This window comes from Thioclava pacifica DSM 10166, assembly GCF_000714535.1.
Classification (GTDB): Bacteria; Pseudomonadota; Alphaproteobacteria; order Rhodobacterales; family Rhodobacteraceae; genus Thioclava; species Thioclava pacifica.
Window position 1 is genome coordinate 172,048 of the sequence record NZ_AUND01000001.1, and the last position, 54,181, is coordinate 226,228.

Sequence of the window (54,181 nt, forward strand, 5' to 3'; positions counted from 1 at the left end):
CCCCACCGGTTATTAGACAACGCAGCGCTGTCCTTCTTTCACGTCTCGCGCGATTGCGCATGTCAAAACGCGACAGTTTCGTCATTGTCCTTCCCCCCACAGAAAGAACAGGGCCTCCCACGGAACATACACCGCTCCTGCTGGCAGCACAGGAGGGTAACGGCACTCCCGTCGGATCCCTGAGTTAACGATATTCAATAGCTTAGGTAACGTCTTTAACGCAGATCAAGGAAAACAGCGGGGAGGCTGGGTATTCTCACACGGGATTGTCTAAAAGTGGTATCTGAAAATATGAAAAAAACACGCGTAAGTTGTGTTTTGTGAATACCTGTCCCTTTCCTCTTTGCTTTCTCCTGCAGAGGAACGATTCGCCGCGGCGCGGCGCATTCAGGGCGTGGCGATCCTCTCTAGGCGCAGCAACAAACTGAAAATCGGGATTTTTCACAACCTTCCGGGTGGCTGTTTTCAGAGATCGGAGAGGTTTTCCGTCATGTCGTGAAGACGCTGGGTCAGGGCCAGAAGATGTTCGGCCTCACCATCGCTGAACGGTCCGGAACTGCGGGTGAAACCCGAGATCGACCGGGAGCTGTTCGGGCCGACGGAACAGGTCAGGCCATTGCGCAAGCCGAACGCCTCGGCCTCGGCGACGATGCCGGCAGGATCGGGCAGATCAGCCCAGCGGACCATCCCGGTCTCACGCAGACCCCAGAGCACGACAGGATCCTCGATCATCATCCCGCGATCACTGTAATAGTCGAGCCATTTCTGCGGATATGTGCGATAAAGGATGTTCGGGCGCGTGAACCGAATGTGCAAGGCAAGCGCGAAACCGGTGTCACAGATCGCGCGCAATTCGTCGAGCGTCGTAGCTATTTCTTGACGGTTTGCTGTTTTCATCGCCGGTGATCGTCTTTAGGTTGTTCCTGTCTGGCCCGACTGCGACCCCGAAACGGTAGGGCGAGTGGACTCGGAGCGCAAGTGGTTTGACCAACTGATGGATCTCAGGGACTGCGATACACGTCTCCAGGTACTAGCGCCAGCGGGCTTTTATGTCGCGCTGCGCGTGGGTTATGCCTTTCCCGAGTCCGAGCTTAACCGTCTCGATTGCGCCTGGGTCGATCGCTACACGCAAGAAGGGCTGGTGGTCCAGGATCCTTCCATGCGCTGGATTTACGGCAATCTCGGCTGGGTGCGCTGGGGTGACATGACGCTCGAAGATCCGCGCGGGGTGCAGCAGATGGCGCGCGAGATGGGGCTGCGCTTCGGTGCCACGGTCTCTTTCAGTGATCCCCGTGATGTCGGGCGGCGCAGCTATGCGGTTCTGTTCCGCGCGGATCGGGATTTCACCGACGCGGAGCTTGATGAGGTTTTCGCCACGCTGCGCGATATGCACCTCGATGCGTCGGGCCGCTCGCTCACCGCGGCCGAGCTGGAGGCGATCCGCTTCCGTGCGGACGGCCTGTTGATCAAGCAGATCGCGGCAGAGCTTGATATCAGTGAAAGCGGGGTTAAGGCGCGGCTGACTTCGGCCTCGCGCAAGCTCGGTGCGAAGAACGCCATCGAAATGCTGGCCATTGCAACCTCAAGGCGACTGATTTAAAATAGCTCAACCTAAAATGGTGAATTGTTCATAAATTGATGGTTTCGATTGGGTATCCAGAAGGAGAACCCAATGCAGAACTGCACTTTTGAATTTTCGGAACTTCACCGCTTCGGCGCCGCATTTTACGATTTTTTGCGGCTGCGCAAGCAAGTCTTCGTCGACGAACTGGGCTGGGATGTGCCCCATAACGACGAGGTCGAGATGGATCAATACGACACGCCGCTTGCCCATTACTCGCTCGTTCTGAGGGACGGGCGGGTCGTTGGCGGGGCCCGGGCAATGTCCACCGCGGCGATCTGGGGCGGCAGTACCTACATGTTGCGCGACGCCCATCTGGGCAAGCTGCCCCATATCCCGCCAGAGATCCTGCCTGACGAGATCGCCAGTCCCGAGGTCTGGGAATGCACTCGCCTCGTGATCTCGGAGACGCTCACCACCCATGCCGAGCGCGCCGCCTGTCTGCGGATGATCGTCGACGGTCTGGTGGAGCGGGCGATCGCACGCGGCGCGAGCGAGCTGATCTGTCTGTCCTCCCTCGCGCTGATGCGGGCGTTGCGCCAGCTCGGCTACGATGTGAGCCGCATGGGTCCGATCTATCGCAATGACGAGGATGGGCGGCGCTATGCGGCGCTGCGGATGCCTGCGGAGTATTCGACTGCCCGGCGCGCCGAGATCGCCGGGGCTTGCGTGCTTGCGGGGCGGGCCGCGGCCGCGAGCTATCGGCCCGCAGCCTAGTTCGCGCATCGATGGCTTCAAATGAGAACGAGGCGCGGCGTTTTGCACGCTGCGCCCCGCCCCAAGTGCCGTCTGTCCGGGTCTTAACGCACCACAAAGACCGAGCAGTTCGAGTGGCGCACCACCCGCGCGGCATTCGGGCCGAGCAGGTAGTCGCTGAGATCGGGGCGATGCGCGCCCAGCACGATCATATCCGCGCCATCCTTTTCGGCGACGCTGATGATCTCGTGATAGGCGGTGCCGACGCCCACGATATGGCGCACATTGGCGTTGGCCTCGGCGCCGATCACCTCGCCCACGAACTGAGCGAGCAGGTCATGGGCATGCTCCTTGGCCCTGGCGGTGTGATCGTCCGAGAAAAACGCCCCCACGACCGCCGAGCCGTAATCGGGCACCACCGTGATCACGTCTAGCTGGGCTCCTTCCATCCGAGCCAGCTTCGCCGCCCATTCAAGCACCTTGCGCTCGGTCTTGGGGCGGTTGATGTCGATCGCGCAGAGAATGGTCTTGGTCATGCGGGTTCTCCTTGGGCAAAGGCCGCGTCATCGTCTTCCTTGCGGCGATATTGCAGGAAGGCGATGAGGCCGAGCAACAGGAAGGCGGGAATGAACATCAGCTCTTTCGGGAGCTGGTCATTGGGCACCTTCACATTCGACAGCGTCACCGGGTTATCGCCGTAGAAGTCGAAGCCCTGCAGTTTCTGTTGCAGCTCCGTGCCGAACATCGGCTCGTCGGCGACCATCTTGCCGTCAGTATCGGTCACGCTCAGTCCCAGCTTGTCGAGCTTGTCCTGACCGGTCGCGCCCTCGGGAACCTTCACCAGAACCGTCATGTCCTTCTCGACGCCCGTGTCGTAATCGGGACCCGAGAAGACGAGACGCAGTTCGCGCCCGACCGGCGCCTTATCGAGACGCTGCACGATATTGGCGGCCGGGATCTCGGTATAAGGCGGCTCGATCATGTTCATGAAATAGCCCGGACGGAACAGCGTGAACGCCACCAGCAGCAGCGCCACCGTCTCCCAGAGCTTCGAGCGGGTGATGAACCAGTTCATCGTGCCCGCGGTGAAGACGAGGATGCCGATCGTCGCGATGATGAAGACGAAGATCGCCTGATACCAGGTCACGTCGATCAAGAGCAGGTCGGTGTTGAAGATGAACACGAAGGGCAGGGCGACGGTGCGAAGCGAGTAAAAGAAGGCGGTGAAGCCGGTCTTGATCGCATCGCCGCCTGAAACGGCCGCCGCCGCGAAGGAGGCAAGCCCCACAGGTGGCGTCACATCGGCCATGATCCCGAAGTAGAACACGAAGAGGTGCACCGCGATCAGTGGCACGATGAGGCCCGATTGCGCGCCAAGATGGACGACAACGCCGACCATCAGCGAGCTGACCACGATGTAGTTCGCCGTGGTCGGCAGGCCCATCCCGAGGATCAGCGACAGGATCGCCACGAAGATCAGCATCAGGATCAGGTTTCCGCCCGAGAGGAACTCGACGAAGTCGGCCATCACCTGTCCGATCCCGGTCAGCGAGACGGTGCCCACGATGATCCCGGCGGTGGCGGTGGCAAGGCCGATCCCGATCATATTGCGTGCGCCGTCGATCATGCCGCCGATCAGGTCGAACACGCCTTCCTTGAAGCGGCTCATCGGGGCGCTTTCACCACGGAACATCGCCTTGAGCGGCTTTTGCGTCAGCAGGATGAAGAACAGCAAGAACGAGGCCCAGAACGCCGAGAGGCCGGGCGATTTGCGCTCGATCATCAGGAAGTAGACCAGCACCACGATCGGCAGCAGGTAGTAGAGGCCTGCGGTGTAGATCTCCTTGATCTCCGGCAGCTTCACGATTTCCGAGTTCGGATCGTCGGGTTCCAGCTCGGGCGCCTTGGCCGCGATCCAGACGAGCCCGACATAGGCCACGGCGACCAGCAGCGCGAGGATCCAGCCTGCGCCTTCCGGCACGAGAGAGGTAATCAGCTGCACCGGGAACTGGGTTACATAGCACAGCGCGGCGAAACCCGCGAAGAAGGCGAACATGCCAAAGGCGGTGCGCCAGACCGAGACAACGCGGTCGCCGATCGTCGGCATGCGCTGTTTCACGGCCTCGAGATGGACGATGTAGAACAGCGCGATATAGGAGATGATCGCCGGGATGAAGGCGTGCTTGATGACCTCCAGATAGGAGATGCCGACATATTCCACCATCAGGAAGGCGGCAGCGCCCATCACCGGCGGCATGATCTGGCCATTGACCGAAGACGCCACTTCGACCGAGCCCGCCTTCTCGGCGGAGAAGCCCACGCGTTTCATCAGCGGAATGGTGAAGGTGCCGGTCGTGACCACGTTCGCGATCGAGGAACCCGAGATCAGGCCGGTTGCGGCCGAGCCAACGACGGCGGCTTTTGCCGGACCGCCGCGCAGGTGGCCCAGAGCGCCGAAAGCCATCTGGATGAAGTAATTGCCCGCGCCGGCCTTTTCGAGAAGAGCGCCAAACAGCACGAACAGGAAGACGAATTTGGTCGATACCCCGAGCGCGATGCCAAACACGCCCTCGGAGGTGATCCACATATGCGACATCGCCTTGCGCAAGCTCGCGCCGGCCCAGCGGATCTGCTCGGGGAAGAAATCGGACGAGCCGAAGAACACGTAGCACAGGAAGAAGATCGCGAGCCCGACCATCACCGGACCGAGGGTGCGATAGGCTGCGATGAACAGCAGCACCAGCCCGACCAGCGAGACATAGGCGTCGGTCGTATCGGCGAGCCCGCCATTGTCGACGATCTTCTGGTAGAAGAAATAGCCATACATCGCGAGCAGGGCGCCGCCGACCCCGAGGATCCAGTCATACCAGGGTACGTAGGTCTTGGGCGATCCCTTGAACAGCGGATAGGCCATCGCCGAGAGGAAGATTGCATAGGCCAGATGGATCTGGCGCGCGTTGTTGATCAGGTCGCCGGGCAGCACATAGGGCCCGATCGGCGAGGCCAGCATGACCTGAAAGACCGACCAGCTCAGCGCCACGATGGCGACCATGAGACCGACCCAACCCTTGGGGCTGCGCGCCCCGCTGTCGGAGGCCTGGACGAGCTCTTGCAGTTCCTGTTCGTTCAAGGCGCGATTTTCCGCCATCGTTCCCCCTTGCGGCCCCAGTAGGCCGTCCGCTTGGTGCGGGATGTTCTCAAATACGAAACGAAAAAGGGCGGGCACGCAAGCGCGCCCGCCCAAGTTATGAAGGGCTTATTTAATCCAACCCTTTTCTTTGTAGTATTTCAGCGCGCCCGGATGGATCGGAGCCGAGAGGCCCTGGGTCACCATCTCCTCGGGGGTGAGGTGCGCGAAGGCCGGGTGCAGCTTCTTGAACTCGTCGAAGTTGTCGAAGACCGATTTCACCAGTGCGTAGACGACATCATCGGGCTCGTCGGCCGAGGTCACGAGCGTCGCGCGCACGCCGAAGGTCTGCACGTCGTCGGGGTTGCCGCGATACATGCCGCCCGGGATGGTCGCGGTGGCGTAATAGGGGTTGTCTGCGACGAGCTTGTCGACCGCGTCGCCCGTCACGTTGACGAGGACCGCGTCACAGGAGGTGGTCGCTTCCTGGATCGAGCCGGAGGGGTGGCCCACGGTGTAGACCATCGCGTCGATCTGGTTGTCGCACAGCGCCTTCGACTGTTCCGAGGCCTTCAGCTCGGTCGCGAGTGCGAGGTCTGAGGTCGTCCAGCCCATCGCGTCCATCAGCACTTCCATCGTGCCGCGCTGGCCCGAGCCGGGGTTGCCGATGTTCACGCGCTTGCCCTTGAGATCGGCGAAGTTCTTGATGCCGCTATCGGCGCGGGCGACGACGGTGAAGGGCTCGGGGTGGATCGAGAACACCGCGCGCAGACCCTCGAACGGACCTTTGTCGGCGAATTTCGAGTCGCCCTTGTAGGCGTGGTACTGCCAGTCCGATTGGGCGATGCCGAAATCAAGCTCGCCGTCGCGGATGGTGTTGATGTTGTAGACCGAACCGCCGGTCGACTCGACCGAGCAGCGAACCCCGGTTTCCTTGTGGTTCTTGTTCATCAGGCGGCAGATCGCGCCGCCGGTCGGATAGTAGACGCCCGTGACGCCCCCGGTGCCGATCGTGATGAAGGTTTCATCCTTCGCCATCGCCATCGGTGCGCTCAACGCGCCCGCGACGGCGGCGGCGAGGCCGAGTTTGAAGAGTTTTTTCATTTTTTGACTCCCGTTGGTCGTTTGGGTCTTGGGTTACGGTCACGCCGCGGTCATCGGGCAAAGACTTCCTCAAGAAGCCTGTTGCGCCGTTCGACTTCGGCGATCCGTTCGGTTGCGCGGGGCCCCGCGCGTTTCGCCACCAGCGCCAGTATTGCTTCGAGCAAGAACAGCGTGGCGACGTAACTCGTGTAAAAATGCGGGCTGTCAGTGGGCACGATGAAGACTTCGTCGGCCGCGTGAAGCGCCGGACAGCTGCGGCTGTCGGTGATCAGCGTGACATGGGCGCCTTGCTCATGCGCGTGGATCGCGCCCCGGATCGAGGAGCGCGCGAAAGGGGGCTTGGTAATCACCAGAACGGCGTCGCGTTCGTCGAGCCCGGCGAGAGTCGCGCCAAGCGACGCTCCCGAACGCGCCGCGAGCTCCCAATTGTCGCCCAGAAAATTGGCGATATAGGCGGTGTATTCCGCGATGCCGGTGGAGCCGAGCGCGCCCAGCAGCACCACGCGCCGCGCCGAGGCGAGGCGATCGGCCACCGCTTCGATCTGGCCCGGTTCGATCGTGCCCACGAGGGCCGCGATATTGTCCTGCGTCGCCGCTGCGTAGCGGTTGAGGAAGTTTTCCTTGGGAACGCTTTCGTCCTTTTGCAGCCGGTCGGCCCGGTCCGCGAAGGGCAGAACGCGGCGGCCGATCTGGTCGCGCATCACTTCGCGCAGCTGCTCGAAATTCTCGTAGCCGAGCGCATGCGCAAGGCGGGTGAACGTGGCCGGGGCGAGCTTCGAATCAGCTGCGAGCGTGCGCAGCGAGCGAGTCGCGATATTGACCGGGTTGTCCGCGATATAGTCGCCCGCCTCACGCAGACGCGTGGACAGGCTGCCATATTGCGCGGCCAATCGCTGTTCGAAGCTTCCGGTCAACGTTCCTCCCCAGGTTCCATCACCAGTTATCTCGTTGGAGTGACCGTTTCATCTGTTTCAAATATTGTCAACTCGTAAAACATATGTTTCATGGGGTAATCAGCGATCCTCACGCTTTCTTGTCCCGAAGGAGGGACCGATATGAGCCACGTTTTCCCGCGTCACACGAAGTCCAACCCGCCCTTGGCCGTAAAGGGCGACGGCATCTACATCCTCGATTCGAACGGCAAGCGTTATCTCGATGGATCGGGCGGGGCGGCGGTCTCCTGTCTCGGTCACTCTGACGCTGACGTGATCGCGGCGATCAAGGAGCAAATCGACAATATCGCCTTTGCGCATACCGGATTCTTTACCTCCGAGCCTGCCGAACGGCTGGCCGATCGGCTCATCGCTCACGCGCCGGGGAGCCTTGATCGCGTCTATTTCACCTCCGGGGGATCGGAGGCGGTGGAGAGCGCGCTGAAGATGGCGCGGCAGTATTTCGTGGAGAAGGGCGAGTCGAGCCGGTCGCATTTCATCGCGCGCCGTCAGTCCTATCATGGCAACACGCTGGGCGCGCTGGCCGCAGGCGGAAACGAATGGCGCCGCGCGCAGTTCAACCCGCTGCTGATCGACGTCAGCCACATCGCGCCCGTGCATGAATACCGTTGGCGCGAAGAGGGGGAGACCTCGGAGGAGTACGGTCTGCGCGTCGCCAACGAGTTGGAGACGGAAATCCAGCGTCTCGGGGCCGAGAACGTGATCGGCTTCATCGCCGAGCCGGTCGTCGGCGCCACGATGGGCGCTGTGCCGCCGGTGCCGGGTTACTTCAAACGCATCCGCGAGATCTGCGATCAATACGGCATCCTGCTGATCCTCGACGAGGTGATGTGCGGCATGGGCCGGACCGGCACTCTGTTCGCTTGTGAGCAGGACGGGATCGCGCCCGATATCGTCACCATCGCGAAGGGGCTTGGCGCGGGGTATCAGCCGATTGGCGCGGCGCTCTGCACCTCTGAGATCTACGAGGCTTTCGTCAACGGTTCGGGCTTCTTCCAGCACGGCCACACCTATATCGGCCACCCGACCGCGACCGCCGCCGGCGATGCGGTGGTGAAGAAACTGACGGAAGGCGGCATGGTCACCCGCGCGGCCGAGCAGGGCGAAAAGCTCGACGCGGCGCTGCGCGAGGCCTTCGGCCAGCATCCCCATATCGGCGATATTCGCGGGCGCGGCATGTTCCGCGGGCTCGAGATCGTGGCCGACCGCGCCACGAAAGCGCCAATGGACCCGGCCAAGGCGGTGAACAAGAAGATCAAGGCGGCGGCCTTCGAGGCCGGGCTCGTCTGCTACCCGATGGGCGGCACGATCGACGGGCAGCGGGGCGATCACATCCTGCTCGCCCCGCCCTTCATCATCAGTGATGACCAGATCGGCGAGCTGGTGGACAAGCTCGGCACCGCGATCCGGGGCGTACTGGGATGAGCCTGCCGCGCATCATGGTCGCGCCGAACGGGGCGACGAAGACCAAGGCCGATCACCCTGCGTTGCCGATCACGCTCGACGAAATCACCGAGACCGCGCTGGCCTGCCGCGCGGCGGGCGCAGGTGCGCTGCATCTGCATCTGCGCGACGATGCCGAGGGGCATCTGCTCGACACCGGGGCTTACCGGGAGGCGCAGGCCCATCTGCGCCCGCGCTTGGGCGACATGGCGATCCAGATCACGACCGAGGCCTCGGGGCGCTACGAGCCTGGGCACCAGCGCTATGTGGCGCTGAACTCGGGGGCGAATATGGTCTCGGTCTCGACCCGCGAGATGCTGCGCGATCCCGAGCCGTTGGCGAGGAAGTTCTACGAGGAAGCGGCCGAGCGCGGTATTGCGATCCAGCATATCCTCTATTCGCGCGAGGATGCCGAGGCGCTAGCGCGTGTGCTGCCGGATCGGCTGCTGCAAGATCCTGGGCTGCAACTGATCTTCGTGATGGGCCGCTATGTCGAGGGGCAGGTCTCGACGCCTGCGATGCTAGACCCGTTCCTGAACTGGATGCAGGCCGAGGCGATCACCCCCGATTGGGCGATCTGCGCCTTCGGTCAGGGCGAGACGGCCTGCCTGCGAAATGCGCTGGAAAAAGGCGGCAAGGCGCGGGTCGGGTTCGAGAACTCGCTCGTGATGGAAGACGGCAGCACCGCGCGCGACAATGCCGCGCGCGTGGCCGCCATCGCCGCCCTTTAATCGAGCGCCGGATGCCCCGTCGCGGGGCAGTCGGCCAGATCCGAGCGCCCCGGATCGGGCAGCTCTTTCGCGATCTGGCGCAGCGCACCGCGCAGGCCCTCTTCCAAAACGGGGTGGTAGAAGGGCATCGCCAGCATGTCATGCACATCCATCCCGGCCTGGATCGCGAACCCGAAGAGATGGGCGAAATGCTCGCCCGCGGGCAGGGCCATCTCGGTCCCCAAGAGCTTGCCGCTCCCGGCCTCGGCATAGATGCGGATCATCCCGTGGGCGGTCTCGGCCATCCGCGCGCGCGGCTGTTTCGAAAAATCGGCGGCCCCGATCAGGATGTCCTGCCCCTCCAGCTCCTTGAAGGTCTTGCCCACGCGCACGGCGTTCGGCGCGCTGAAGGCAATCGCAAGCGGAGTGCGGCGGCAATAGGCGGTGTCGCTTGCGGCTAGCGCGTTGCGGCCCGCGATATGACCCTCATCGGCGGCCTCGTGCAGGATCGGGCGGATGCCGTTCGCATCGCCCGTCATGAAGACCGGCAGATCGCCGATGCGCATCGTGCAGGGGTCGACCTCGGGCATGCCGCGATCGCTGAGCGGGACGCCGAGGCTCTCAAGTCCCAGCCCCGCGATATTGGGCTTGCGCCCCATCGCGGCGAGCACCGCATCGGCCTCGAAACTCACCCCGTCGCCGCCCTTCACGATCAGACAGCTGTCGCCCTCGGAAATCTCGGCGCCCGCGCCGAGATGCAGCGGGAGTTCCGAGGCGATCCGCTCGCGCAGCACCGCGCCCACCTCCGGATCGGTCATGCCCGCGACCGTCTCAAGCGCGTCGAACCCATGCACTTCGATCCCGCACCGCGCCATCGCCTGCGCCAGCTCCACCCCGATCGCCCCCATGCCGATCACCGCGATCCGCTTCGGCAGGTCGGGCAGCTCGAAGATCGTGTCGGTGGTCAGGATGCGATTGCCGAAGGCCTCCCAAGGCTTGGGCAGAACGGGCGAGGACCCGGTCGCAATGATGATCGCGTCCGCCGTGACCTCGCCATGCCCCTCGATCTCGACCCGGTTCGGCCCGAGTAGCTTCGCGCGCGCCGAGATTGCCTTCTCGCCAAGGTTGTCCGGGATCGACCGGGGCGAGCGGGTGAAACCGTCGCGCATCCGGCGCACGCGCTCCATCAGGGCGGGGATGTCGATGCTCAGCCCGTCCGCCCCGCCGATCCCGAAGGCCTCGAAATCGTGACGGCGGTGATAGGCATTCGCGGCCTCGATCAGCACCTTGGAGGGCATGCAGCCGCGCGCGGCGCAGGTCGTGCCCCAATCGCCCGCATTCACGATCAGGAAATCCTCGGTCTCGCGGCGCACCTCGCGCAGGGCCGAGATCCCGGCCGAGCCGGAGCCGATGATGATGACGCGTTTATGTTGGGACATGGGGCCTCCGATTTGTCTTCCGGAGCGAACCCGTCAGTGTGGCATTCGTTCCGCTTGTGCCTGCAGGGAGGGCTGTACATCCGCCCGGACCCGCAAGCCTCTCATTGCCTGAATTTGGGCCAGCGCGCGATGCGGCGCAATGGTGCGGAAGATGTCGCGCATCATTCGGGCGTCGGCGGCGAGCCCCGCGCGCCAGTTGCCGAGCTTGGCCGATTTCATCGGGCTGTCCACGCCGGGCCAGTGAACCACGGCGATCCGGGCGCGCTCGGCGATCCAGAGCCGGTTCATGAACACCTCCAGCCCGAAGCGGGGCAGGGCGTTCAACTCATCAAGGCGCGCGGCCAGCATCTCGCGCGGGATCACCCGCTCGCCCGAGATGTAATCGAGCCCGATCACCCGCCAGGTGCGCGGCGCGTTGCGGCGCAGGCTGATCGTGACATCGGCCTGACCGCTGACCACAGGCGCAATCAGCGCGCCGAGATCGCCATGGGTCAGCCCCAGCAGGTCGCTGTCGAGCAGCATCAGATGCGAGCCCGCTGCCTCGGCGATCCCGGCGGCCACGGCGGCGGTCTTGCCGCCATTCTCCGCTTGGCGCAGCACGCGCAGATGCGGATGGGCGTCGCGGTAGCCCTCGGCGATCTCGGGCGTGCCGTCGTGCGAGCCGTCGTCGATCACGATCACTTCCGTGATCTGCGGATGGCCCAGCACGCGCTCGAGCACCGCCGCGATGCGCGGGGCCTCGTTATAGGCGGGAATGATGCAGCTGATCGTGGTCATCCGTGTTGCCTCTTGCGGCGAAAGAACCAGATCGTGGCGCCGAACAGGATCAGCACCAGCAGGATCAGCGACCCCTTGGTCAGCCAACTGTCGATCTTGCCGTAATAGGAGCCCAGCCAATAGCCGAGCGCGACGAAGGCGAGCGATTTCGGGATCGTCGCGATCAGGTTGGTCAGCGTGAAAAGCCAGATATTCATCCGTGCGATCCCGGCTGCGACCAGAACCGGCGCACCCGCCGAGTGGGTCCATTTGCCGAAAAGCAGGGTCTTTACACCCTTGTTCTGGAAATGCCGACCCGCGCTGACGAGCCGCGCACGGTTCAGCCCCAGCTTGTCGCGCCAGCGCTTGGGCATTCGGTTCAGACCCCAGCGGCCCAGAGAATAAAGCCCCACATCGCCCACGACGTCGGCGAGGATTACGATGATCGAGACCGACCAGACCGAAAAAAGGTTCTGGCTCGCAAGCCAGGCGGCGATCACCGTCACGATCGGGCCTTCGAGCACCGCGATCGGCGCGATCACGGCCAGCCCGTGTTTCGCCATTAATGCGGTAAGGGTCTCGAGGCCGATCATCGGATCACTCCGCTGCCCGTATGTCGCGGGTGACTTCCTGATGCGACATGTCATTGCCGCGCCACGTGAAATCACGCCCGAACCAGGTCTTGACCCAGAGCGCGGGCAGCATTGCGTCACGAAGGACGAAGGCGGCGATGTCGCGGGGGCTTGCGGGCCAGCCGGCGATGCGGGCCAGCACGATCTCGGCGCCATACCAGAGCGTCACGAGCAGCGGCAGCGCGATCCAGGGCAGCGCACCGAGTGCCGCCAGCGCGAGCGCGCTCAGGAAGGGCAGGAACGGGCCTTGTGCGATCTCGGCGGTAAAGATCGCGACAAACCCGTCGCGACGCACCTTGGACCAGCGCAGCTGACGATCCCAGACCGCGCGGGCCGAGCGTTCACCGATTGGCTGCGCGAACAGGTGGCGCGTCAGACGCACCTTCAGGCCCTGGCCGCGCACCAGCTTGGTCGAGGCCACGTCCTCGGCCATGTTGCGCCCCAGCGCCTCGAAACCGCCGCCCGCCATCAGGATATCGCGCCGCCAGAACAGCGATTTTCCCTGCGCAAAGCCAAGCCCGATCATGTCCGCCGCCACCTGCCAGCGCGCCTGATTGGTGTTCAGGAAAGCCGCTTCGACCGCGCCCCAAAGGTTGCCGGGGCGATCACCCGTGGGTGGGGCCGAGACGAGCCCGGTACCCGGACGCCACTCGGCCAGCAGACGTTGCAGGTAGTCGGGTGGCAGCATCAGGTTGCTGTCGGCCATCGCAAGCCACTCTGCCTCGGTCGCAGATAGCCCCTTGTGCAGGTTGTTGAGTTTCGGGTTGCCCGAAACCGGATCGAGCCCGGTCAGCAGGCGGGCGCGCACATGCGGATGCTCGGCGATCAGGCGGCGCACCAGCACGCAGGCCGGGTCATGTTCGGAAGGTGCGCAGAAGATCACCTCGTAATTCGGGTAATCGAGGGTGAAGGAGGAGCCGAGCGTTTCCGCGTCGAAGGGATCGAGCCCGCAGACCGGACGCAGAAGGGCCACGAAGGGCAGGTTTTCAGGCACCTGCTTGGCGGGCTGCGCCTCGCGCCAGGCGGTCATGGCGGCGCTCAGGAGATGGGCGGCGAGGGTGAGGCCCAGAAGGGCTGCGAGGAGGGAAACGAGGATCGTCATGCGCGCACCTTCGCGACGGCGGGCGTCGCGCTTTGAACCGAAACCGGGGCGCGCTGGGCGCTCCATTGCACAAGTTGCAGCGCGCCGCTGTGATCTTCGGCAAGCGCCGTCAGGCTGTCCACCCAGTCGCCGCAATTGGCATAGGTCAGTCCTCTGGCCGCACGCAGCGCAGGCTTGTGCGAGTGGCCGCAGATGATGCCGTCAACCTGGGCGCTCTCGGCCAGTGCGAGCAGGCGTTTCTCGTAGCCGCCCCCGCGGGCCAACAGGTGGTTCACCCCCGAGATCGCGAGCAGGATGAGGCTGCGCTCGGTCTCGCTTCGCCCGAGTCTGCGCCGGAGCCACGCATCGATGCCACGAAAGAGCGCATCCATCCGGCTTCCGAAGCGCGTCATCGCGTGCCAGCGCAAGATGCGCGCGTCGCATTGATCGCCGTGCAGCACAAGATAGCGCTGGCCGTCCGCGCCGATATGGATCTCGGTCTCGGCCAGCTCGAAATTGAGGAAGTTCATTCCGGGTGCACGCATCGGCGCATCATGGTTGCCCGGCAGATAAACGATGCGCGTGCCCGCGGCGGCGTAGGCTTCGAGGATCTCTATGATCTCGCTGTGCTTGGCCTCCCATTGCACCGCCCCGCCATGCCACAGATCGAGAATGTCGCCCACGAGATAGATCGTCTCGGCTTCGACCTCGCGCAGGAATTCGAGGATGGGGCCCGGGCTGCACCCGCGCGCGCCGAGGTGGAAATCCGATAGAAAAAGGCTGCGATAGCGTTGCGGGGCGCGAAGGCGGGTGGATCGGTCTTGCGGGAGTGTCATGTCGCGTCTCCGGTTACGGCGCTTTGTCGGCGAAGCGCCCGCCCGGGGCGCGGGAGGGTGTCGGATGCGAGAAGGTGGCGAAGCAGTCAGGCTGTGCCATGGGAACTCTTCAATTCTCTTCTTGTGCTGCGCATCGCCTTTGCGCGTGACGCGGGTGTGACGGCTGCGTGAAACTCCTATGTCACCTAAAGTCCCTTTGGGGGGGGATCAACCGCAGGGCTCTGCAACATAAAGCAAATTCCGGTGATCGCGCGATATCTTGCGGTCTGCTTTCTGCGGCCGCATAGTGGTTGGGATATGCTTGAAAGCGCGAAGGAGTACGGCGATGGCGGGATATCTGACGACCCATGTGCTCGACACGGCGCGGGGTTGCCCCGCCGAGGGGTTGCGCATCGCGCTTTACGCGATCAAGGGGCATAACCGCGAGCTGATCGCGGAAACCGCCACGAATTCGGACGGGCGCACCGACACGCCGATCCTGCCGGCGGAATGTTTTGCGACCGGCACTTACGAGCTGATCTTCGCGGCGGGCGATTACCTGCGCGCCAGCGGGCAGGCGGGCGAGGAGCCGCTTTTCCTCGACGAGATCCCGATCCGCTTCGGCATGTCCGATCTGCAGGCGCATTACCATGTGCCTTTGCTGCTCTCGCCCTACAGCTTCTCGACCTATCGCGGCAGCTGAACGCGTGAGCCGGGGCGGCCTGCCTCGATTTTGGGCATTCGGGTAAATTCCGGGCTTTTCCGTCGCGCCATCGCTTGCGCTCGCGCAAAGCTTGGGAAACTCTGGCGCAAAACGAGGGATGACCGATGGATTACACGTTTTGGCTGGAATGGGCGCAATTCGCGGTGCGCTGGCTGCATCTGATCACCGCGATCGCGTGGATCGGGTCGTCCTTCTATTTCATCGCGCTTGATCTGGGCCTCGCGCCCGAACCGGGTGCGCCCAAGGGCGTGAACGGGGCAGCCTGGCAGGTCCATGGCGGCGGTTTCTACCATATCCAGAAATACATGGTCGCTCCCGAGCGGATGCCCGACCGGCTGACTTGGTTCAAATGGGAAAGCTACATGACCTGGGTGTCGGGCTTTGCCATGCTGGTCCTGCTCTATTGGGCGGGGGCGCAGTTCTACCTGATCGACCCGCGGGTGATGGAGATGCCGGTCTGGGTGGGCATCCTGATCTCGGCGGGCTCGCTCACGATCGGCTGGCTGTTCTACGACTGGCTGTGCAAATCGCGCTTCGGGGTGGACAACAACAAGCTGATGATCGGGTTGTTCCTGCTGCTCGTCCTGATGAGCTGGGGCTATACGCAGGTCTTCACCGGCCGCGCCGCGCTCTTGCACATGGGCGCCTTCACGGCGACGATCATGACGGCCAATGTCTTCTTCATCATCATGCCGAACCAGCGCATCGTGGTGGCCGATCTCAAGGCGGGCCGCACGCCCGATCCGAAATACGGCAAGATCGCTAAGCAGCGCTCGACGCATAACAACTACCTGACGCTGCCGGTCATTTTCCTGATGCTGTCGAACCATTATCCGCTGGCTTTCGCGAGTGAATACAATTGGCTGATCTGCTCGCTGGTGTTCCTGATGGGCGTGACGATCCGGCATTTCTTCAACACCCATCATGCCCATAAGGGCAATCCGTGGTGGACGTGGGGTGCGACCGCCGTGCTGTTCTTCGCGATCATCTGGCTGTCCTCGATCCCGAAACCCGACGCGGGCGATGATGCCGAGGTCAGCGCGATGCTGACCCCTTACGAGCAGCGCTTCGCAGAGGCGCCGGGCTTTCAGGACGTGAGCGATATTGTGCTCGGCCGGTGCTCGATGTGCCATGCGAACGAACCGGGCTTCGAGGGAATCGGGCGCGCGCCGAAGGGTGTTCATCTCGAGACCCCTCGCGAGGTCGCCGCCGCTGCGCGCGAGATCTATGTTCAGGCCGGGCTGACCGACGCGATGCCGCCCGCGAATCTCTCCTACATGGAGCCGGAGGAGCGTGCGGCGATCCGGGCCTGGTATCGTGCGGGCGAAGCGGGGGAGCGGGTTCAGGCCTCGGCGGCCAACGCCGAGGATACGCAGGGCTGAACGCGCAGGGCGCTCTACGCCTTTCGTCGGGTCGAGCGGGTTCCATGCCTGCGCGCCCTTGAAGCTCCCGAGCGGCCTCACTAAGACTTCTGTAAAGAACTGACGATATGAATTTCGTGCAAGACCAGGAAGGGCACCGCAGATGAAAGATCCCCACGAGTTTTACATGAACACGCTGGTGCCGATGGTGGTCGAACAGACCTCGCGCGGCGAGCGGGCCTACGACATCTATTCGCGCCTCCTGAAGGAGCGGATCATCTTCCTGTCGGGCCCGGTGCATGACGGCATGTCGACGCTGATCTGCGCGCAGCTCCTGTTCCTCGAGGCCGAGAACCCGAAGAAAGAGATCGCGATGTATATCAACTCGCCGGGCGGCGTGGTGACGAGCGGCCTCTCGATCTACGACACGATGCAATACATCAAGCCGAAGGTCTCGACGCTGGTGATCGGTCAGGCGGCCTCGATGGGTTCGCTGCTTCTGACCGCGGGCGAGAAGGGAATGCGTTTCTCGCTCCCGAATTCGCGCGTCATGGTCCACCAGCCCTCGGGCGGCTACCAGGGTCAGGCGACGGATATCATGATCCACGCCCGCGAGACCGAGAAGCTCAAGCGCCGCCTCAACGAGATTTACGTCAAGCATACCGGCAACGATTACGACACGATCGAAGCCGGTCTGGAGCGCGACAACTTCATGTCTGCGCAAGAGGCGAAAGACTGGGGCCTGATCGACGAGATCCTCGAAAGTCGCGGTGGCGAAGACGGCGAAAAGTGATCTCCCCGCTTAACCGCCGGGTGATTTTGACATTGAGGTGACGGTTGGCCTGTCCTACTCTTGACGGGACAGGCCAATTCACGAAGCCCGGGCGGCCGGGCAGGCAGAGGTAATAGATGGCGAACTCGAACGGCTCCGACAGCAAGAACACGCTTTACTGCTCGTTCTGCGGCAAAAGCCAGCATGAGGTGCGCAAGCTGATCGCGGGTCCGACCGTGTTCATCTGCGACGAATGCGTCGAGCTGTGCATGGACATTATCCGCGAGGAAACGAAGTCGGCCGGCCTGAAGTCGACCGACGGCGTGCCGACCCCGCGCGATATCTGCAAGGTGCTCGACGATTACGTGATCGGTCAGGAACATGCCAAGCGCGTGCTCTCGGTCGCGGTGCACAATCACTACAAGCGCCTCAACCACGGTACGAAGACGGATATCGAACTCGCGAAGTCGAACATCCTGCTGATCGGTCCGACCGGCTGCGGCAAGACGCTTCTGGCGCAAACGCTGGCGCGCATCCTCGATGTGCCCTTCACGATGGCCGATGCGACCACGCTGACCGAAGCGGGTTATGTGGGTGAGGATGTGGAGAACATCATCCTCAAGCTGCTGCAGGCGTCGGAATACAACGTCGAGCGCGCGCAGCGCGGCATCGTCTATATCGACGAGGTCGACAAGATCACGCGCAAGTCGGACAACCCCTCGATCACCCGCGACGTTTCGGGCGAGGGCGTGCAGCAGGCGCTTCTGAAGATCATGGAAGGCACCGTGGCCAGCGTTCCCCCGCAAGGTGGGCGCAAGCATCCACAGCAGGAATTCCTGCAGGTCGACACCACGAATATCCTCTTTATCTGCGGTGGCGCGTTTGCCGGTCTCGACCGGATCATCGCGCAGCGCGGCAAGGGGTCTGCGATCGGCTTCGGCGCGGATGTGAAGGACAATGACGAACGCAATGTCGGCGAACTCTTCAAGGAGCTTGAACCCGAAGATCTGTTGAAATTCGGCCTGATCCCGGAATTCGTCGGTCGTCTGCCGGTGATTGCGACGCTGACCGATCTCGATGCCGAAGCGCTCGTCACCATCCTGACCGAGCCGAAGAACGCGCTGGTCAAGCAATATCAGCGTCTGTTCGAGATCGAGGATGTGAAGCTGAGCTTCACCGAGGATGCGCTTAACGCGATCGCCAAGCGCGCCATCGAACGCAAGACCGGCGCGCGCGGCCTGCGCTCGATCATGGAAGACATCCTGCTCGACACGATGTTCGAACTGCCCGGCATGGAAGAGGTCGAGGAAGTCGTGGTCAACGAAGAGGCCGTGACCCAGGGCGAAGCCAAGCCCCTCCTGATCTATGCCGACGCAAAGAAAGAGGGCAAATCCGCAAGCTGAGCGATGCGGATAAAGCCAGGAAAAAAGGGCGAGCTTCGGCTCGCCCTTTCGTTTTTCGACACGCGCCACTGGACCTCGACGCGCCGTTGGATATAACAGGCGGGACGCATTGCGGAGGTTGCCCCATGAAGTTCCTGCTTCAAATTCTCACTTGGTGGAACGGCTCGACCGTCGGAACGTCGCTTTTCACCGCGCGCAAGGGCGTGAAAGTGGGCGAAGATGAGCAAGGCAACATCTATTACCAGACCAAGGACGGCAAGAAGCGCTGGGTGATCTACAACGGTGAGAGCGAGGCGAGCCGCATCCCGCCGGATTGGCATGGCTGGATCCATTTCACCTATGACGAACCGCCGACCGACAAGCCGCTGGCGCATAAACCCTGGGAAAAGCCGCATCATGAGAACTACACCGGCACCGAGGCCGCTTACGTGCCGCCGGGTTCGATCCGTCTGGCCCACCCGGTGGAGCGCCGCGATTACGAGGCCTGGCAGCCCGAATAAGGCAGGCGCGCGATGAGCGAGAATCGCACCGAAATCCTCACTGGCGCCGTGGTGCTGGTCGTTGCCTTGGGCTTTCTGGTCTGGGCAGGCAAGGGCATTGGTCTTGGCCCCGATGGGGGTAGCTATCCGTTGCATGCCTCGTTCCGCTCGGTTGGCGGGATTGTTCCGGGCACTGATGTCCGCCTTGCAGGCGTCAAGGTCGGTACCGTGACCGATGTGAAGCTCAATCCGCAGACCTTCTTCGCCGATACGACGATTTCAGTGCGTGACGGGGTGGAACTGCCCGAGGATACGGTGATCGCGGTCACGCAGGATGGGCTTCTGGGGTCTAATTACATCGAGTTGATTCCAGGCGGTGCGATCGACAACCTCAATCCGGGTGATGAGATTCTCGACACGCAAAGCGCGGTTTCGGTCCTGAACCTGATGATGAAGTTCGCGGGCGGCGGCAGCGACGGCGGCGAAGGGGAGAGCGCGCAATGATCCGAGCCTTGGCCTTTGCGCTGGCGATGATCCCGATGGTCGCCGGGGCGCAGGAATTGCTGCCCGAGGTCACGCCGGATGACCAGATCCCGGTGGATGAGCCCGCGAAAGGGCTCGCGGACGGAACCGGCGCGATGCTGCGCGGCCTCGACAAGGTGTCGGGCGTCAGCTCGGATATTTCGCTCAATGTCGGGCAAAGCGTCGATTACGGGTTCATCACGATCAGCCTGCGTGAATGCCGCTACCCGGCCGATGACCCCTCTTCGGATGCCTATGCCTTCGTGACGGTGACCGAACAGGGCAAGCCGCAGCCGGATTTTTCTGGCTGGATGATCGCGTCGAGCCCCGCACTCTCGGCGCTCGACCACCCGCGCTATGATGTCTGGGTCATTCGCTGCAAGAGCGAGTGAGGATCTGGCACTTCCGGCGCATTGAAATCCGCTTCCTGGCGTAGGGCGCGCGCAAGCCGTGCACGGTATTCGGCGCGTGGAATTTCGACCGCGCCGAGGGTTGCGAGATGCGGGGTGATATACTGCGTGTCGAATAGCGAAAAGCCCGCCTGGCGTAGTCGGTCCACGAGATAGGCCAGCGCGGTTTTCGACGCATTGCTGCGGCGCGAGAACATGCTCTCGCCGAAGAACGACGCGCCAAGAGTGATCCCGAAGATGCCGCCGCTCAGCGCGCCGTCTTGCCAGACCTCTAGACTGTGGGCGAAACCGGCCCCGTGAAGCTGGTCGTAGAGTGCAAAGAGCGGCCCGTTGATCCAGGTCTCGTCGCGATCCGCGCAGCCCTCCACCACGGCGCGAAATGCCCGGTTTGTTGAAATAGTGTAATTCCCACGCCGGATATGCTTCGCGAGGGACCGCGAAATGTGGAAATTCTGTAAGGGCACGATGCCCCGCATCGCCGGATCGAACCAGTGAAGTTGCGGGTTTTCCCGGCTTTCGGCCATCGGGAAGATGCCTTGCGCATAGCCTGCGAGCAGAAGTTCCGCGCTCAACCTGTCCGTCATTTTCTTGCCCGGTTCTCCCGTTATGCCTAGGCTCCGAGCCAAGATGAACCAGAGCAGGGCCGAGCGCAAACATGGGTTTCTATGATTTTCTTCCCAAGATCGGCCGCTATGCTGAGGATCCCGGCACGGTCGAGCGGATGAACCTGCGCCACAAGATGATCATCAAGCCTCTGGAGAGCGAGATCGAGGGCAAACGCGTGCTTGATCTGGCAGCCCATGACGGGCGGTGGGCCTATGCGTTTGCCGCCGCCGGCGCGCGTGAGGTGATCGGGATCGAAGGCCGTCAGGAGCTGATCGACCGGTTCGAAGAATTCCCCCGCGCCCATCTGCGCGAAAAGGTGAAACTCGTCTGCGACGATATCTATGACGGGATGCAAAAACTGATCGACGCAGGCGAGCGTTTCGACGTGGTCGGCGTACTGGGCATCCTTTACCACGTGATGGATCACTTCCGCCTGTTCCAGCTGGTGCGCAAGCTCGGCCCCGAGCTGGTGATCGTGGACAGTGAATTCGCGCAGCGGCCGGGTCCGGTGATCATTCTGATGCGCGAGCGAACGGATAACGAGTTGAACTCGATCCCGCAGATCGAGGGGCAGGAAAAGGCGTTGATCGGGATTCCGTCCTTCCCCGCGATGGAGGCGATGGCCGATGTGCTCGATTATGATTGTCACTGGTTGGATTGGAATGAGATCGGGCCGGGCAAGCGGCGCCATATCGGCGATTACTACCGTCCGGCTGATCAGGCGAAGAAACGCGGAACCTGCCTGCTGACGCCGAAATGAAAAACGCCCCCGAAACCGGGGGCGTTTTCGTAACTTCGGAACCGATCAGAGGTTCTTTTCGAGCCATTTCTCGAGCCAGTGGATCGAGTAGTTGCCCGACTGGATATCCGGCTCTTGCAGCAGCGCGTTAAAGAGCGGCACGGTCGTGTCAACGCCGTCCACGATGAGCTCGCCAAGCGCGCGATACAGCCGCTGGAGCGCCTCGTGGCGGTCGCGGCCATGCACGATCAGCTTGCCGATGAGGCTGTCGTAATAGGGCGGAATCGTATAGCCGTCATAGAGCGCGCTGTCCATCCGCACGCCCAGGCCGCCCGGCGCGTGGTAATGGGTAATCTTGCCGGGGCAGGGCGCAAAATTCGGCAGCTTCTCGGCATTGATGCGCACCTCGATCGCGTGGCCGCGGATCGACAGCTTGTCCTGATCGAACTCCATCGGCTCGCCCGCGGCGACCTTGATCTGCTGGCGCACGAGATCGACACCGAAGATCGCCTCGGTGACGGGGTGTTCGACCTGCAGGCGGGTGTTCATCTCGATGAAATAGAACTCGCCATCCTCATAGAGGAATTCGATCGTGCCCGCGCCCGAATAGCCGAGCTCGCCGATCGCCTTGGCGCAGATGCCGCCGATGCGGGCGCGTTCTTCGGGCGTGATGCAGGGACCCGGGGCCTCTTCGAACACCTTCTGGTGGCGGCGCTGGAGCGAGCAGTCGCGCTCGCCCAGATGGACGCCGCGCCCCTTGCCGTCGCCAAAGACCTGGATCTCGATATGACGCGGCTTCTGGAGGTATTTCTCGATATAGACCTCGTCATTGCCGAAGGCAGCTTTCGCCTCCGAGCGCGCGGTGCGGAAGGCAACCTCGATATCGTCTTCCGATTTCGCGACCTTCATACCGCGGCCGCCGCCACCGGCCGTGGCCTTGATGATCACCGGATAGCCCATCTCGGCCGCGACCTTGCGCGCGGTCTCGATGTCGGGGACGCCGCCATCCGAGCCTGGAACGACTGGAATGCCCAGGCTCTTCGCGGTGTCCTTGGCGGTGATCTTATCGCCCATCAGGCGGATATGCTCGGCCGAGGGGCCGATGAAGGTGATGCCGTGATCCTCGAGCACCTGCACGAAGGCAGCATTCTCGGAGAGGAACCCGTAGCCCGGATGGATCGCTTGTGCGCCGGTGATCTCGCAGGCCGCAACGATTGCGGGGATCGAGAGATAGGATTGCGCCGAGCTGTTGGGGCCGATGCAGACGGATTCATCGGCCATGCGCACATGCATCGCATCCGAGTCGGCAGTGGAATGGACCGCAACACTCGCGATCCCCATCTCGCGGCAGGCACGGATCACGCGCAGCGCGATCTCGCCCCGATTGGCGATCAGGATCTTGTCGAACATGACGGCCCCCTTATTCGACGATCATCAGGGTCGTGCCGTATTCGACCGGCTGGCCGTCATCGACGAGGATCCGCTTCACCGTGCCCGATTTCGGCGCGGGGATGTGGTTCATGGTCTTCATCGCCTCGACGATCATCAGCGTCTGGCCTTCCTTGACCTGATCGCCGACCTTCACGAAGGCGGATGCGCCCGGTTCGGGCGAGAGATAAGCGGTGCCCACCATCGGCGAGGCGACAGCGCCGGGGTGATCGGCCGGATCGTCGGCGGCAACGGGACCGGGCTGTTCGGGCGCAGGCGCTTGCGCCACGTGGGCGGCATGAGCGACCGGGGCGGGCGCCGCTACTGCGGGAGCCGCGGCATGCACGATATTGGTTTGCTTCGACACCCGCACTTTCAGGCTGTCATCTTGCGCGTAATCACGGGTCACCGCGATCTCGGTCAGATCGTTGGCGTTGAGAAGCTCGGCCAGGGCCTGGATGAAGGCCACGTCATTGTCACGGGTGTTCTTGGTCATGCGGTCCTCGAAGGGTGCTTTTGATGATGGCCCGTTCTGCGGGGCCTTACGGATCGAAGGGTTTATACGCGAGGTCAGGCGCGGTGAAAAGGCGGATCGGCTGTCCTTGCGTCATGGGCTCGCGATCTCGTGACTGCCCGGAAATTGAGCGCTCGAGGGGTTCGACGCACAACCTCCGGGCAGGACGACCGAAAAAATCGGCCGCCGCGACGCGGCATATTTTACCACTTGATAAAATTCAATCCTGTGTCAGCGTAGGGACAACGAAAAACTGACAGGGAGCCCGCAAGTGTCCACCAGCCAGCTCACCGAAGGGATCGTGCCCGGACGGCTCGACCCGGAAAGCTATTGCACCAACTTCGCCGATCATGCCCCGGCGTTGAGCGCGCAGGAGGCCCGGATCGCGGCCGATCGCTGCTATTTCTGCCATGATGCACCCTGCATGGAGGCTTGCCCGACCACGATCGACGTGCCGCTTTTCATTCGGCAGATCGCGACCGGCACGCCCGAAGCGGCGGCCAAGACGATTTTCGAGCAGAACATTCTGGGCGGCATGTGCGCCCGAGTCTGCCCGACCGAGAACCTCTGCGAAGGCTCCTGCGTGCGTATGGATGCAGAAGGCGAGCCGGTCGAGATCGGTGCGCTGCAACGCTTTGCGACCGACACGCTGATGGCCAAGCAAAGCCACCCCTTCGCCCGCGCCGAGCGCACGGGCAAGTCGGTGGCGGTGGTGGGCGCCGGGCCTGCTGGCCTCGCCTGTGCGCATCGTCTCGCGATGAACGGCCATGAGGTAACGATTTATGATGCACGCTCGAAACCGGGCGGGCTGAACGAATACGGTATCGCCAGCTACAAGGCGCCGGGCGGGTTCGCTCAGGCCGAAGTGGATTGGCTTCTGCAGATCGGTGGGATCACCATCGTCGAGAACTGGCAGCTGGGCCGCGAAGGCGACGGCGATCTGGCCGAGCTGCTGGGCGATTACGATGCGGTCTTCCTCGGCATGGGGCTTGCGGGCGTGAACGCGCTGCGCCTCGATGGCGAGGACAAGGAGGGCATCCGCCCCGCGACCGACTTCATCGCCGAGCTGCGTCAGGCCTCCGATCTGGCTGAACTGCCGATCGGGCGTGACGTGGTGGTGATCGGCGGCGGCATGACGGCGGTGGACGCTGCCGTGCAGTCGAAGCTCTTGGGCGCGCTCAACGTGAGCCTCGTCTATCGCCGCTCGCGCGCTGAAATGCCCGCGAGCGTGGTCGAGCAGGAACATGCGCTGACGAATGGCGTGACGATCATCGAGAACGCCGCCCCCATCGCCATTCACGGCAATGGCGCGGTGCGCGAGGTCGAGTTCGCCTATACGAAGAAGGGCGAGGGCGGTCTGGAAATGACCGACGCGACCTTCCGCCTCAAGGCCGATCAGGTCTTCAAGGCGATCGGTCAGACGCTGGGCGACATGCCCGCGCAGATCGAGATCGCGGGCGGCAAGATCAAGGTGGACGGCGCGGGCCGCACCTCGGTCGAGAGAGTCTGGGCCGGGGGCGATTGCACCCATGCCGGCGAAGACCTGACCGTGACGGCGGTTGCGCAGGGGCGCGATGCGGCGGAAGAAATCCACCAATTTCTGATGGAGGGCTGAGCGATGGCCGATCTGACTTCCAATTTCATCGGTATCAAATCCCCCAACCCGTTCTGGCTGGCCTCCGCGCCACCGACCGACAAGGAGTATAACGTCCGCCGCGCTTTCGAGGCCGGTTGGGGCGGGGTCGTGTGGAAGACGCTGGGCTCGGAAGGCCCGCCGGTCGTGAACGTGAACGGCCCGCGTTACGGCGCGATCTACGGCGCGGATCGCCGGCTGCTGGGTCTGAACAATATCGAGCTGATCACCGACCGTCCGCTCCAGACCAACCTGCGCGAGATCAAATCGGTCAAGCGCGACTATCCGGATCGGGCGCTTGTCGTTTCGCTGATGGTGCCCTGCGACGAGGATAGCTGGAAGGCGATCCTGCCGCTCGTCGAGGAAACCGGCGCCGACGGGATCGAGCTGAACTTCGGCTGCCCCCATGGCATGGCCGAGCGCGGCATGGGCTCGGCGGTGGGGCAGGTGCCCGAATATATCGAGATGGTGACGCGCTGGTGCAAGCAATACACCCGCATGCCGGTGATCGTGAAGCTGACGCCCAACATCACCGACATTCGCCGACCCGCCGAGGCCGCCAAGCGCGGCGGCGCCGATGCGGTGTCGCTGATCAACACGATCAACTCGATCACCTCGGTCGATCTGGATGATTTCGCGCCCGAGCCCACCATCGACGGCAAAGGCACGCATGGCGGCTATTGCGGTCCGGCGGTGAAGCCGATCGCGCTGAACATGGTGGCCGAGATCGCACGTAACCCCGAGACGGCGGGCCTGCCGATCTCCGGCATCGGTGGCGTGACCACCTGGCGCGACGCGGCGGAGTTCATGGCGCTCGGCGCGGGCAATGTGCAGGTCTGCACCGCAGCCATGACCTACGGGTTCAAGGTCGTGCAGGAGATGATCTCGGGGCTGAGCGACTACATGGATCGCAAGGGCTTCACCTCGACCTCCGAACTGGTGGGGCGCGCGGTGCCGAACGTGACCGACTGGCAATATCTCAACCTCAACTACGTCACCAAGGCCGAGATCAATCAGGACGATTGCATCAAATGCGGCCGCTGTTTCGCCGCCTGCGAGGACACCTCGCACCAGGCGATCGCGGTGTCGGACGATCGTGTTTACACGGTCAAGGACGAGGAATGCGTGGCCTGCAACCTCTGCGTCGATGTCTGCCCGGTGGATTGCATCACCATGCGCAAGCTCGACAAGGGCGAGGTGGACCCCCGCACGGGTGAGACGGTCGGCGATTACGCCAACTGGACGACCCACCCGAACAATCCCTCGGCCGCCGCGGCCGAGTAAGGGCAGAGGCCTAGCGCGTCACGTCGAGGCTCGGCGAGGGGCGCTCGGCAACCTGTGACCAACCATCCTGAGGCGCGCCACTCCGATCATCGGGTGGCGCGTCTTTCGTTGCGGGGGCCGGCTCGGCCATTTCTGACTGAGGCAGGGCGCTGCTGTCCGTCTGCTCAGGCGCGTGCTCTTCCTCGGGCGCTTCGGCCTCGATCAGCTCTGGCGCCGCCTTGAGCGCAGCCGCCTTGGCCTCGAGCGGTGTGACCTCGAAAGTCGGAAGCGGCCCTGTCAGCGGATCGGGATCGGGCGGCGGCAGGTTTTGCGCTTCGCCCGCGTCGCGCGCGGCATTCGCGCGCATCTCGGCCATTGCGCCAAGCGCACGCGCCTGTTGTGCATGATCCTGCGGCGTCTGCGTATCCACATCCGCGCCCATGCCGCCATTCGAATTGGCGGGTTTCTTTGCAGGCTCTACCGTACTGGCAGGCGCTGTTTTCGGTGTCGCGGCCATCAGCAGCGGCGACCAACCGATCTGGGGCATCAGCCCCGAAATCCGGTCCATCCCCAACTCCATTCGCATACACCCCCACGGCGAACGATTCTGCGCCCGCTGAGTTTACGAATGGTAAATCCGCGTGGGTTTCGCCGCGCAGGGTTAACAGGGCAGGGCTAGGCGCAAGTTCAGGGCGTCAGAAGCCGCGTGAAAAGCAGGTCGAGGAAGGGCGCAGCCCCTTCGATCGGATCCTTTCCGGGGCCGAGCACGGCGCGCACCTGCACGTCGAAATCGGCGTAATGCTGGGTGAGCGCCCAGATCGAGAAGATCAGGTGATGCGGATCGACCGGGGCAAGACGGCCCTGCGCGATCCAGTGGTCAATCACCGCGGCCTTTTCATCCACCAATGTCTTGAGGTCGGAGCTCAGCCCCGATCCGATGCGCGGCGCGCCTTGCAGCACCTCATTCGCAAAGAGACGGCTTTCGCGCGGCATCTCGCGGCTCATTTCGAGCTTGCGGCGCATGTAGCGCATGATTTCCTCGCGCGGCTCGCCTTCGGGGTTCATCGCACGCAAAGGCGCCAGCCAGACATCGAGAAGTCCGCCCAGAAGTGCCTCGTGGATCGCCTCTTTCGAGGGAAAGTAATAGAGCACATTGGGCTTGCTCAGCCCTGCCTCGGCGGCGATCTGATCGAGCGTCGCACCTCGGAAGCCATTCGCGGAGAACACCTCGAGGGCGGCTTCGAGGATCTTGCCCCGATTGACCTTCTGGATCCGGGTCAGCGGGCGTTTGCCCTCATCCCCGTCCTCGGTGAAATCCTGCGCGTTCTGTTCTTCGGCCAATGCGTCTCTCCTGATGGGCCACCAACCTAACCGATTGCCCAAGGCTTGATCAATCGGATGTGAACCTTAAGCATGGAAAAGCTGCACTGGCAGGCCAAGCTTGACTGGCCTTTTGGCTGTGCTAGCGTGACCCTGACCGATTGGTCAAACTGTTCTTCCCGGCCGGAGCCCCGGCCGCCCGACCGGAGTTTCCCATGGCACTCGACCGCAAGACCCCCAACGACCTGAACGCCTTCTGGATGCCGTTCACTGCAAACCGGCAGTTCAAAAAGAACCCGCGCATGTTCGTGGGCGCCAAGGACATGCATTACACCACCTCGGACGGGCGCCAGGTGCTCGACGGCACGGCCGGTCTGTGGTGCTGCAATGCGGGTCATTGCCGCCCGAAGATCACCGAAGCGATCCAGAAACAAGCGGCCGAACTCGATTATGCGCCCGCTTTCCAGATGGGTCATCCGGCGGCTTTCGAGCTTGCCAACCGCATCATCGACATCGCGCCCGAGGGCATGGAGCACGTGTTCTACACCAACTCCGGGTCCGAGTCGGTCGAGACCGCGCTGAAACTGGCGATCGCCTATCACCGCGCCCGCGGCGACGGGGCGCGTACCCGCCTGATCGGGCGTGAGCGCGGCTATCACGGGGTGAACTTCGGGGGCATCTCGGTCGGCGGCATCGTGACCAACCGCAAGGTCTTCGGCCCGCTCGTGCCGGGGGTCGACCACATGCCGCACACCCATTTGCCCGACCAGAACGCCTTCACCCGCGGCCAGCCCGAAAACGGCGCCTATCTGGCGGACGAGCTCGAACGCATCGTCGCGCTTCACGGCGCTGAAACCATCGCGGCGGTGATCGTGGAGCCGATGGCGGGTTCGACCGGCGTTCTGCTGCCGCCCAAGGGGTATCTCCAGAAGCTGCGCGAGATCACGAAGAAGCACGGCATCCTGTTGATCTTCGACGAGGTCATCACCGGTTTCGGGCGTCTCGGTTCGGCCTTCGCGGCGCAGCATTACGGCGTGACGCCCGATATGATGACTACCGCCAAGGGCCTGACCAACGGCGTGATCCCGATGGGCGCGGTCCTGACCTCGGCCGAGGTGCATGACGCCTTCATGAACGGCCCCGAGCACATGATCGAGCTGTTCCACGGCTATACCTATTCGGGCAACCCGATCGCGGCCGCCGCCGGGATCGCGACGCTCGAAACCTACAAGGAAGAAGGCCTCTTCGAGCGCGCGGCCGAGCTTGCGCCGTATTGGGAGGACGCGCTGCATTCTCTCAAGGGCACGCGCCATGTGATCGACATCCGTAACGAAGGCCTGATCGGTGCGGTCGAACTGGAGCCGATCGCGGGCGAGCCCACGAAGCGCGCCTTCTCGGCCTTCCTGAAAGCCTATGAAAAGGGGATCCTGATCCGTACCACCGGCGACATCATCGCGATGAGCCCGCCGCTGATCATTTCCAAGGAACAGATCGACCAGCTCGTCGGCACGCTGAAAGAGGTTCTCGAAACGCTCGACTGATCGGGAGTTCGGAGGAACTTGAACCGGCCGCGCGGATTGCGCGGCCGGTTTTTCATTGGCGGGGAGGAGGCTGGCAAGGCAGGCCAAGTGGAAAGGATGCCGAATTTATTCCAAACCGAATTCGTAAAGGGTTTCGTGTCACGAATGAAAGGTTTGCGAATGGTAGAAGCATCGAGTGCGCCCAAGACCACTTTGGTTCGGTTTCGTCGCGGGCGCTGCGGCGCTTCATCCTCACGACCGTGACCTTCTGGGCCGGTCCCTTCGCTTCGCAACAGAGCACGGGTGTCAGTATCGGAGAACTCGCCGCCGATATCGCGAGAGTCCGCAGCCCGTTCGATCGCGGGTCAACCGCAGCCTGACCCGGTCGCCCCCGGTGCGCACAATCGACGACTATCTTGGAGTTGGTGTGGGGCTGCTCACCGGGCTGAACATCGTCACCGGATCGCGGCGCTCATTCGAAAAGAGCGCTTGGGAGCGGCATTGTCGGGCATCGCACTCGGCGGGATCGCGATCGGATCGCAGCTCTTTACCGGGACGATCATGCTGATCGTTGGTGGGCTGATCGCCACGGCGATTATCTACGCGCCGCGCGACGCATTCGGCGAGATATTTGGCGGTCTGTTTGACGGGTGACTGCCAAGCGCCTCAATCCATGGCGCTGTCGGGTCAGCTTGCTGTGGCGCCAGTTCACCGATCGCCCGGATAGACCTTCTCGGGCGGAAGCTGATAGCTCCATTCCAACCCCGCATTCTTCCAGCCGTTGAGAGCGCGGTGGCCCCGTTCGATCCCGTCCTGCGCCACATCGCCTTCGAACCCGTCGATGATCGTGTAGACGTTTTCGTATCCCAGATCGTAGAGCATGTTCGCGGCTTTTGCGCTGCGCGTGCCCGAGCGGCAGAGGATCACGATAGGGGTCTCATCCTCGATCCCGGCGGCCTCGGCGTAATCGAGGAAGGAGAACTCGAAATCCGGGTTGGAGATCATCCTGTAGCTTTGCAGGCTGGGGTCATAAGCGGCGTCTTGGGGCATCGTCATCACGGGTATGTTCACGTCGATCCGGCTGGGTAAGCCGAGAAAGGTCAGCTCTGGACGCGAGCGCACGTCAAGGAAGAGCACGCCCGGATCCTCGAGCATCCGCGCCGCATCTGGCGCGGAGAGATACAGCCCCGCCTTGGTCTGCTTGTTGGCTGGCACGTCGGTCACTTCGGCAAAGGCGGCCGGCGCGAGGGCCATCACTGCGAGGATGGCGCGCAAAGAACTGGAGAGCATGGCAAGAGCCTCCCTGACGCATGTGCCGCGCCGGCCGCCCCGCGGTCGTCGCGGAATGGATGAAGGCCGCCAATGGCGGCCCGACTCAAAAAATTTCATGTCTGAGATGTCACATTATCACGGTTCAGTGATTCACGGTAGCGTCTATGCGCCCCGCCTAGGAGATCCCCGTGACTCGGACGCCGATCAATAGGGATCTTTCGCGCCGCGATCGGAGCTCAGCGTTTGTTGCGAACGGCTTACCAGAAGCTCGAGCGCATCGGCGAGGTGCTCTTCCCCGATCGCCCGATCCCCACGTGCCACACGAATGCGATGCGCCTCGATCATCACGTCGGCATGGGCATGCCCGCGTGGCGGCTCGAACTTGTAGCAGGCGAGCTCGATCAGCAGCCCGAGCGGATCCTTGAAATAGATCGAATCCATGAAGCCGCGATCCTTCACGCCCGAATGCTTGATGCCGCGCTCGTCGAGGCGTTCGACCACTTGGCGATGGGTGGCCATGGAGACGTTGAAGGCAAGGTGGTGCACACAGCCCGGATCGGTCGGCGTGCGGTCATGCACGGGTTTGCGGGTCTCGTCGGTGAAGACGGTGATCAGCCGCCCGTCGCCGGGATCGAAATAGAGATGCCCCTCGTTTTCATTGTCGAGATTAGGCTGGTCGAAGACGAAGGGCATGCCGAGCACGCCTTCCCAGAAATCGATCGAGCTTTGCCGGTCCGCTCCGGTCAGCGTGATGTGATGAACCCCTTGGGTCTGCAATTTGCGCATGGTCTCCTCCCGTATTCCTGGCGTGGAAGAGTAACGCGAAAAGGCCCTCGGTCGAGGCGCAAACCCTGTGCAGCCGCGCGCGAAACCTTGCCGAGCCTCGCGCGCGACCCCTTGCGGGCGCAAGTCATGCGCCTATCTTGCGCGGCGTTCCCCCGGAGGTGACCCGATGCTGCGTGCCGCGCTGTTTCTGCTGCTGATCCTGCCCGTGCCGGCGATGGCGGAGCTCATTTCCTGCCAGACCTCGATCCGGGGCAAGACCTATGAGTTTCGCTACGATCCCGACAATGACGCGCTCAAGGACAGCCGTTCGCTGCGCGAAAAGATCTTCGGCGAGAAGGGGCAGGTGAACTGCCCGGCGCTGGTCACGCTGCGCGCGATCACGCCCGAGTTGGATGATGCGCAGCGCGCGCCCTTCTGTCTGCAATGGGACCCCGAGCGTGAAACCTATCTTGGTTATGACCGGGGTGAGCGCGATGCCTACGGAATGTGTCGCGAGCCCTCGAAGAGCATCTGCCAGCGACTGACCGGCAGTGCCGAGGCGGCGGGAAAACTGCGCGATGGCGCGATCGATGCGGCCGGGGGGGCTTTTGGGACGGTGCTTGGCGACAAGATCGGCGGGATGATCGTCTCCGATCAGGCGGATCGGCTGCAAAAGCGGCTCGTCGATGCGGGGCTGGCGGTATTGGCCGGGGCCTCGACGCCCGCGCTGGCCGCGACGGCGGTGGTGGTTGGCGGCGCGGTCTATGTCTGCTCGGAAGACGGGGCAGACGGGGTGGGCGTTCAGGCAGAGCCTGTGCCAGAACCCGACAATGGCGCGGAAATCCTCGGCTCGGAGTTGCCTGTCACCCATTTGGCGCCCGGTGTGACCGGCGCGCCGCTGCGCCCTGTCGAGACGAAAGACCTGCCGGGGGTGTCTGAGACGGAGCCACCGCCGCAGACTGGCGATTAGGTCTCGCTCACGCCGATCCCGCGCAGCACGATCCCTTTAACGCTGGCTTTCGCGGCGTCCCATTGCGCGTCCGTGAGCGGTTTGCCTCCGTTGAGCGTCTCGATCTGATGCGAGAAATCGGCGTAATGCTGGGTCGTGGCCCAAAGCATGTAGAGCAGGTGGCGCGGGTCCACATCCGCCATTTTCCCTTCCGCGATCCAGCGCCGGATGATCGTCGCGCGTCCTTCGGTCCACTCGCTCAGGGTCGTTTCCAGGTAATCCTGAATCACCGGCGCGCCATGCATAACTTCGGAGGCCCAGACCTTGGAGCCGTTCGGATGGCGGCGAGAGATCTCCATTTTGGCGTCGATATAGGCACCGATCCCCTCGGCCGGGCCCGCCGCCGCGTCGAAGACATCCGCGGCCTCCAGCCAGATGTTGAAAATGCGCTCGACCACGCGGCGATAAAGCGCCTCCTTGGTCTCGAAATAGTAATGAAGATTGGCTTTCGGCAACCCTGCCATATCCGCGATGAGCTGCATCGTGGCCCCGCCGAACCCGGCTTCGGCAAAGACCGTTTCAGCCGCTTTCAAGATCGCATCTTCAGTGGCGCGGCGGGCTTCGGCCCGGCTTCCGGCAGCGTTCCGCCCATTTTTTGTGCGTTTGCCGGTCTCGTTATCTTTCATTCAAAATGCATCCTGATTTTTGTTGACCGGATGGTCAGACCGTGGCCCACTTCAACCTGACCATACGGTCAGAAAAAGATTCGTCGCAAGAGGGGATAACCCCCGCAAATGCCGACAGGGAGTTTCGACATGGCAGCACCCGGAGAAAACCTCCGCATCAACCCCGACCGCCTTTGGGACAGCCTCATGGAGATGGCCAAGATCGGCCCGGGCGTCGCAGGCGGTTGCAACCGTCAGACGCTCACCGACGAGGATGCCGAAGGGCGCGCGCTTTTCAAGAAATGGTGTGATGAGGCGGGGCTCACGATGGGGCTCGATGAGATCGGCAACATGTTCATGCGCCGCGAAGGGACCGATCCCGATGCGCTGCCGGTCTATGTGGGCAGCCATCTCGATACCCAGCCCACGGGCGGGAAATATGATGGCGTGCTCGGCGTGCTCGGCGCGCTCGAAGCCGTGCGTACGATGAATGATCTCGGGATCAAGACCAAGCATCCGATCGTCGTCACCAACTGGACCAACGAGGAAGGCGCCCGTTTCGCGCCCGCCATGCTCGCCTCGGGCGTTTTCGCGGGCGTTCACACGCTCGAATACGCCAATGACCGCGTGGATCTGGAGGGCAAGCGCTTCGGCGATGAGCTCGAGCGGATCGGCTGGAAGGGCGACGAGAAGGTGGGCGATCGCAAGATGCACGCCTATTACGAGCTGCATATCGAACAGGGTCCGATTCTCGAGGCCGAAGAGAAGACGATTGGTGTGGTGACCCATTGCCAGGGCCTGTGGTGGCTCGAATTCACGCTGACCGGCAAAGAGGCGCATACCGGCTCGACGCCGATGCCGATGCGCACCAATGCGGGGCTCGCGATGGCGCGGATCTTCGAGATGGTACAGGAGGTCGCGATGGCGGCCCAGCCCAATGCCGTCGGCGGTGTGGGGCAGGTGACCTTCTCGCCCAATTCGCGCAATGTTCTGCCGGGCAAGGTTGTCTTCACCGTCGATATTCGTTCTCCCGATCAGGCCAAGCTCGATGGGATGCGCGCGGAGATCGAGAAACGCGCCGCCGAGATCTGCGAACCGCTCGGGGTCGGCTGCGAGATTGACCCGGTCGGCCATTTCGATCCGGTGACCTTCACTCCCGAACTGGTCGAGAACGTGCGCAACGCGGCCGAACGTCTCGGCTACAGCCATCTCGACATCATCTCGGGCGCGGGCCACGATGCCTGCTGGGCGGCCAAGGTCGCGCCGACAACGATGGTGATGTGCCCCTGCGTGGGCGGGCTGTCGCACAACGAGGCCGAGGAGATCTCGAAGGAGTGGGCCGCGGCGGGGACGGATGTCCTGTTCCACGCGGTGCTGGAAACGGCCGAGATCGTGAGCTGACGGAGAGCGCGCCGGGGGCTCTGCCCCCGGACCCCCGGGATATTTGAACCAAGAGGAAGGGCAGAGACCCGTCCTAGGAGGCCAAACCATGACCAAAGTCATCAAGAACGGAACCGTTGTCACCGCCGATCTGACCTACAAGGCGGATGTGCTGATCGATGGCGGCAAGATCATCGAGATCGGTCCGGACCTGAAGGGCGACGAGGTGATCGACGCGACCGGCTGCTATGTGATGCCGGGCGGGATCGACCCGCATACCCATCTCGAAATGCCCTTCATGGGCACCTATTCGGCCGATGATTTCGAGAGTGGCACGCGTGCGGCGCTGGCTGGCGGGACGACGATGGTCATCGATTTCGCGCTGCCCTCCCCGGGGGAGGGGCTGCTCGATGCGCTCAAGAAATGGGACAACAAATCCACTCGCGCGCATTGCGACTACTCCTTCCACATGGCGATCACCTGGTGGGGCGAGCAAGTCTTCAACGAGATGAAGGAGGTGACGGATCGCGGCATCAACACCTTCAAGCATTTCCTCGCCTATAAGGGCGCGCTGATGGTGAACGATGACGAGCTCTTTGCGTCGTTCAAGCGCTGCGCCGAGCTCGGGGCGATCCCGCTGGTTCATGCCGAGAATGGAGATGTGGTGGCCGAGATGTCGGCAAAGCTGCTCGCCGAGGGCAATACCGGCCCCGAAGCGCACGCCTATTCGCGCCCGTCCCAGGTCGAGGGTGAGGCCACGAACCGCGCGATCATGATCGCCGATATGGCGGGCGTGCCGCTTTACGTCGTGCATACCTCTTGCGAGGAAGCCCATGAGGCGATCCGGCGTGCGAAGATGAACGGCAAGCGCGTCTGGGGCGAGCCGCTGATCCAGCACCTGACCCTCGACGAGAGCGAGTATTTCGACAAGGATTGGGACCATGCCGCGCGCCGCGTGATGAGCCCGCCCTTCCGCAACAAGCAGCATCAGGACAGCCTCTGGGCGGGGCTTTCCTCCGGGACGCTGAGCTGCGTGGCAACCGATCACTGCGCCTTCACCACCGATCAGAAGCGCTATGGCGTGGGGGACTTCACCAAGATCCCGAACGGCACGGGTGGGCTGGAGGATCGGATGCCGATGCTCTGGACCGAAGGCGTGAACAAGGGCCGGATCACGATGAACGAATTCGTGGCCGTGACCTCGACCAATATCGCGAAGATCCTCAACTGTTATCCCAAGAAGGGTGCGGTCCTGGTGGGCGCGGATGCCGACCTGGTGGTCTGGGATCCGGAGGCGAGCAAGACGATCTCGGCCTCGTCGCAGCAATCCGCGATCGATTACAATGTTTTCGAGGGCAAGGAGGTCAAGGGTCTGCCGCGCTACACGCTGAGCCGTGGTGTCGTGGCCTGGGGCGATGGCAAGATCCAGTCGCAGGAAGGCCATGGCGAGTTTGTCGCGCGCGATGCGGGCATGCCGGTGACCAAGGCGTTGTCCACCTGGAAAGAGCTGACCGCGCCGCGTCCGGTGCAGCGCTCGGGCATCCCGGCGACCGGGGTGTAAGGCGCAATGGGGGCTCCGGTCAGCGCCGGCATTCTGGAGGCCGCGGTCTATGTCGAGGATCTCGACGCGACCGAGGCCTTCTATGGCGGGCTGCTGGGGCTCGAGCGGATCACCCGGCGCGACGGGCGGCATGTCTTCTTCCGCTGCGGCGAGGGTGTGATCCTGACCTTTATCGCGGAAGCGACGCGGCAGCCGCCGGACGATCCGGCCGCCCTGCCGGTTCCGCCACATGGCGCGGTCGGGCCGGGGCATGTATGTCTTGCCGCGCAAGCCGAAGAACTCAACGAATGGGAACGACATTTGAGGGACAACAACGTGGAGATTGAGGCCGACTTCTTCTGGCCGAACGGCGCGCGCTCGATCTATCTGCGCGACCCGGCGGGCAATAGCGTCGAGATCGCGGACAAAACCCTTTGGAGGCGCGCATGACGGCAGCACCGGTGATCAAAGCGCGCGGGCTCAACCTGACATTCCAGACGAATGACGGCCCCGTACACGCGCTCAAGGATATCGACCTCGATATCGAGAAGGGCGATTTCGTCTCTTTCATCGGCCCGTCGGGCTGCGGCAAGACGACTTTCCTGCGTTGCATCGCGGCGCTCGAGACGCCCACGGGGGGTGAGCTCAGCGTCAACGGGATGAGCGCCGAGGAGGCGCGCAAGGCGCGCAGCTATGGCTATGTGTTCCAGGCAGCGGGGCTCTATCCGTGGCGCACGATTGCGGGAAATGTGAAACTTCCGCTCGAGATCATGGGCTATACGAAGGACGAACAGGCCAAGCGGGTTGAGAAAGTGCTATCTCTGGTGGACCTCGAAGGCTTCGGAAAGAAGTTCCCCTGGCAGCTGTCGGGGGGCATGCAGCAGCGCGCCTCGATCGCGCGGGCGCTGGCCTTCGACGCCGAGATCCTGCTGATGGACGAGCCTTTCGGCGCGCTCGACGAGATCGTGCGCGACAAGCTCAACGAGGAACTGCTGAAGCTCTGGTCGGCGACGAACAAGACGATCGGCTTCGTAACCCACTCGATCCCCGAGGCGGTCTATCTGTCCACCAAGATCGTGGTGATGTCGCCCCGTCCGGGCCGTATCCACGAGGTGATCGAGAGCACCCTGCCGCGCGGGCCGCGCCCGCTTGATATTCGCGACAGCGAGGAATTCCTGCAGATCGCGCATCGGGTGCGCGAGGGGCTGCGGGCGGGGCATGCCTATGATGAATGACGTTTTGATTGCTGGCCGGGCAGGGGGGCTGTCCGCCCCCCTCTGGCTACGCCATTCACCCCCTGAGGATATTTCGGGCGGTTGGAAGGGGAGGGCTGCGTCATGAAGATGGTAGCGCCCGTTCTGACCGTTCTGGCCGCGATCATCCTGCTTTGGTACGGGGCGACGGTCTGGTTGAATTCGCAATGGACCTATGACCAGGCCGCGCGGGCCGGGCAGGAGGTGAGTTTCTCGGAGGTCGTCGTCGATACGATGAACCAGAAGCGCCCCGTGCTGCCTGCGCCGCATCAGGTGGCCGAGGGGCTGTGGCAAGGTGTGTTCGGACAGAAATTCACCTCGAAGCGCAGTCTCGTCTTCCACGGCTGGATCACGCTCTCGGCGACGCTGGCCGGGTTCGCGCTGGGTACGGGGCTGGGGATCTTGCTGGCGGTGGGGATCACGCATAGCCGGGCGATGGATCTGAGTGTCATGCCCTGGGCGATCGCCAGCCAGACGATCCCGATCCTTGCAATCGCGCCCATGGTGATCGTCGTTCTGGCGAGCCTCGGGATCACCGGCTTGCTGCCCAAGGCGATCATCGCCGCTTACCTGAGTTTCTTCCCCGTTCTGGTGGGGATGGTGAAGGGGCTGCGCGCGCCCGATCACATGCAACTCGATCTTCTCAAGACCTATAATGCCAGCCAGGGCGCGACCTTCTGGAAGCTGCGGCTGCCGTCCTCGATGCCTTATCTTTTCGCCTCGCTGAAAGTGGGCGTCGCGGCGAGCCTCGTGGGCACGATCGTCGCGGAACTGCCTGCCGGCGCCACGCGCGGGCTTGGCGCGCGGCTGCTGTCGGGCAGCTATTACGGGCAGACGGTGCAGATCTGGTCGGCTCTGTTTGCCGCCGCGGCGCTCGCTGCGATCCTCGTCGTGGTCGTCGGCATCATCGAGCAGATCACGCTCAAGCGGATGGGGATGGTGCGATGAGCTGGCTGATTTTTGCGATTGTCTTCTGGCTCGCGGCTTGGGCGCTGAATTCCTGGCTGGCGAAGGCGCACGGGTCCGAGCGTTGGGCGCGGTTCCTGATTCCGGCTCTGTTCGGGCTCACGATCCTGATCTTGTGGGAAGGGCTGGTTCTTGGGCTCAAGATCAGCCCGGTCATCCTGCCTGCGCCAAGCCAGATCGCGGCGAGTTTCGCCGCCTCGACCGATATCCTGCGTGAAGACTTCATGCAGACGATCCTGAAAGGGGCGCTCTCGGGCTACCTGATCGGCTGCGGCGCGGCGGTGGTGGTGGCAATCCTGATCGACCGCTCGCCCTTCCTGCAGCGCGGACTGCTGCCGATCGGGAATTTCGTCGCCGCCCTGCCGATCGTCGGGATCGCGCCGATCCTCGTGATGTGGTTCGGCTTCGACTGGCAGTCCAAGGCGGCGGTCGTCGTGGTGATGGTCTTCTTTCCGGTTCTGGTGAACATGGTGGCGGGTCTGGCCGCGACTGATGCGCTCCAGCGTGACCTGATGGCGACCTATTCGGCAAGCTACTGGCAGGGGCTGTTCAAGATGCGCCTGCCGGCGGCCATGCCTTTCCTCTTCAACGGTCTGAAAATCGCGACGACGCTGGCTCTGATCGGCGCGATCGTTGCCGAATTTTTCGGCAGTCCGACACGGGGAATGGGCTTTCGGATCTCGACCGCAGTGGGGCAGCTTGATCTGCCGCTCGTGTGGTCAGAAATTACCGTTGCGGCCTTGGCGGGCTCGGGCTTCTATGGGCTGGTGGCCCTGATCGAGAAGCTGGTGACCTTTTGGCACCCGTCGCAGCGGGCCCGGACTTAAGGGCACGAGCCTGACAGACAACCAAAATCCCGGGCGAAAGATCCGGGGCCAACAGTGGAGTGAAACGATGAAGAAACTGATCGCGGGCCTGACGGCGAGCCTCGTCATGGGCACCGGTGCCTGGGCCAACGAGGATGTCACGCTGCAGCTCAAATGGGTCACGCAGGCCCAGTTCGCGGGCTATTACGTGGCGCTCGAGAAGGGCTATTACTCGGATGCCGGTCTCGACGTGACGATCAAGCCGGGCGGCCCGGATATCGCGCCCGAGCAGGTGATCGCGGGCGGTGGTGCCGATGTGATCGTCGACTGGATGCCGGCGGCTCTGGCCGCGCGCGAGAAGGGTCTGCCGCTGGTCAATATCGCTCAGCCCTTCAAGAAGTCGGGCATGATGCTGACCTGTCTCAAGGAATCGGGCATCGAGAGCCCCAAGGACTTCCCCGGCCATACGCTGGGCGTGTGGTTCTTCGGCAATGAATACCCGTTCCTGAGCTGGATGAACCATCTGGGCATCTCGACCGAGGGCGGCGACGATGGCGTGACCGTGCTCAAGCAGGGCTTCAACGTCGACCCGCTGCTGCAAAAGCAGGCGGCCTGTATCTCGACGATGACCTATAACGAATACTGGCAGGTGATCGATGCGGGGATTTCGCCCGATCAGCTGATCACCTTCAAATACGAAGACGAGGGCGTCGCGACGCTCGAAGACGGCCTCTATGTGATGGAAGACAACCTCAAGGATCCGGCCTTCGTCGAGAAGATGGCGAAGTTCGTGAAGGCCTCGATGGAGGGCTGGAAATACGCTGAGGCAAACCCGAAGGAAGCCGCCGAGATCGTGCTCGAATATGACGAGACCGGCGCGCAGACGATGGAGCATCAGGAGCGCATGATGACCGAGGTCGCCAAGCTGACCGAGGGCTCGAATGGCGCGCTTGATCCGGCCGATTATGAGCGCACGGTCGACGTGCTGATGTCGGGCGGTTCGGACCCGGTCATCACCAAGAAGCCGGAAGGTGCCTGGACCCATGAGATCACCGACAAGGCCGGTCTCTGATCTGATCCTGTCCTGAATTGATACGCCCTCCGGCCGCGTGCCGGGGGGCGTTTTCATTTCGACGGTTTGTTAACGGGAATCGGCTTTTCTGGGTCAAAGGAGACCCGCATGGTCGATCAGGGTAATCATCTCCGCGCGGTGCGGCCCAGTTCTCGGACGCAGGCCGAAACGGCCCTGCCGTTTCGAGTTTATATCGCATTCGTGCTGGGCGCGGTTTTCCTGACGGGGTTGTTCTGGCTCACCTGGAAAAGCCAGTTTGCCGCGCCGCTGGGCTATCTCTTCGATACGCCGAGTGAAGGAGTCGAAGCTGGTTATTGCTTGGCGGTGGCCCGCACGATCGCGCCGGGCGGTGGTGGTGGCGGTTATGTCGGAGAGGCGCAGGATTTCTGGCTGAACCGGTTGATGGGATTCGGCGGCGATCTCGCGGGTAATATCGCCAAGGGGGAGGCGGCGTTGGGCAGTCATCTTCTGGCGAAGAAAGGGCCGGAGCGGCTCTGGTTGATCGACGCGATGGATGCCTGCTCGAACAAGGCAATCAACTACGGGGCGCGGTTCCGCGCCTTCGACTAGAAACCCGATGCGGGGCACCATCACGCCGTTTCGGGCGGTGGTTTGGGCCCGTCGATTTCGGGTGCCGCGATCTGGGTGGCTTCGGCAGAGGTCAGCTCTGCGCGGGTACGGGGCAGGGCGCTCGGCATCTCGGCCTGCAACCAGCTTATAAGCTGTTCACGGATGTTGCAGCGCAGGTCATAGGTGCGCGGGCCGTTGCGGGCGGAGGCGAGGATGCGCACTTCCATCACCCGCTCGCGGAAATCGGTCACCTGTACTGCGAAGACCTTGCCGTCCCAGAGCGGGTCGGCCTCGGTGATCTCGCGGGCCTTGGCACGGATCGCCGCGATATCGGCGGTATGATCGAGATAGATCATCACCGTCCCGATCAGTTCGGCGCTCTCGCGCGTCCAGTTCTGAAACGGCTGTTCGATGAAATAGCTAAGCGGCACGACCAGTCGCCGCCAGTCCCAGACCCGGATCACCACATAGGTCGCCGTGATCTCCTCCACATTGCCCCATTCGCCTTCCACGATCAGCGCGTCGTCGATGCGGATTGGCTGAGTCAGCGCGAGCTGAATGCCGGCAAAGAGATTTTTCAGAACCGGTTGCAGGGCCAGGCCCACGACGATCCCTGCCGCCCCGCCCGCCGCCAGAAGCGACACGCCGTATTGGCGGACCGCTGGAAAGGTCATCAAGGCCGCGGCGACGGCGAGGATCACGATCATCACCTTCGCCACACGCATCAGGATCCGGGTCTGCGTCACATGCTTCCGCGCAAGCAGGTTATCCTCGGCATCGAGCTTGAAGCGCCGCAGGTGGATCGTCGTCCAGATATAAAGCGCCGTGTAGGCGATCCAGGCGAGGCTGAGGATCAGCGCGACCAGCAGAACGTGGGTGATCGTCGTGGTCGTTCCCTCGCTCGCCGGGGCCAATCCGTTGGCAAACCCGAGCGCCGCGATCAGCAGTACCAACCGCAAGGGACGCGCCGCCCGGGTGACCAGCGAGCGCCAGAACAGGTCACGCTCGGCCACGGCGCGCGTCAGCATCGAGAAGACGACCCGAAACAGCGCAAGCGCCAGCAGGGTCGCGATCAGATAAGCCGCCAGTGCCACAGCCCAATCGGGCAGGACCCGCTGAGCCGCGTCGATCGCCTGTTGCAGTTCCGTCTCGATCTGGTCGGGTTGCATTGCCCCTCCCGAAATTGCTGCGGTGCCGCATTGAGAATGGCGCATTCCACGCAGCTGTCAAATCGGGCTCTCAAATCGATGCCGATCTTGACGAGGATCACGGCGCGACGGGGGGCTTGGGTGTAGATTCTCTTTCATCAGGGAAAGCCCTTCCCGTTTGGACGAAAAGGAGGGAAGACATGAAACTTCATCACGAGATGCGCGCGATCAAATTGCTCGCGGTCTTGGCACTGGCCGCGCTCGCGGGGTGCACCCAGCTTGAGAAGGATGTGGGTCAATGCGAGCCGGGCGTCGAGTCGATCTCGGGCATGGCGACGGTTGCGCCTGCGGGGACCGGTCCCTGCTGATCGGCTGTAAAGGCAGGTAAATGCCTTTTGTCCTCCTGCGCTTGGCTGTAAAGCTGTTGCAGGAGGACTTGGCATGGCCCGTTCCGCGCTCACCGGCACCCGCATTCGCGAACGGCGCACTGCGCTGGGTCTCAAGCAGGCCGATCTCGCTCGTGCGGCGGGCATTTCGGCGGCATATCTCAACCTGATCGAACATAACCGCCGCCGGGTGAGCGATGCGCTGATGGAGCGTATTGCGCAGGCAATGGGCGTCGACCCGGTTGCCCTGAGCGAGGGGGCCGAAGGGGCGCTGTTCGATGGGCTGCGCGAGGCGGCGGCGGCAGCGGAGGCCGAAGGCGGGGCGTTGTTTCAGACCCCCGATCTTGACCGGATCGAGGAATTCGTCGGCCGCTTTCCGGCTTGGGCGGCGCTTCTGGCCTCGCGTCAGGCCCGGCTCGCGGCGCTTGAACGTGTGGTCGAGGCCTATGCAGAGCGGATGGCGCAAGACCCTTTCCTGCTGACCTCGTTGCATGAAGTGCTTTCGGCGGTGACGAGCCTGCGCTCGACCGCCGCGATTCTCGTCGAGACCGAGGATATCGAACCCGAATGGCGCGCGCGGTTTCTCCAGACCATTCAGGAGGAAAGCCTGCGCCTGTCGGGAACGGCAGAAGCGCTGGTGGGTTATCTCGACGAGATGGAGACGGCCGAGACGGGGCTTTCCTCGCCGCAGGAACAGCTCGAGGCTTGGCTTGAGGGGCGTGGCTGGCACTTCCCCGAGATCGAAACGGGCGCGATATCGATTCCGGAATTGATCGCGGGCGCGCCGGAACTGGCGTCGGCAGCCGCGCGGACACTGGCCGAGCAGCATCTGGCGCAACTGATCGAAGACGCCCGCGCCTTGCCGCTCCAGACGATGCAGGCGGCGTTGGCCGATCTCGGTCCCGATCCGGGGGCGATCGCGGCGCGCACCATGGCGCCCCTCGCGCAGGTTCTGCGCCGCCTGGCGGCCTTGCCGGCTGGCCAGCCGGGACTTGGCCAGCCAGGGCTGGTGATCTGCGACGGCTCGGGCACGCTTACATTTCGCCGCGCGGCGCCCGGTTTCGCCCTGCCGCGCTTTGCTGCCGGTTGCCCGCTCTGGCCGCTTTATGAGGCGCTCGCCCGTCCGACCCAACCGATCCGCGCGCTGGTCGATATGGCGGGCCGCCTGCCGCAACGCTTCCTGACCTATGCGATCAGCGAACCGCGCCCGACAGGGTTCGATGGTCCGATGCTGATGCGTGCGACGATGCTGATCCTGCCCGCGCCGGCGGATGCAGCCGAGGCACCTGCGCGCGCGATCGGGGCGTCCTGCCGGATCTGTCCGCGCCTCGATTGCCCGGGCCGGCGCGAGCCCTCGATCGTTTCTGCTGCCGGGTAGGACCTGCAAGGGTTTGACAGCGCGCAGCCTGCCCGCGATAGTCAGGCGAGGGGGAGTGGCGATGCCGAATAAACAGGTTTTGCTGATCGAGGATGAACCACATATCGCCGAGGCGATCCGTTTCATCCTGTCACGCGCAGGCTGGGGCGTCTCGGTTTTGGGCGACGGGGCGCAGGCGATGGCGCGCATCGCCGAGGATCTCCCCGATGCGATCATCCTTGATTTGATGTTGCCGGGGCGATCTGGCCTTGAGATTCTCGTTGATCTGCGCGCCGATGCGGATCTTTCGCGCCTGCCGGTGTTGATGCTGAGTGCACGTGGGCAGGGCCGTGACCGCGAGGCGGCGGAGCGCGCGGGCGCCACGGCATTCCTCGCCAAGCCCTTCGCCAATGCCGATGTGCTGGCGCGGCTCGAAGCGATCACCGGAGGCGGCGAGGCGCGCCGGGAGCCTGCCTGATGCCGCAAACGGGCCAACCGCTCTTTCTTGCCCGAAGATCCTATCGCCGCCGCCGCCTGATGGATGCGGCGCGGTTGTTGCCGGTTCTGGGCGTCGTGCTCATTCTGCTGCCGGGGCTCTGGCATCCGGCGGAGACGGTGGTCCCCGATACCGGGCGGGGCGGTCTTTACCTCTTCGCGGTCTGGATCGGGCTGATCGTCGCAGCGTTCCTGATCGCGCGCGGTCTTGGGCCGGTGCTCGATGTGGAGGAGCTGCCCGAAGGCTCAGCCGCCGCCGAACGCGCCCGTCTGCCCGATCCCGACGACGCAGCGGAGGGCTGAGATGCCCTTCAATATCCTTGTCGCGGTCTGCCTTGGCTATGTGATCGTGCTCTTTTCGGTGGCCTTCGTGGCCGAACGCCGCGCAGAGCGCCGCCGGTTGCGCTTCCTGCGTTCGCCGGTGATCTACACGCTGTCTCTGTCGATCTATTGCACCGCCTGGACCTTCTACGGCGCGGTGGGTTACGCGGCGCGCTCGGGGCTGGAGTTCCTCACGATCTATCTCGGCCCGACGCTCGTCTTCATCGGCTGGTGGTGGGTGTTGCGCAAGCTGGTCAGGATCGGGCGCACGCATCGCGTGACCTCGATTGCGGATCTGATTTCCAGCCGCTACGGCAAGTCGAACACGCTGGGCGTGATCGTCACGCTGATGTCGGTGGCCGCCGCCACGCCTTACATCGCTTTGCAATTGCAATCGGTGACGCTGAGCTTCGGGGTCTTCGCCGCCGGCACGCCCGAAGGCTGGGCGCTGCCCGATCAGGGCGCGACAGCGCTCTGGATCGCGGGCGGGCTTGCGATCTTCACCATCCTCTTTGGCACGCGCAATCTCGACGCCAATGAGCGCCATCACGGCGTGGTCACCGCCATCGCGCTCGAGGCGGTGGTGAAGCTGGTGGCGCTCGTCGCGGTCGGGATCTTCGTGGTCTGGGGGCTGGGCGGGGGGCCGATGGACATGCTGTCACGGATCGACGCCTCGAAGATCGCGGAATGGGAGTTGAACCCAGGCCGCTTCGCCGGTCTTACCTTTGTCTCGGCCGCCGCGATTCTGACGCTGCCGCGCATGTTTCAGGTGCTGGTGGTCGAGAATGTGGACGAGCGTCACCTCGCCACCGCGAGCTGGGCCTTCCCGGCCTACCTGATGTTGATGAGCCTTTTCGTCGTGCCGATTGCGGTGATGGGGCTGGAGCGCATGCCCGAAGGCGCGAACCCGGACCTTTTCGTGCTGACGCTGCCGCTGGCCGAGGGGCAGGGCAAGCTCGCGTTGCTGGCCTTCCTGGGCGGCTTCTCCTCGGCCACTTCGATGGTGATCGTGGCGGCGATCGCGCTGGCGACGATGGTGTCGAACCATATCGTCACGCCCCTGTGGCTCGCGCTGCGGCGTTCGGATGCGCGCGCGCCGGGCGATGTGCGCGGGCTGGTTCTGGCCTCGCGGAGGGTCTCGATCATCGCCGTGCTGGCGATGGGCTATGCCTATTACCGGATGTCGGGTGGCTCCGAGGCGCTCGCCGCGATCGGGCTGATCGCTTTCGTCGGCGCGGCGCAGGTGCTGCCGGCGCTGATCGGCGGCATGTTCTGGCGCGGGGCGACCCATGTCGGCGCGGCGGCGGGGCTGATCACCGGCTTTGCACTCTGGGCCTACACGCTGTTCCTGCCCTCGGTGGGCGAGGCTGGGCTCTTGCCGCGGGCCGTGCTCGACAATGGGTTGTTGGGACTGGGCTGGCTGCGGCCCCATGCGCTCTTCGGGATCGGTGGGCTCGATCCGCTTCTGCACGCGCTGTTCTGGTCGCTTCTGTTCAACACGCTCGCCTTCCTGATCTTCTCGATGACGTCCTTTCCGGGGCCGATGGAGCGGCTTCAGGGCGTGGCTTTCGTCAATATCTACGATCAGGGGCCGGCGACGCGCTCCTGGGCGCAGGGGGGAGCCGAAGCAGAAGACCTGCTCTCGATGGCGCAGCGTATCCTTGGCGCGGAGCCTGCACAGCATTTCTTCCAGGCGCAGGCTGCGGGGCAGGGCAAGGCCGGGTTTCTACCCGACACGACCCCCGATTTCCTCGCCCGTCTCGAACGCAAGCTCGCGGGCTCCGTGGGCGCAGCCACGGCCCATGCGATGATCTCGCAGCTTACGGGCGGCTCGTCGGTTTCGATGCAGGATCTGATCGCGGTGGCGGGCGAGACGGCGGAGGCGAAGGAATATTCCGCCCGGCTTGAGGCGAAATCCGAAGAGCTCGCCCGGACCGCTCGGGCACTGCGCGAGGCCAATGACAAGCTCAAGGAGCTGTCGGTCCAGAAAGATGCCTTCCTCAGCCAGATCAGCCACGAACTGCGCACGCCGATGACCTCGATCCGCGCCTTTTCCGAGATCCTGATGGAGCCGGATCTGCCCGACGCGATGCGCGCGCAGTACGCCGAGATCATTCACGAGGAGGCACGCCGCCTGACCCGTCTGCTCGACGATCTGCTCGACCTGTCGGTGCTTGAGAACCGGCGCGCCCAGCTCAATATTTCGGTTGCGAACCTGCATGACCTGATCAACCGCGCGGTGCAGGCGGCCTCCTCGACGCAGCCCGAGCGCCAGTTCCGGCTCGAACGCGATTTCCCGACCGAGCATATGCCGATCTTCACCGATACCGACCGGCTGGTGCAGGTCTTCATCAACCTGATCTCGAACTCGCGCAAATATTGCGATGCCGAACGTGCGGTGCTGCGCATCGAGGTGAAGAAACGCGGCAAGCGGGTGCAGATCGACTTCGTCGACAACGGATCGGGTATCCCGAAACAGTCGCAAAAGCTGATTTTCGAGAAATTCGCCCGCCTCACCGATCAGAGCCGTGCCGGCAGCGCGGGGCTCGGGCTCGCGATCTGCCGCGAGATCATGGCCAATCTTGGTGGTACGATCGACTACCTGCCCGGACAGGGGGGGGCCGCCTTCCGGGTGAGCCTGCCGCTTCGACGCAAGGATCCGGCGACACCCCCGCCGATTACCGTGCAGATCTGAGCCCGCCAGGCGTTCTCAACCATTTGTAAACCTCGATCTGCCAAGGCTTGGGAGATGCCCCGACCGGCGGGCGGATGGAGGTCATGGCTCAGGAGCGCGAGAATTCAGTGTTGCGCAAAAAGGCCGAGGCGGCGAAGCCCGCCCCGGACAGTGCCCCCATGACGCCTGAAAAGGCGATCGCGCAAAGTCTCTCCAAGGTCGCGCAGGAAATGCTGGATCTGCCCTTGCGCGTGACGGAGCTGGTCGAGACGCGCCGGGGCCTCGCCGATCTCCCCGAGATGCTGGAGGATCTTTCGCTGCTCGCGATCATCGAGGGCCCGGGGGAGGGGCTCGGGCTGGTGGCCCTGCCGCCCGCGACCCTGTCTGTGCTGATCGAAATGCAGACGATGGGGCGATTGGGTAAAACCGCGCCGGGGCCGCGCAAACCGACCCGGATCGACGCCGCGATGGCGGCTGATTTTCTCGATGCGCTGTTGGCCACGATCGAAGCAACCCTGATCGAAGAGGAGGCAATAGCCTGGGCGGGTGGGTTCCGCTATGCCTCCCATCTCGACGATCCGCGCCCGCTTGGGCTTTTGCTGGAAGATATCAGCTATCGGGTCTGGTCGGCGCGGCTTGCATTCGGCACCGGGGGCGAGCGCGAAGGCGGCTTCCTCTGGGCGGTGCCGCAATCGGGCCGGGGCGCGGCGCTGCGCCGGATGCCGGAGGAAAGCGCGACAGGTGCTGCACCGCCCGATCCCGGCCAAGGCTGGGAGGCGGCGCTCGAACGTGCGGTGCTCTCGGCCCCCGCCACGCTCGAGGCGGTGCTGCATCGCGTGACCCTGCCGCTGGCTGCGGTGATGGATTTCGAGCCAGGGATGGATATCCCGCTTCCCGAAGACGCGCTTGAAAAGATCGCGCTCGAAGGGCAGGGGCGGCGCAAGCTCTCGCAGGCGCGGCTTGGCCAAAGTCGGGGCATGCGCGCTCTGCGGCTGGTCGAGACCGATGAGGCGGGCGGGCTGGAGGCAGTACCCCAGCGCAAAGACTTCGGGGCGGTCGCGGCCGGGGCATCCCCTTTCCCGAAGGTGGACCTGCCCCTCGAACCGGGCTCGCTGGGCGATCCGATGAGCCCCACCTACGGCGCGCTCGACGATACGTCCGGCGGGCCTTCCGATGCGCAGGACCCGCTTGGCGAATTGGGCGGGTTGGAGACCGGCGCGGCGATTGGCGGGTTCGCAGGGCTGGGCGGGCTTGGCGCGCTTGCGGATGAGAAAGAGGCGACAGGAGACCTGCCGCCGCTCAAGATCGGATCGGGTTTGTAGCGATCAGCGGACGGCTGCGCGCGGAGTGTTGCGTGCCAGTGCGCGCTCTTCTTCGGGAATGTTTTCGCACGGTGGCACTTCGAGCGTCGTGCGATCGAGGATCGAGAGCCAGTCCTTGACCCGCGGCGCAACCGCCATGCCCACGCCCATCGCGATGATGAAAAGCCAGCCCTGCCAGCCATTGAAGCTCAGCGAGCCCATCGCGGGACCCGGGCAGAGGCCAGCCAATCCCCAACCCGCACCAAACAGCAGCGAGCCGAGCACGAGGTTGCGGTCCACCAGGCGCGGAAACGCCCCCGGCATCGGTGAGCCGAGATAGGATTTTTCGCGCCGCTGCGCGACCATCCAGACGAAGAACATTACGCCCACTGCGCCGGTGAGCACGAAGGCCAGCGTCGGATCCCAATCGCCAAATACGTCGAGCCAGCCCTGAACCTTCTTGGTGTCGACCATGCCCGCCACCAGAAGTCCCGCGCCAAAGAGACCTCCCGAGAGGAATGCAAAGAAATTGCGCATCTCAGATCACTCCCAGCAGATGGCGGAAGATCACCAGCGACAGGCCTCCGCCCAGCAGGTAGAAGGCGGTCGCCACGATCCCGCGCAGCGAGAACCGTGAGATACCGCAGACTCCGTGCCCGGAGGTGCAGCCATTGGCGAGCCGCGTACCGAGCCCGACCAGAAGCCCCGCCGCCACGATCACCCAGATCGAATTCGTCACATGCGTATCGACGACCTTGTAAAGCGGCACCAGAAGCGGCGGCACGGCGATGAGCCCGCCGAGAAACGCCACCCGTTCCGAAACCGTATCGCGGCCCGATCCGTCGATCAGCCCGCCGATGATGCCGCTCGCGCCCATGATGCGGCCGTTGACCAATAGATACACTCCGGCTCCCGCGCCGATCATCAGACCGCCGACGAGGCCCCAAATCCAATCCTGATGCATGAGCTCTCCCTGTGCTCGTACGTAAAACGCGACGGGGTCTCCCAAACCCGTCTGAGTTGCAATGCTAGAACCCGGCGGGGCTCTCGTGCAAGGATTTTGATATCCGCATATGTTCGTGTTTTCCGGTTGACTTGTGTCAACGTCCGAAAAGCCCTTTGACTGCTATGATTTGGCAAGCAAATGGAGGAGCGCATGAAATCGGTCGAAATCCGTAAAACGGAGCTTGAGGCGCGTCGCGCGCAGTTGCTGGCGCGCATGGAACAGGTCGAATCCGAGCTCGACAGCCATATCGAGAAGGATTGGGCCGATGCGGCGGTCGAACAGGAACAAGACGAGGTTCTTGAGGACCTTGGCGAATCCGCGCAGCAGGAATTGCGCGCGATCGAGGCCGCGCTCGAGCGAATCGCCGAGGGCGAATACGGTTTTTGCGTCACCTGCGGCGAGCGCATTGACGAGGCGCGGCTTGATCTGCTGCCGGCGACCCCGTTCTGCCGCAACCACGCGCCCGGCGCCAAGGCCAAACGCGGCTGAGCGCACCGCCCTGCGTCCGCGATCCGCACGTTCTTGCCGTTTCCGTCACGCAAAGGGTAAAAACCCTTTGTTTTGAAGCGCGTCGGCCTTAGACTTTCTGCGCGAGCGAACAGGCCAGTGGCGGGGGCAATGGCAAAGCGGGTGAGATTTCGGACCCAGGACGGGCTGGCTTGGATTACGCTGAGTGGCCTTGACGCAAGCGGCGCGCCTGCGGGCTTCACGTCTGATCTGCGTGCCGCACTTGGTGGGCTGCTCGATCTTGTGGCTCGCGACCACGCTTTGCGCGGGGTGATCGTGCAGGGCGATACGGCAGGTTGGCCGGTCGCGACCGATCCGCTTGAAGATTACGCAACCGATGGGGAAGCACCCGATCTCGCGACGCTCGCGCAATCTCTCGCCGCTCTCGACCAACCGGTTCTGGCGCGGCTTTCGGGGCGTATCACCGGGGGCAGCCTTGCGCTGTCCCAAGCTGCCGATTTGCGGATCGCCGATCCCGAAACCACCTTTCTTTCGCCGGAGTTTGCGCTCGGCGCGATTCCTGCGGCGGGCGGTCTGGTACGGCTGGCGCGGCGAAAGGGTGGCGCTGCAGCGCTGGACCTGCTGACGCGCGAGACGCCGCTTGAGGCCACGGCGGCCATGAGCCTTGGCCTGTGCGAGTTGATCCTGTCCGATCCCGAGCCGGCTGAGATCGCCGCCGCGCTCGATCTGCTTCATGACGAGGGCGTGCCGCCCGCCGATGCCGCGCTGTCTGACCCTGCCGCCTATCTCGCCGCGATCGAGCCGCGCCGTGCGGCGCTGCGCAAGGGACCGCTGGCCGAACCCGGCGCCCGAGCGCTCGAGGTGGTCGAAAGCGCGCTGCTCTTGCCGCTCGACGAGGCGCTCGATTTCGAGGCCGTGGCTTTCGAGGATCTGAGCGCCGCGCCGCTGTCGAAGGCGCTGCGCCATGCCGCGCGCTGTGCGGCCCAGACCCGATCGCCCGGATCCGGTGAGCCTATCGAGCCGATGCGGATCGGGCTGTGGGATCAGCCGCCGACACTCGCCGGGGCACTTCTGGCGGCGGGCCACTCGGTCATTCTCGGGGCGAGCGATCCCAGCGCGATCGAGGCCGGTTTCGCATCCATCGCCCGCGAGCAGGAACGGCAGGTGCAACAGGGCAGCCTCGATCCCGAAACACGCGATGCGGACTGGGCGCGGCTCGGCGCAGCGATGACGCGCGACGGGCTTGAAGGCTGCGACATGGTGATCGCGGCGGGTACGCAACCCGTGCCGGAGACGCCATTGCTTCTGCCGGTGCTCGATCGTGCCCTTGCAGGCCGTGTCGGGCCCGTGCTGATCCGTTCGGGCGGCATCGTCGAGCTTGTCCCCGGCACACAGACCACGACCCAGGAACTGGCGAGGCTGGAGGCTGTGCTGCGCCTTGGCGATGCGCCGGTGGTGATCGGCGGACCCGGAGTCGGGGGCATCGTCACCCATCTGCGCCTGGCCTATATCGCGGCTGCCGAACGCGCTGTTCTGGCCGGGGCGACGGTCGCCCAGGTCGACGAGGCGCTGACGCAGCTTGGCGTCACCACCCCGCCATTGCGACTTGCGGATGCGATGGGGATTTCCCGTGTCTGCGCGGGTCTCGAACAGATCCGCCGCGCGCCGGGGCCTTTCCTGGGGCTTCTGGCGCTCGAAGGGCATGAGGGCCGTGCAAGCGGGCAAGGGTTCTACGATTGGTCGAACCGCGCCGCGCGGCCGATCCCGGATCAGGCCGAGGCGCTCAGTGCCCTGCGCCGGGAGGCCGGAATCACACCGCGCCGTCTGGGCACCGCGCAGATCCGCGCGCGGATCCTGGCCGAGCTTGCGAATGAAGGTGCATCCCTTCTGCAACGCGCCCAGGCGCATCGTGCCTGCGACATAGACCTTGCCGCGCGCTTTGCGCTGGGTCTGCCGGCGAGCCTTGGCGGGGTGATGTTTGCCGCAGATCAGGCCGGGTTGCTGGCGACGCGAAAACTGCTGCGCGCGCTCACAGAAGAAGGTGCGCCTGAGCCAGTCACGCTCTGGGATGTGCTGATCCGCAATGGCAAGAGCTTCGCTGATCTCGACCGGAGATAAGGTCCAGCCTCAGCTCAGGAAGATCCCGACCACGACCATCATCAGGCCGATCACCGAGACGAACAGCGCGCCCATGTTGAGCACAACCACTTTCTGGAGCCGCGCCCGCAACGCGTCATCGGGAAGCCCGGCGCGTTTGGCCTTTGCCACCGCGACGATGCAATAGAGGATGCCGATCAGCCCCAGCACCGAAACGCCGGCTCCGGCCCAGATCAGAAATTCCATAGCTGCCTCCCGCGATAATGCGCGCCTGCCCTAGCCGAGCAAGCGCGCCAAGGCAAGGAAAAGGGGCTCTGCCCCTCTGCCTTCGGCATTCACCCCGAGATATTTTTCTCAAGAAGAAGGGGGGCGGTCTTCTTCTTCTTGATCCAAATATCTCGGGGGAGGCCGCGAAGCGGACGGGGGCAGAGCCCCCGCTGTGCCAGGGCACGCGCAGCGCCTCTTGATGCGCGGGGCGCGGCGGGCTAGTGAGAGCGCCGATCCAGTCGAGCAGCAGGAGAGAGCCCGATGCCCAGCGATGCCGCCTACAATGTCGCCGCCGACGAGCTGCGCCAGTTCGTCGAGCAATTCGAGAGCCTGGAGGCCGAGAAGAAAGACATCACCGAGCAGCAGAAAGACATAATGTCCGAAGCCAAGGCGCGCGGCTACGACACGAAAGTGCTGAAAAAGATCGTGGCTTTGCGCAAGCGCGACAAGGATGACGTGGCCGAGGAAGAGGCGATCCTCGATCTCTACAAATCCGCGCTCGGCATGTCCTGAGCGGTCGGGCTCAAGGTCGCGCCCGTTTCAGGGCGCGATGAATTCCACGCCCGGCAATTGCGCGATCGCTGCCACGTCGGCATCGTATTGCGCGGTGATCTCGGCGACCAGGTCGTCGGTCCAGCCGGGCAGGGGAGCCTCGATCTCGATCGCCTCGGGGCGTGCATATTTGTCGAGGAACGCGGTCACGATCTTGCGCCGTTGCAGGACCGATTTCGGCGGGTGACTTTCGAGATAGCTGCGCAGCCGTGCGACCCCATCGGGCGGCATGATCTGCTCAAGGATCATCAGCTCGCCATCGAGCGCCTGGCTTTCGGGGAGCCCGCCCACCGCGCGCAGCACCTCGGGCCAGATCAGCGGCAGATCTTCATTGCACCAGATCACGAGGCGGCGTCCGCCGGCTGCCGCGGCCATTTCGCGGATCACCGGCTCCCAGCGCAGATCGCGCGGGTCGTGATCATGCATGATCTGTTCGTAGCTGCGCTTGGGCAGGCGCTGGACGAGTTGCGGCAGCAGCGTCGCGGGATTGATCAGCGCGAGGTGGAACTCGGTTTCCGAACTGGGGAAGAGATTGGCGAGCGGGGCGAGCTTGCCCGGCGCCATCACGTAAAAGCCCTTCTGGGTCACAACGCGTTCGGGGATGCACAGGAAAAACTCGTGGCTGAAGACGAGCCGCTCGATGTCGTGGCGCTCGGTGCAGGCTTCGAGCAGCGCATCCTGCACGTCTTGCGGTGCGGGGCCACCCTTGAGAGAGACCAGCGCGTCGCGAAGCACCATCCGGTAGCGGCGCGGAGCGGGCACGGCGATGCCATATTGCTCGAGCACGGCGCGATTGCTTGAGAGCACCCGAACGATGCGGTCCTCATCGGTCGAATGGGCCCCGAGATGGAAAACGACTTTCATGCTGCGCGCCTCGATATGCTTAGGCCGGCCAAGCCCTTATGATTGCGCGCCACTCTAGCCGCTGAGTTCTGGACAGGCAAACGCGTTTCGGGATAGAGGGGAGGGATGAATTCCGAGCAAACAACTCAGGTAATTGGCGCGCGCGCGCCTTCGGCTCGCAAACACGTCCCCGGCTCGGGGCTGTGGTCGCTCGGTGCGTTGGTGATCGCGGGGCTGGTGCTCGCGCCGATCCTTGCGGTGGGTTGGATGGCGCTCGATCCGCGCGAGAATATCTGGCCGCATCTGATCGCGACGACCCTGCCGCGCTACCTGGTCAATACCGCGGTGCTGACGGGCGGCGTCGGGCTTCTGGCCTCGGCCGTCGGGGCTGGCGCGGCCTGGCTTGTCGTGATGTATCGCTTCCCCGGTCACCGGGTGCTGGAGTGGTTGTTGCTGCTGCCGCTCGCGATTCCCGCCTATGTGGGGGCCTATGCGCTGACCGATTTTCTTGACTATTCCGGTCCGGTGCAAACGGCGTTGCGCGCGGCGTTTGGTTGGGCCTCGGCGCGTGATTACTGGTTCCCCGAGATCCGCTCGCGCGAGGCGGCCGTCGTCGTGCTCTCGGCCGCGCTCTACCCTTACATCTACCTGATCACCCGCGCCGCGCTGCGCGAGCAATCTGGCGCAAGCTACGAGGTCGCGCGCGCGCTCGGCACGGGCCCGTTTGGTCTTTTCTGGCGTGTGGGGCTGCCGCTCGCACGTCCCGCCATCGCCGCAGGCGCCGCCATCGCCATGATGGAGACGGTGGCCGATTTCGGCGTCGTCGATCATTTCGGGGTGCAGACACTGACCACGGGTATCTTCACGACCTGGCTCTCGGGCGGCAATGCCGGGGGGGCGGCGCAGTTGTCGCTCGTGATCCTCGGAATCGTTTTCGCACTCTTTGCGCTGGAGAAA

General features: G+C 63.8%; 59 protein-coding genes (2 of these 59 running past the window's edge). 35 read left to right on the plus strand and 24 right to left on the minus strand.

The features are described 5' to 3' along the window. Nucleotides 1-85, minus strand: the 5' end (the start) of a protein-coding gene (locus TP2_RS00615; RefSeq protein WP_084713753.1) for a GDP-mannose 4,6-dehydratase. Its footprint begins 944 nt before the window's first position; only the first 85 of its 1,029 coding nucleotides appear in the window; its start codon is at nt 83-85; the stop codon falls past the left edge of the window. Nucleotides 86-465: 380 nt separating this feature from the next. Next, entirely contained in the window at nt 466-897 is a 432-nt protein-coding gene (locus tag TP2_RS00620; RefSeq protein ID WP_051692084.1) for an autoinducer binding domain-containing protein, read from the minus strand. Between the two features lie 97 nt (nt 898-994). Between TP2_RS00620 and TP2_RS00625 the strand changes: the two genes are divergently transcribed. Together TP2_RS00625 and TP2_RS00630 are read left to right on the plus strand one after the other, a co-directional pair. Next, entirely contained in the window at nt 995-1,600 is a 606-nt protein-coding gene (locus TP2_RS00625; RefSeq protein ID WP_157617009.1) for a helix-turn-helix transcriptional regulator, read from the plus strand. A 72-nt stretch (nt 1,601-1,672) separates the two neighbouring features. After that, entirely contained in the window at nt 1,673-2,338 is a 666-nt protein-coding gene (locus TP2_RS00630) for an acyl-homoserine-lactone synthase (RefSeq protein WP_038072273.1), read from the plus strand. A gap of 83 nt (nt 2,339-2,421) precedes the next feature. On the opposite strand, the gene TP2_RS00635 is transcribed toward TP2_RS00630, so the two are convergent. The 4 genes from TP2_RS00635 to TP2_RS00650 all read right to left on the minus strand — a co-directional run bounded on the left by TP2_RS00635 (nt 2,422) and on the right by TP2_RS00650 (nt 7,462). Further along, a complete protein-coding gene (locus TP2_RS00635; protein ID WP_038072276.1) occupies nt 2,422-2,853 on the minus strand; it encodes a universal stress protein in 432 nt (143 codons plus the stop codon). Then, nucleotides 2,850-5,465, minus strand: a complete 2,616-nt coding sequence (locus TP2_RS00640) for a TRAP transporter permease (protein ID WP_038072279.1) — start codon at nt 5,463-5,465, stop codon at nt 2,850-2,852. The genes TP2_RS00635 and TP2_RS00640 overlap by 4 nt, the downstream gene beginning before the upstream one ends. A 108-nt stretch (nt 5,466-5,573) precedes the next feature. Further along, entirely contained in the window at nt 5,574-6,548 is a 975-nt protein-coding gene (locus TP2_RS00645; protein WP_038072282.1) for a TAXI family TRAP transporter solute-binding subunit, read from the minus strand. Between the two features lie 50 nt (nt 6,549-6,598). Continuing rightward, on the minus strand, nt 6,599-7,462 hold the full coding sequence (locus TP2_RS00650) for a MurR/RpiR family transcriptional regulator (protein WP_240473675.1): 864 nt from the start codon (nt 7,460-7,462) through the stop codon (nt 6,599-6,601). 141 nt (nt 7,463-7,603) lie between these two features. Here TP2_RS00650 and TP2_RS00655 point away from each other — a divergent pair, with 141 nt between their 5' ends. Both TP2_RS00655 and TP2_RS00660 read left to right on the plus strand, forming a co-directional pair. Continuing rightward, nucleotides 7,604-8,926 (plus strand): aspartate aminotransferase family protein, encoded by a 1,323-nt coding sequence (locus tag TP2_RS00655; RefSeq protein WP_038072286.1) that lies wholly within the window; start codon nt 7,604-7,606, stop codon nt 8,924-8,926. Then, complete coding sequence (locus TP2_RS00660) at nt 8,923-9,675, plus strand: beta-keto acid cleavage family enzyme (RefSeq protein WP_038072289.1); 753 nt, start codon at nt 8,923-8,925, stop codon at nt 9,673-9,675. The genes TP2_RS00655 and TP2_RS00660 overlap by 4 nt, the downstream gene beginning before the upstream one ends. On the opposite strand, the gene TP2_RS00665 is transcribed toward TP2_RS00660, so the two are convergent. From TP2_RS00665 to TP2_RS00685, 5 genes are read right to left on the minus strand one after another with little or no spacing between them, the layout of a single operon-like run. Then, complete coding sequence (locus tag TP2_RS00665) at nt 9,672-11,093, minus strand: dihydrolipoyl dehydrogenase (RefSeq protein WP_038072292.1); 1,422 nt, start codon at nt 11,091-11,093, stop codon at nt 9,672-9,674. The two genes, TP2_RS00660 and TP2_RS00665, sit on opposite strands and share 4 nt — an antisense overlap. Nucleotides 11,094-11,126: 33 nt before the next feature. Next, a complete protein-coding gene (locus TP2_RS00670) occupies nt 11,127-11,870 on the minus strand; it encodes a glycosyltransferase family 2 protein (protein ID WP_051692086.1) in 744 nt (247 codons plus the stop codon). Further along, nucleotides 11,867-12,442: a DedA family protein gene (locus TP2_RS00675; RefSeq protein WP_038072295.1), complete on the minus strand. Its 576-nt coding sequence runs from the start codon at nt 12,440-12,442 to the stop codon at nt 11,867-11,869. Before TP2_RS00675 ends, TP2_RS00670 begins: the two co-directional genes overlap by 4 nt. Before the next feature lie 4 nt (nt 12,443-12,446). Beyond that, nucleotides 12,447-13,583, minus strand: coding sequence for a ceramide glucosyltransferase (locus TP2_RS00680; RefSeq protein ID WP_038073230.1), 1,137 nt, complete (start codon nt 13,581-13,583; stop codon nt 12,447-12,449). After that, nucleotides 13,580-14,398: a UDP-2,3-diacylglucosamine diphosphatase gene (locus TP2_RS00685; protein WP_051692087.1), complete on the minus strand. Its 819-nt coding sequence runs from the start codon at nt 14,396-14,398 to the stop codon at nt 13,580-13,582. The genes TP2_RS00680 and TP2_RS00685 overlap by 4 nt, the downstream gene beginning before the upstream one ends. 325 nt (nt 14,399-14,723) lie before the next feature. Here TP2_RS00685 and uraH point away from each other — a divergent pair, with 325 nt between their 5' ends. The 7 genes from uraH (at nt 14,724) to TP2_RS00720 (ending at nt 20,030) form a co-directional block, all read left to right on the plus strand. Continuing rightward, on the plus strand, nt 14,724-15,080 hold the full coding sequence (gene uraH / locus TP2_RS00690) for a hydroxyisourate hydrolase (RefSeq protein WP_038072298.1): 357 nt from the start codon (nt 14,724-14,726) through the stop codon (nt 15,078-15,080). A 125-nt stretch (nt 15,081-15,205) separates the two neighbouring features. Continuing rightward, nucleotides 15,206-16,483, plus strand: coding sequence for a urate hydroxylase PuuD (locus TP2_RS00695; RefSeq protein ID WP_051692088.1), 1,278 nt, complete (start codon nt 15,206-15,208; stop codon nt 16,481-16,483). Nucleotides 16,484-16,625: 142 nt separating this feature from the next. After that, entirely contained in the window at nt 16,626-17,255 is a 630-nt protein-coding gene (locus TP2_RS00700) for an ATP-dependent Clp protease proteolytic subunit (RefSeq protein WP_038072301.1), read from the plus strand. A gap of 116 nt (nt 17,256-17,371) precedes the next feature. Beyond that, on the plus strand, nt 17,372-18,637 hold the full coding sequence (clpX, locus tag TP2_RS00705) for an ATP-dependent Clp protease ATP-binding subunit ClpX (protein ID WP_038072305.1): 1,266 nt from the start codon (nt 17,372-17,374) through the stop codon (nt 18,635-18,637). Between the two features lie 125 nt (nt 18,638-18,762). Beyond that, on the plus strand, nt 18,763-19,137 hold the full coding sequence (locus tag TP2_RS00710) for an NADH:ubiquinone oxidoreductase subunit NDUFA12 (protein ID WP_038072308.1): 375 nt from the start codon (nt 18,763-18,765) through the stop codon (nt 19,135-19,137). 12 nt (nt 19,138-19,149) lie between these two features. Then, nucleotides 19,150-19,620, plus strand: coding sequence for an outer membrane lipid asymmetry maintenance protein MlaD (gene mlaD / locus TP2_RS00715; protein WP_038072311.1), 471 nt, complete (start codon nt 19,150-19,152; stop codon nt 19,618-19,620). After that, entirely contained in the window at nt 19,617-20,030 is a 414-nt protein-coding gene (locus TP2_RS00720; RefSeq protein ID WP_051692089.1) for a DUF2155 domain-containing protein, read from the plus strand. The genes mlaD and TP2_RS00720 overlap by 4 nt, the downstream gene beginning before the upstream one ends. Here the strand turns inward: TP2_RS00720 and aat are convergent. After that, complete coding sequence (gene aat, locus TP2_RS00725; protein ID WP_038072314.1) at nt 19,994-20,632, minus strand: leucyl/phenylalanyl-tRNA--protein transferase; 639 nt, start codon at nt 20,630-20,632, stop codon at nt 19,994-19,996. The genes TP2_RS00720 and aat overlap by 37 nt on opposite strands. Nucleotides 20,633-20,703: 71 nt before the next feature. Between aat and TP2_RS00730 the strand changes: the two genes are divergently transcribed. Next, nucleotides 20,704-21,414 carry a class I SAM-dependent methyltransferase gene (locus TP2_RS00730; RefSeq protein ID WP_038072317.1) on the plus strand — a complete coding sequence of 237 codons (711 nt, stop codon included), beginning with the start codon at nt 20,704-20,706 and terminating at the stop codon, nt 21,412-21,414. A gap of 45 nt (nt 21,415-21,459) precedes the next feature. Here TP2_RS00730 and accC read toward each other — a convergent pair whose 3' ends face one another. Together accC and accB are read right to left on the minus strand one after the other, a co-directional pair. Beyond that, nucleotides 21,460-22,803, minus strand: a complete 1,344-nt coding sequence (gene accC, locus TP2_RS00735) for an acetyl-CoA carboxylase biotin carboxylase subunit (protein ID WP_038072319.1) — start codon at nt 22,801-22,803, stop codon at nt 21,460-21,462. A 10-nt stretch (nt 22,804-22,813) separates the two neighbouring features. After that, nucleotides 22,814-23,317 carry an acetyl-CoA carboxylase biotin carboxyl carrier protein gene (gene accB, locus TP2_RS00740; RefSeq protein ID WP_038072323.1) on the minus strand — a complete coding sequence of 168 codons (504 nt, stop codon included), beginning with the start codon at nt 23,315-23,317 and terminating at the stop codon, nt 22,814-22,816. A 289-nt stretch (nt 23,318-23,606) separates the two neighbouring features. Between accB and TP2_RS00745 the strand changes: the two genes are divergently transcribed. Then, complete coding sequence (locus TP2_RS00745) at nt 23,607-24,950, plus strand: NAD(P)-dependent oxidoreductase (protein ID WP_038072326.1); 1,344 nt, start codon at nt 23,607-23,609, stop codon at nt 24,948-24,950. A 3-nt stretch (nt 24,951-24,953) separates the two neighbouring features. Next, nucleotides 24,954-26,252: an NAD-dependent dihydropyrimidine dehydrogenase subunit PreA gene (preA, locus tag TP2_RS00750; protein WP_038072329.1), complete on the plus strand. Its 1,299-nt coding sequence runs from the start codon at nt 24,954-24,956 to the stop codon at nt 26,250-26,252. Between the two features lie 10 nt (nt 26,253-26,262). On the opposite strand, the gene TP2_RS00755 is transcribed toward preA, so the two are convergent. Together TP2_RS00755 and TP2_RS00760 are read right to left on the minus strand one after the other, a co-directional pair. Then, on the minus strand, nt 26,263-26,799 hold the full coding sequence (locus TP2_RS00755; protein WP_038072333.1) for a hypothetical protein: 537 nt from the start codon (nt 26,797-26,799) through the stop codon (nt 26,263-26,265). A 119-nt stretch (nt 26,800-26,918) separates the two neighbouring features. Then, nucleotides 26,919-27,572, minus strand: coding sequence for a TetR family transcriptional regulator C-terminal domain-containing protein (locus TP2_RS00760; protein WP_169739492.1), 654 nt, complete (start codon nt 27,570-27,572; stop codon nt 26,919-26,921). A gap of 194 nt (nt 27,573-27,766) precedes the next feature. Between TP2_RS00760 and aptA the strand changes: the two genes are divergently transcribed. Next, nucleotides 27,767-29,092 carry an omega-aminotransferase AptA gene (gene aptA / locus TP2_RS00765; protein ID WP_038072336.1) on the plus strand — a complete coding sequence of 442 codons (1,326 nt, stop codon included), beginning with the start codon at nt 27,767-27,769 and terminating at the stop codon, nt 29,090-29,092. A gap of 480 nt (nt 29,093-29,572) precedes the next feature. Next, nucleotides 29,573-29,725 carry a hypothetical protein gene (locus TP2_RS18370; RefSeq protein ID WP_157617010.1) on the plus strand — a complete coding sequence of 51 codons (153 nt, stop codon included), beginning with the start codon at nt 29,573-29,575 and terminating at the stop codon, nt 29,723-29,725. A gap of 54 nt (nt 29,726-29,779) precedes the next feature. Here TP2_RS18370 and TP2_RS00770 read toward each other — a convergent pair whose 3' ends face one another. Then, nucleotides 29,780-30,361 (minus strand): rhodanese-like domain-containing protein, encoded by a 582-nt coding sequence (locus tag TP2_RS00770; protein WP_051692090.1) that lies wholly within the window; start codon nt 30,359-30,361, stop codon nt 29,780-29,782. A 186-nt stretch (nt 30,362-30,547) separates the two neighbouring features. Next, entirely contained in the window at nt 30,548-31,129 is a 582-nt protein-coding gene (locus TP2_RS00775; protein WP_038072339.1) for a VOC family protein, read from the minus strand. Between the two features lie 166 nt (nt 31,130-31,295). On the opposite strand from TP2_RS00775, the gene TP2_RS00780 reads away from it, so the two are divergent. Continuing rightward, nucleotides 31,296-32,078, plus strand: coding sequence for a hypothetical protein (locus TP2_RS00780; RefSeq protein WP_038072341.1), 783 nt, complete (start codon nt 31,296-31,298; stop codon nt 32,076-32,078). Here the strand turns inward: TP2_RS00780 and TP2_RS00785 are convergent. Next, entirely contained in the window at nt 32,075-32,743 is a 669-nt protein-coding gene (locus TP2_RS00785) for a TetR/AcrR family transcriptional regulator (protein WP_038072343.1), read from the minus strand. The two genes, TP2_RS00780 and TP2_RS00785, sit on opposite strands and share 4 nt — an antisense overlap. Nucleotides 32,744-32,872: 129 nt before the next feature. Here TP2_RS00785 and TP2_RS00790 point away from each other — a divergent pair, with 129 nt between their 5' ends. The 8 genes from TP2_RS00790 to TP2_RS00825 all read left to right on the plus strand — a co-directional run bounded on the left by TP2_RS00790 (nt 32,873) and on the right by TP2_RS00825 (nt 40,309). Then, nucleotides 32,873-34,123: a Zn-dependent hydrolase gene (locus TP2_RS00790; RefSeq protein ID WP_038072348.1), complete on the plus strand. Its 1,251-nt coding sequence runs from the start codon at nt 32,873-32,875 to the stop codon at nt 34,121-34,123. Nucleotides 34,124-34,211: 88 nt separating this feature from the next. Next, nucleotides 34,212-35,663, plus strand: a complete 1,452-nt coding sequence (hydA, locus tag TP2_RS00795) for a dihydropyrimidinase (RefSeq protein ID WP_038072350.1) — start codon at nt 34,212-34,214, stop codon at nt 35,661-35,663. Nucleotides 35,664-35,669: 6 nt separating this feature from the next. Further along, nucleotides 35,670-36,092, plus strand: a complete 423-nt coding sequence (locus TP2_RS00800) for a VOC family protein (RefSeq protein WP_038072352.1) — start codon at nt 35,670-35,672, stop codon at nt 36,090-36,092. Next, nucleotides 36,089-36,877, plus strand: a complete 789-nt coding sequence (locus TP2_RS00805; protein WP_038072355.1) for an ABC transporter ATP-binding protein — start codon at nt 36,089-36,091, stop codon at nt 36,875-36,877. Before TP2_RS00800 ends, TP2_RS00805 begins: the two co-directional genes overlap by 4 nt. Before the next feature lie 102 nt (nt 36,878-36,979). Continuing rightward, nucleotides 36,980-37,843, plus strand: coding sequence for an ABC transporter permease (locus TP2_RS00810; protein ID WP_038072357.1), 864 nt, complete (start codon nt 36,980-36,982; stop codon nt 37,841-37,843). Continuing rightward, entirely contained in the window at nt 37,840-38,688 is an 849-nt protein-coding gene (locus tag TP2_RS00815) for an ABC transporter permease (protein WP_038072360.1), read from the plus strand. Before TP2_RS00810 ends, TP2_RS00815 begins: the two co-directional genes overlap by 4 nt. A 67-nt stretch (nt 38,689-38,755) precedes the next feature. Beyond that, a complete protein-coding gene (locus tag TP2_RS00820; RefSeq protein WP_038072363.1) occupies nt 38,756-39,739 on the plus strand; it encodes an ABC transporter substrate-binding protein in 984 nt (327 codons plus the stop codon). A gap of 108 nt (nt 39,740-39,847) precedes the next feature. Continuing rightward, nucleotides 39,848-40,309, plus strand: a complete 462-nt coding sequence (locus TP2_RS00825) for a hypothetical protein (RefSeq protein ID WP_038072366.1) — start codon at nt 39,848-39,850, stop codon at nt 40,307-40,309. 20 nt (nt 40,310-40,329) lie between these two features. On the opposite strand, the gene TP2_RS00830 is transcribed toward TP2_RS00825, so the two are convergent. Continuing rightward, entirely contained in the window at nt 40,330-41,478 is a 1,149-nt protein-coding gene (locus tag TP2_RS00830) for a mechanosensitive ion channel family protein (RefSeq protein WP_051692091.1), read from the minus strand. A gap of 179 nt (nt 41,479-41,657) precedes the next feature. Between TP2_RS00830 and TP2_RS18375 the strand changes: the two genes are divergently transcribed. From TP2_RS18375 to TP2_RS00855, 6 genes are all read left to right on the plus strand, one after another. Continuing rightward, on the plus strand, nt 41,658-41,825 hold the full coding sequence (locus TP2_RS18375) for a hypothetical protein (RefSeq protein ID WP_157617011.1): 168 nt from the start codon (nt 41,658-41,660) through the stop codon (nt 41,823-41,825). A gap of 73 nt (nt 41,826-41,898) precedes the next feature. Further along, the gene (locus TP2_RS00835; RefSeq protein ID WP_038072370.1) at nt 41,899-43,221 is read left to right on the plus strand and encodes a helix-turn-helix transcriptional regulator; all 1,323 of its coding nucleotides are present in this window, start codon (nt 41,899-41,901) and stop codon (nt 43,219-43,221) included. A 61-nt stretch (nt 43,222-43,282) separates the two neighbouring features. Continuing rightward, complete coding sequence (locus TP2_RS00840) at nt 43,283-43,678, plus strand: response regulator transcription factor (RefSeq protein WP_038072373.1); 396 nt, start codon at nt 43,283-43,285, stop codon at nt 43,676-43,678. Next, entirely contained in the window at nt 43,678-43,998 is a 321-nt protein-coding gene (locus tag TP2_RS00845) for a hypothetical protein (protein WP_051692092.1), read from the plus strand. Before TP2_RS00840 ends, TP2_RS00845 begins: the two co-directional genes overlap by 1 nt. Nucleotide 43,999: 1 nt before the next feature. Next, complete coding sequence (locus TP2_RS00850; RefSeq protein WP_051692093.1) at nt 44,000-46,711, plus strand: ATP-binding protein; 2,712 nt, start codon at nt 44,000-44,002, stop codon at nt 46,709-46,711. Nucleotides 46,712-46,794: 83 nt separating this feature from the next. Further along, on the plus strand, nt 46,795-48,012 hold the full coding sequence (locus tag TP2_RS00855; protein WP_169739493.1) for a FliM/FliN family flagellar motor switch protein: 1,218 nt from the start codon (nt 46,795-46,797) through the stop codon (nt 48,010-48,012). A 3-nt stretch (nt 48,013-48,015) separates the two neighbouring features. Here TP2_RS00855 and TP2_RS00860 read toward each other — a convergent pair whose 3' ends face one another. Beyond that, complete coding sequence (locus tag TP2_RS00860) at nt 48,016-48,528, minus strand: DUF6691 family protein (protein WP_338065272.1); 513 nt, start codon at nt 48,526-48,528, stop codon at nt 48,016-48,018. Nucleotide 48,529: 1 nt separating this feature from the next. After that, on the minus strand, nt 48,530-48,955 hold the full coding sequence (locus tag TP2_RS00865) for a YeeE/YedE family protein (protein ID WP_038072376.1): 426 nt from the start codon (nt 48,953-48,955) through the stop codon (nt 48,530-48,532). A gap of 192 nt (nt 48,956-49,147) precedes the next feature. Here TP2_RS00865 and TP2_RS00870 point away from each other — a divergent pair, with 192 nt between their 5' ends. Beyond that, entirely contained in the window at nt 49,148-49,486 is a 339-nt protein-coding gene (locus TP2_RS00870; RefSeq protein ID WP_038073256.1) for a TraR/DksA family transcriptional regulator, read from the plus strand. Between the two features lie 141 nt (nt 49,487-49,627). Then, a complete protein-coding gene (locus tag TP2_RS00875; RefSeq protein WP_169739494.1) occupies nt 49,628-51,583 on the plus strand; it encodes a 3-hydroxyacyl-CoA dehydrogenase family protein in 1,956 nt (651 codons plus the stop codon). Nucleotides 51,584-51,592: 9 nt separating this feature from the next. On the opposite strand, the gene TP2_RS00880 is transcribed toward TP2_RS00875, so the two are convergent. Further along, nucleotides 51,593-51,808 carry a hypothetical protein gene (locus TP2_RS00880; protein WP_038072379.1) on the minus strand — a complete coding sequence of 72 codons (216 nt, stop codon included), beginning with the start codon at nt 51,806-51,808 and terminating at the stop codon, nt 51,593-51,595. 282 nt (nt 51,809-52,090) lie between these two features. Between TP2_RS00880 and TP2_RS00885 the strand changes: the two genes are divergently transcribed. Further along, nucleotides 52,091-52,342, plus strand: coding sequence for a DUF2312 domain-containing protein (locus TP2_RS00885; RefSeq protein WP_038072381.1), 252 nt, complete (start codon nt 52,091-52,093; stop codon nt 52,340-52,342). Between the two features lie 27 nt (nt 52,343-52,369). Here the strand turns inward: TP2_RS00885 and TP2_RS00890 are convergent, their stop codons facing one another. Then, complete coding sequence (locus TP2_RS00890; RefSeq protein ID WP_038072383.1) at nt 52,370-53,245, minus strand: hypothetical protein; 876 nt, start codon at nt 53,243-53,245, stop codon at nt 52,370-52,372. 105 nt (nt 53,246-53,350) lie between these two features. On the opposite strand from TP2_RS00890, the gene TP2_RS00895 reads away from it, so the two are divergent. Then, nucleotides 53,351-54,181 carry the beginning of an ABC transporter permease gene (locus TP2_RS00895; protein WP_038072386.1) on the plus strand. The gene runs 858 nt beyond the window's last position, so the window shows 831 of its 1,689 coding nt (coding positions 1-831); its start codon is at nt 53,351-53,353; its stop codon lies beyond the right edge, outside the window.

Bases quoted from the DNA above. Each gene is read 5' to 3' on its own strand.
- TP2_RS00655 (WP_038072286.1), top strand. From the start codon at position 7,604: ATGAGCCACGTTTTCCCGCGTCACACGAAGTCCAACCCGCCCTTGGCC.
- TP2_RS00855 (WP_169739493.1), top strand. From the start codon at position 46,795: ATGGCTCAGGAGCGCGAGAATTCAGTGTTGCGCAAAAAGGCCGAGGCG.
- TP2_RS00660 (WP_038072289.1), top strand. From the start codon at position 8,923: ATGAGCCTGCCGCGCATCATGGTCGCGCCGAACGGGGCGACGAAGACC.
- TP2_RS00755 (WP_038072333.1), bottom strand. From the start codon at position 26,799: ATGGACCGGATTTCGGGGCTGATGCCCCAGATCGGTTGGTCGCCGCTG.
- TP2_RS00685 (WP_051692087.1), bottom strand. From the start codon at position 14,398: ATGACACTCCCGCAAGACCGATCCACCCGCCTTCGCGCCCCGCAACGC.
- accC (WP_038072319.1), bottom strand. From the start codon at position 22,803: ATGTTCGACAAGATCCTGATCGCCAATCGGGGCGAGATCGCGCTGCGC.
- TP2_RS00885 (WP_038072381.1), top strand. From the start codon at position 52,091: ATGCCCAGCGATGCCGCCTACAATGTCGCCGCCGACGAGCTGCGCCAG.
- TP2_RS00665 (WP_038072292.1), bottom strand. From the start codon at position 11,093: ATGTCCCAACATAAACGCGTCATCATCATCGGCTCCGGCTCGGCCGGG.
- TP2_RS00645 (WP_038072282.1), bottom strand. From the start codon at position 6,548: ATGAAAAAACTCTTCAAACTCGGCCTCGCCGCCGCCGTCGCGGGCGCG.
- TP2_RS00695 (WP_051692088.1), top strand. From the start codon at position 15,206: ATGGATTACACGTTTTGGCTGGAATGGGCGCAATTCGCGGTGCGCTGG.
- aat (WP_038072314.1), bottom strand. From the start codon at position 20,632: ATGACGGACAGGTTGAGCGCGGAACTTCTGCTCGCAGGCTATGCGCAA.
- hydA (WP_038072350.1), top strand. From the start codon at position 34,212: ATGACCAAAGTCATCAAGAACGGAACCGTTGTCACCGCCGATCTGACC.
- TP2_RS00700 (WP_038072301.1), top strand. From the start codon at position 16,626: ATGAAAGATCCCCACGAGTTTTACATGAACACGCTGGTGCCGATGGTG.
- TP2_RS00785 (WP_038072343.1), bottom strand. From the start codon at position 32,743: ATGAAAGATAACGAGACCGGCAAACGCACAAAAAATGGGCGGAACGCT.
- TP2_RS00630 (WP_038072273.1), top strand. From the start codon at position 1,673: ATGCAGAACTGCACTTTTGAATTTTCGGAACTTCACCGCTTCGGCGCC.
- TP2_RS00845 (WP_051692092.1), top strand. From the start codon at position 43,678: ATGCCGCAAACGGGCCAACCGCTCTTTCTTGCCCGAAGATCCTATCGC.
- TP2_RS00860 (WP_338065272.1), bottom strand. From the start codon at position 48,528: ATGCGCAATTTCTTTGCATTCCTCTCGGGAGGTCTCTTTGGCGCGGGA.
- TP2_RS00890 (WP_038072383.1), bottom strand. From the start codon at position 53,245: ATGAAAGTCGTTTTCCATCTCGGGGCCCATTCGACCGATGAGGACCGC.
- TP2_RS00830 (WP_051692091.1), bottom strand. From the start codon at position 41,478: ATGCAACCCGACCAGATCGAGACGGAACTGCAACAGGCGATCGACGCG.
- TP2_RS00815 (WP_038072360.1), top strand. From the start codon at position 37,840: ATGAGCTGGCTGATTTTTGCGATTGTCTTCTGGCTCGCGGCTTGGGCG.
- TP2_RS00810 (WP_038072357.1), top strand. From the start codon at position 36,980: ATGAAGATGGTAGCGCCCGTTCTGACCGTTCTGGCCGCGATCATCCTG.
- TP2_RS00865 (WP_038072376.1), bottom strand. From the start codon at position 48,955: ATGCATCAGGATTGGATTTGGGGCCTCGTCGGCGGTCTGATGATCGGC.
- TP2_RS00720 (WP_051692089.1), top strand. From the start codon at position 19,617: ATGATCCGAGCCTTGGCCTTTGCGCTGGCGATGATCCCGATGGTCGCC.
- TP2_RS00800 (WP_038072352.1), top strand. From the start codon at position 35,670: ATGGGGGCTCCGGTCAGCGCCGGCATTCTGGAGGCCGCGGTCTATGTC.
- TP2_RS00770 (WP_051692090.1), bottom strand. From the start codon at position 30,361: ATGCTCTCCAGTTCTTTGCGCGCCATCCTCGCAGTGATGGCCCTCGCG.
- TP2_RS00620 (WP_051692084.1), bottom strand. From the start codon at position 897: ATGAAAACAGCAAACCGTCAAGAAATAGCTACGACGCTCGACGAATTG.
- mlaD (WP_038072311.1), top strand. From the start codon at position 19,150: ATGAGCGAGAATCGCACCGAAATCCTCACTGGCGCCGTGGTGCTGGTC.
- TP2_RS00880 (WP_038072379.1), bottom strand. From the start codon at position 51,808: ATGGAATTTCTGATCTGGGCCGGAGCCGGCGTTTCGGTGCTGGGGCTG.
- preA (WP_038072329.1), top strand. From the start codon at position 24,954: ATGGCCGATCTGACTTCCAATTTCATCGGTATCAAATCCCCCAACCCG.
- TP2_RS00640 (WP_038072279.1), bottom strand. From the start codon at position 5,465: ATGGCGGAAAATCGCGCCTTGAACGAACAGGAACTGCAAGAGCTCGTC.
- clpX (WP_038072305.1), top strand. From the start codon at position 17,372: ATGGCGAACTCGAACGGCTCCGACAGCAAGAACACGCTTTACTGCTCG.
- TP2_RS00870 (WP_038073256.1), top strand. From the start codon at position 49,148: ATGAAATCGGTCGAAATCCGTAAAACGGAGCTTGAGGCGCGTCGCGCG.
- TP2_RS00670 (WP_051692086.1), bottom strand. From the start codon at position 11,870: ATGACCACGATCAGCTGCATCATTCCCGCCTATAACGAGGCCCCGCGC.
- TP2_RS00675 (WP_038072295.1), bottom strand. From the start codon at position 12,442: ATGATCGGCCTCGAGACCCTTACCGCATTAATGGCGAAACACGGGCTG.
- TP2_RS00625 (WP_157617009.1), top strand. From the start codon at position 995: ATGGATCTCAGGGACTGCGATACACGTCTCCAGGTACTAGCGCCAGCG.
- TP2_RS00775 (WP_038072339.1), bottom strand. From the start codon at position 31,129: ATGCGCAAATTGCAGACCCAAGGGGTTCATCACATCACGCTGACCGGA.
- TP2_RS00805 (WP_038072355.1), top strand. From the start codon at position 36,089: ATGACGGCAGCACCGGTGATCAAAGCGCGCGGGCTCAACCTGACATTC.
- uraH (WP_038072298.1), top strand. From the start codon at position 14,724: ATGGCGGGATATCTGACGACCCATGTGCTCGACACGGCGCGGGGTTGC.
- TP2_RS00820 (WP_038072363.1), top strand. From the start codon at position 38,756: ATGAAGAAACTGATCGCGGGCCTGACGGCGAGCCTCGTCATGGGCACC.
- TP2_RS00730 (WP_038072317.1), top strand. From the start codon at position 20,704: ATGGGTTTCTATGATTTTCTTCCCAAGATCGGCCGCTATGCTGAGGAT.
- TP2_RS18375 (WP_157617011.1), top strand. From the start codon at position 41,658: ATGAAACTTCATCACGAGATGCGCGCGATCAAATTGCTCGCGGTCTTG.
- TP2_RS00825 (WP_038072366.1), top strand. From the start codon at position 39,848: ATGGTCGATCAGGGTAATCATCTCCGCGCGGTGCGGCCCAGTTCTCGG.
- TP2_RS00710 (WP_038072308.1), top strand. From the start codon at position 18,763: ATGAAGTTCCTGCTTCAAATTCTCACTTGGTGGAACGGCTCGACCGTC.
- TP2_RS00790 (WP_038072348.1), top strand. From the start codon at position 32,873: ATGGCAGCACCCGGAGAAAACCTCCGCATCAACCCCGACCGCCTTTGG.
- TP2_RS00835 (WP_038072370.1), top strand. From the start codon at position 41,899: ATGGCCCGTTCCGCGCTCACCGGCACCCGCATTCGCGAACGGCGCACT.
- accB (WP_038072323.1), bottom strand. From the start codon at position 23,317: ATGACCAAGAACACCCGTGACAATGACGTGGCCTTCATCCAGGCCCTG.
- TP2_RS00850 (WP_051692093.1), top strand. From the start codon at position 44,000: ATGCCCTTCAATATCCTTGTCGCGGTCTGCCTTGGCTATGTGATCGTG.
- TP2_RS00840 (WP_038072373.1), top strand. From the start codon at position 43,283: ATGCCGAATAAACAGGTTTTGCTGATCGAGGATGAACCACATATCGCC.
- aptA (WP_038072336.1), top strand. From the start codon at position 27,767: ATGGCACTCGACCGCAAGACCCCCAACGACCTGAACGCCTTCTGGATG.
- TP2_RS00780 (WP_038072341.1), top strand. From the start codon at position 31,296: ATGCTGCGTGCCGCGCTGTTTCTGCTGCTGATCCTGCCCGTGCCGGCG.
- TP2_RS00635 (WP_038072276.1), bottom strand. From the start codon at position 2,853: ATGACCAAGACCATTCTCTGCGCGATCGACATCAACCGCCCCAAGACC.
- TP2_RS00680 (WP_038073230.1), bottom strand. From the start codon at position 13,583: ATGACGATCCTCGTTTCCCTCCTCGCAGCCCTTCTGGGCCTCACCCTC.